General features: G+C 59.0%; 42 protein-coding genes and 1 pseudogene. 24 read left to right on the forward strand and 19 right to left on the reverse strand.

The window, feature by feature from the left end; genetic code table 11:
• The first annotated feature begins 37 nt into the window (after nt 1-37).
• A complete protein-coding gene (locus BM174_RS07450; RefSeq protein WP_093923216.1) occupies nt 38-2,311 on the forward strand; it encodes an NADP-dependent malic enzyme in 2,274 nt (757 codons plus the stop codon).
• Between the two features lie 63 nt (nt 2,312-2,374).
• Here the strand turns inward: BM174_RS07450 and BM174_RS07455 are convergent, their stop codons facing one another.
• Nucleotides 2,375-2,485 (reverse strand): malic enzyme, encoded by a 111-nt coding sequence (locus BM174_RS07455; RefSeq protein WP_093923217.1) that lies wholly within the window; start codon nt 2,483-2,485, stop codon nt 2,375-2,377.
• Nucleotides 2,486-2,652: 167 nt separating this feature from the next.
• Here BM174_RS07455 and BM174_RS07460 point away from each other — a divergent pair, with 167 nt between their 5' ends.
• Nucleotides 2,653-2,868: a hypothetical protein gene (locus BM174_RS07460; protein WP_093923218.1), complete on the forward strand. Its 216-nt coding sequence runs from the start codon at nt 2,653-2,655 to the stop codon at nt 2,866-2,868.
• A 158-nt stretch (nt 2,869-3,026) separates the two neighbouring features.
• Here BM174_RS07460 and BM174_RS07465 read toward each other — a convergent pair whose 3' ends face one another.
• Nucleotides 3,027-3,800, reverse strand: a complete 774-nt coding sequence (locus tag BM174_RS07465; protein ID WP_093923219.1) for a MipA/OmpV family protein — start codon at nt 3,798-3,800, stop codon at nt 3,027-3,029.
• Nucleotides 3,801-4,035: 235 nt separating this feature from the next.
• Here BM174_RS07465 and BM174_RS07470 point away from each other — a divergent pair, with 235 nt between their 5' ends.
• Entirely contained in the window at nt 4,036-5,928 is a 1,893-nt protein-coding gene (locus BM174_RS07470; RefSeq protein ID WP_093923220.1) for a propionyl-CoA synthetase, read from the forward strand.
• A gap of 65 nt (nt 5,929-5,993) precedes the next feature.
• Here BM174_RS07470 and BM174_RS07475 read toward each other — a convergent pair whose 3' ends face one another.
• Together BM174_RS07475 and BM174_RS07480 are read right to left on the reverse strand one after the other, a co-directional pair.
• On the reverse strand, nt 5,994-6,191 hold the full coding sequence (locus BM174_RS07475; protein WP_093923221.1) for a CsbD family protein: 198 nt from the start codon (nt 6,189-6,191) through the stop codon (nt 5,994-5,996).
• Nucleotides 6,192-6,316: 125 nt separating this feature from the next.
• Entirely contained in the window at nt 6,317-7,078 is a 762-nt protein-coding gene (locus BM174_RS07480) for an NAD kinase (protein ID WP_093923222.1), read from the reverse strand.
• A gap of 167 nt (nt 7,079-7,245) precedes the next feature.
• On the opposite strand from BM174_RS07480, the gene glyA reads away from it, so the two are divergent.
• Nucleotides 7,246-8,523, forward strand: a complete 1,278-nt coding sequence (gene glyA, locus BM174_RS07485) for a serine hydroxymethyltransferase (RefSeq protein WP_093923223.1) — start codon at nt 7,246-7,248, stop codon at nt 8,521-8,523.
• A gap of 175 nt (nt 8,524-8,698) precedes the next feature.
• Entirely contained in the window at nt 8,699-9,094 is a 396-nt protein-coding gene (locus BM174_RS07490) for a (R)-mandelonitrile lyase (protein ID WP_093923224.1), read from the forward strand.
• Between the two features lie 51 nt (nt 9,095-9,145).
• On the opposite strand, the gene BM174_RS07495 is transcribed toward BM174_RS07490, so the two are convergent.
• A complete protein-coding gene (locus BM174_RS07495; RefSeq protein WP_093923225.1) occupies nt 9,146-9,520 on the reverse strand; it encodes a hypothetical protein in 375 nt (124 codons plus the stop codon).
• Nucleotides 9,521-9,576: 56 nt separating this feature from the next.
• Here BM174_RS07495 and BM174_RS07500 point away from each other — a divergent pair, with 56 nt between their 5' ends.
• Nucleotides 9,577-10,365, forward strand: a complete 789-nt coding sequence (locus tag BM174_RS07500) for an alpha/beta fold hydrolase (protein WP_093923226.1) — start codon at nt 9,577-9,579, stop codon at nt 10,363-10,365.
• Between the two features lie 48 nt (nt 10,366-10,413).
• Here the strand turns inward: BM174_RS07500 and BM174_RS07505 are convergent, their stop codons facing one another.
• Nucleotides 10,414-11,802 (reverse strand): MORN repeat-containing protein, encoded by a 1,389-nt coding sequence (locus BM174_RS07505; RefSeq protein ID WP_093923227.1) that lies wholly within the window; start codon nt 11,800-11,802, stop codon nt 10,414-10,416.
• Nucleotides 11,803-12,057: 255 nt separating this feature from the next.
• Here BM174_RS07505 and BM174_RS07510 point away from each other — a divergent pair, with 255 nt between their 5' ends.
• The 4 genes from BM174_RS07510 (at nt 12,058) to BM174_RS07525 (ending at nt 16,065) form a co-directional block, all read left to right on the forward strand.
• The gene (locus BM174_RS07510; RefSeq protein WP_093923228.1) at nt 12,058-13,716 is read left to right on the forward strand and encodes an NAD+ synthase; all 1,659 of its coding nucleotides are present in this window, start codon (nt 12,058-12,060) and stop codon (nt 13,714-13,716) included.
• 265 nt (nt 13,717-13,981) lie between these two features.
• Nucleotides 13,982-14,665, forward strand: a complete 684-nt coding sequence (locus BM174_RS07515; RefSeq protein ID WP_093923229.1) for a DUF1236 domain-containing protein — start codon at nt 13,982-13,984, stop codon at nt 14,663-14,665.
• Between the two features lie 165 nt (nt 14,666-14,830).
• On the forward strand, nt 14,831-15,646 hold the full coding sequence (locus tag BM174_RS07520; protein ID WP_245766292.1) for a CE1 family esterase: 816 nt from the start codon (nt 14,831-14,833) through the stop codon (nt 15,644-15,646).
• A 74-nt stretch (nt 15,647-15,720) separates the two neighbouring features.
• Entirely contained in the window at nt 15,721-16,065 is a 345-nt protein-coding gene (locus tag BM174_RS07525) for an antibiotic biosynthesis monooxygenase family protein (protein ID WP_093923230.1), read from the forward strand.
• A gap of 15 nt (nt 16,066-16,080) precedes the next feature.
• Here BM174_RS07525 and BM174_RS07530 read toward each other — a convergent pair whose 3' ends face one another.
• Entirely contained in the window at nt 16,081-16,746 is a 666-nt protein-coding gene (locus BM174_RS07530) for an SDR family NAD(P)-dependent oxidoreductase (protein WP_093923231.1), read from the reverse strand.
• 349 nt (nt 16,747-17,095) lie between these two features.
• Here BM174_RS07530 and BM174_RS07535 point away from each other — a divergent pair, with 349 nt between their 5' ends.
• A complete protein-coding gene (locus BM174_RS07535; protein WP_093923232.1) occupies nt 17,096-18,664 on the forward strand; it encodes a 2-isopropylmalate synthase in 1,569 nt (522 codons plus the stop codon).
• 45 nt (nt 18,665-18,709) lie between these two features.
• Here the strand turns inward: BM174_RS07535 and BM174_RS07540 are convergent, their stop codons facing one another.
• Both BM174_RS07540 and BM174_RS07545 read right to left on the reverse strand, forming a co-directional pair.
• Nucleotides 18,710-19,141 carry a DsrE family protein gene (locus BM174_RS07540; RefSeq protein ID WP_245766293.1) on the reverse strand — a complete coding sequence of 144 codons (432 nt, stop codon included), beginning with the start codon at nt 19,139-19,141 and terminating at the stop codon, nt 18,710-18,712.
• A gap of 84 nt (nt 19,142-19,225) precedes the next feature.
• Complete coding sequence (locus BM174_RS07545) at nt 19,226-19,813, reverse strand: VOC family protein (protein WP_093923233.1); 588 nt, start codon at nt 19,811-19,813, stop codon at nt 19,226-19,228.
• Between the two features lie 163 nt (nt 19,814-19,976).
• Between BM174_RS07545 and BM174_RS07550 the strand changes: the two genes are divergently transcribed.
• The 6 genes from BM174_RS07550 to BM174_RS07575 all read left to right on the forward strand — a co-directional run bounded on the left by BM174_RS07550 (nt 19,977) and on the right by BM174_RS07575 (nt 26,603).
• Nucleotides 19,977-21,023 carry a rod shape-determining protein gene (locus BM174_RS07550; protein ID WP_093923234.1) on the forward strand — a complete coding sequence of 349 codons (1,047 nt, stop codon included), beginning with the start codon at nt 19,977-19,979 and terminating at the stop codon, nt 21,021-21,023.
• A 96-nt stretch (nt 21,024-21,119) separates the two neighbouring features.
• Nucleotides 21,120-22,028: a rod shape-determining protein MreC gene (mreC, locus tag BM174_RS07555; protein ID WP_093923235.1), complete on the forward strand. Its 909-nt coding sequence runs from the start codon at nt 21,120-21,122 to the stop codon at nt 22,026-22,028.
• Entirely contained in the window at nt 22,025-22,564 is a 540-nt protein-coding gene (locus BM174_RS07560; protein WP_093923236.1) for a rod shape-determining protein MreD, read from the forward strand. Before mreC ends, BM174_RS07560 begins: the two co-directional genes overlap by 4 nt.
• 24 nt (nt 22,565-22,588) lie before the next feature.
• Complete coding sequence (gene mrdA, locus BM174_RS07565) at nt 22,589-24,532, forward strand: penicillin-binding protein 2 (RefSeq protein WP_093923237.1); 1,944 nt, start codon at nt 22,589-22,591, stop codon at nt 24,530-24,532.
• On the forward strand, nt 24,529-25,668 hold the full coding sequence (rodA, locus tag BM174_RS07570; RefSeq protein WP_093923238.1) for a rod shape-determining protein RodA: 1,140 nt from the start codon (nt 24,529-24,531) through the stop codon (nt 25,666-25,668). Before mrdA ends, rodA begins: the two co-directional genes overlap by 4 nt.
• 2 nt (nt 25,669-25,670) lie before the next feature.
• The gene (locus BM174_RS07575) at nt 25,671-26,603 is read left to right on the forward strand and encodes a 2-hydroxyacid dehydrogenase (RefSeq protein WP_093923239.1); all 933 of its coding nucleotides are present in this window, start codon (nt 25,671-25,673) and stop codon (nt 26,601-26,603) included.
• Here BM174_RS07575 and BM174_RS07580 read toward each other — a convergent pair.
• The 6 genes from BM174_RS07580 to BM174_RS07605 form a co-directional block, all read right to left on the reverse strand.
• The gene (locus BM174_RS07580; RefSeq protein ID WP_093923240.1) at nt 26,597-28,618 is read right to left on the reverse strand and encodes a M3 family metallopeptidase; all 2,022 of its coding nucleotides are present in this window, start codon (nt 28,616-28,618) and stop codon (nt 26,597-26,599) included. The two genes, BM174_RS07575 and BM174_RS07580, sit on opposite strands and share 7 nt — an antisense overlap.
• Nucleotides 28,619-28,692: 74 nt before the next feature.
• The gene (locus tag BM174_RS07585; RefSeq protein ID WP_093923241.1) at nt 28,693-29,739 is read right to left on the reverse strand and encodes a HesA/MoeB/ThiF family protein; all 1,047 of its coding nucleotides are present in this window, start codon (nt 29,737-29,739) and stop codon (nt 28,693-28,695) included.
• Complete coding sequence (gene dut / locus BM174_RS07590; RefSeq protein ID WP_093923242.1) at nt 29,739-30,194, reverse strand: dUTP diphosphatase; 456 nt, start codon at nt 30,192-30,194, stop codon at nt 29,739-29,741. Before dut ends, BM174_RS07585 begins: the two co-directional genes overlap by 1 nt.
• Complete coding sequence (gene coaBC / locus BM174_RS07595; RefSeq protein WP_093923243.1) at nt 30,191-31,384, reverse strand: bifunctional phosphopantothenoylcysteine decarboxylase/phosphopantothenate--cysteine ligase CoaBC; 1,194 nt, start codon at nt 31,382-31,384, stop codon at nt 30,191-30,193. The genes dut and coaBC overlap by 4 nt, the downstream gene beginning before the upstream one ends.
• A gap of 70 nt (nt 31,385-31,454) precedes the next feature.
• The gene (locus BM174_RS07600) at nt 31,455-32,198 is read right to left on the reverse strand and encodes a ChaN family lipoprotein (protein ID WP_425442339.1); all 744 of its coding nucleotides are present in this window, start codon (nt 32,196-32,198) and stop codon (nt 31,455-31,457) included.
• A gap of 53 nt (nt 32,199-32,251) precedes the next feature.
• On the reverse strand, nt 32,252-33,130 hold the full coding sequence (locus BM174_RS07605; RefSeq protein WP_093923244.1) for an RNA polymerase factor sigma-32: 879 nt from the start codon (nt 33,128-33,130) through the stop codon (nt 32,252-32,254).
• A gap of 96 nt (nt 33,131-33,226) precedes the next feature.
• On the opposite strand from BM174_RS07605, the gene cobU reads away from it, so the two are divergent.
• From cobU to BM174_RS07630, 5 genes are all read left to right on the forward strand, one after another.
• On the forward strand, nt 33,227-33,748 hold the full coding sequence (gene cobU / locus BM174_RS07610; protein ID WP_093923245.1) for a bifunctional adenosylcobinamide kinase/adenosylcobinamide-phosphate guanylyltransferase: 522 nt from the start codon (nt 33,227-33,229) through the stop codon (nt 33,746-33,748).
• The gene (locus BM174_RS07615; protein WP_093923246.1) at nt 33,745-34,326 is read left to right on the forward strand and encodes a histidine phosphatase family protein; all 582 of its coding nucleotides are present in this window, start codon (nt 33,745-33,747) and stop codon (nt 34,324-34,326) included. Before cobU ends, BM174_RS07615 begins: the two co-directional genes overlap by 4 nt.
• A 60-nt stretch (nt 34,327-34,386) precedes the next feature.
• The gene (locus BM174_RS07620; protein ID WP_093923274.1) at nt 34,387-35,073 is read left to right on the forward strand and encodes a glutathione S-transferase; all 687 of its coding nucleotides are present in this window, start codon (nt 34,387-34,389) and stop codon (nt 35,071-35,073) included.
• Nucleotides 35,074-35,151: 78 nt separating this feature from the next.
• Nucleotides 35,152-36,666 carry a YifB family Mg chelatase-like AAA ATPase gene (locus BM174_RS07625; protein ID WP_093923247.1) on the forward strand — a complete coding sequence of 505 codons (1,515 nt, stop codon included), beginning with the start codon at nt 35,152-35,154 and terminating at the stop codon, nt 36,664-36,666.
• Between the two features lie 136 nt (nt 36,667-36,802).
• Nucleotides 36,803-38,206, forward strand: a complete 1,404-nt coding sequence (locus BM174_RS07630; RefSeq protein WP_177209440.1) for an HWE histidine kinase domain-containing protein — start codon at nt 36,803-36,805, stop codon at nt 38,204-38,206.
• 145 nt (nt 38,207-38,351) lie between these two features.
• Here the strand turns inward: BM174_RS07630 and BM174_RS07635 are convergent, their stop codons facing one another.
• The 4 genes from BM174_RS07635 to rlmF form a co-directional block, all read right to left on the reverse strand.
• On the reverse strand, nt 38,352-40,127 hold the full coding sequence (locus BM174_RS07635; protein ID WP_143092431.1) for a Mur ligase family protein: 1,776 nt from the start codon (nt 40,125-40,127) through the stop codon (nt 38,352-38,354).
• Nucleotides 40,117-42,918: a cyanophycin synthetase gene (gene cphA / locus BM174_RS07640; RefSeq protein ID WP_093923250.1), complete on the reverse strand. Its 2,802-nt coding sequence runs from the start codon at nt 42,916-42,918 to the stop codon at nt 40,117-40,119. The genes BM174_RS07635 and cphA overlap by 11 nt, the downstream gene beginning before the upstream one ends.
• Before the next feature lie 32 nt (nt 42,919-42,950).
• Nucleotides 42,951-43,811, reverse strand: coding sequence for a cyanophycinase (locus BM174_RS07645; protein WP_218152918.1), 861 nt, complete (start codon nt 43,809-43,811; stop codon nt 42,951-42,953).
• A 307-nt stretch (nt 43,812-44,118) separates the two neighbouring features.
• Complete coding sequence (gene rlmF, locus BM174_RS07650) at nt 44,119-45,045, reverse strand: 23S rRNA (adenine(1618)-N(6))-methyltransferase RlmF (protein ID WP_093923252.1); 927 nt, start codon at nt 45,043-45,045, stop codon at nt 44,119-44,121.
• Nucleotides 45,046-45,463: 418 nt separating this feature from the next.
• Here rlmF and BM174_RS07660 point away from each other — a divergent pair, with 418 nt between their 5' ends.
• Both BM174_RS07660 and BM174_RS07670 read left to right on the forward strand, forming a co-directional pair.
• Nucleotides 45,464-46,600 carry a tyrosine-type recombinase/integrase gene (locus BM174_RS07660; RefSeq protein ID WP_093923253.1) on the forward strand — a complete coding sequence of 379 codons (1,137 nt, stop codon included), beginning with the start codon at nt 45,464-45,466 and terminating at the stop codon, nt 46,598-46,600.
• Nucleotides 46,601-47,027: 427 nt separating this feature from the next.
• A pseudogene (locus tag BM174_RS07670) lies at nt 47,028-47,267 on the forward strand (IS256 family transposase); the annotation flags it as partial.

The raw sequence follows: 47,267 nt of genomic DNA on the forward strand, positions 1-47,267 counted from the left end.
TTAATGCTAAACCATCTTCCGGAAGGAGCGCTTTTACATGTCCGACACGCCCAATCTGCGTCAGGCCGCACTTGATTATCACGAGTTTCCCAAGCCCGGAAAACTGGAGATCAGGCCCACGAAACCGCTGGCCAATGGCCGCGATCTGGCGCGGGCCTATTCGCCCGGCGTCGCCGAAGCCTGCCTCGAGATCAAGAACGATCCTACCACTGCCGCCCGCTATACCGCGCGGGGCAATCTAGTCGCGGTGGTCACCAACGGCACTGCCGTGCTGGGGTTGGGCAATATCGGCGCGCTGGCCTCTAAACCAGTGATGGAGGGCAAGGCTGTCCTCTTCAAGAAGTTTGCCAATATCGACTGTTTTGACATCGAGGTGGACTGCGCCGACCCTGAAAAACTGGCCGAGATCGTCTGTGCGTTGGAGCCGTCCTTTGGCGCGATCAACCTTGAAGACATTAAAGCCCCTGACTGTTTCACCGTTGAGCGGATCTGCCGCGAGCGGATGAACATTCCGGTGTTTCACGACGACCAGCACGGCACCGCAATTGTCGTGGGTGCTGCCGTCAAGAACGCGCTGTTTGTGGCTGGCAAGGCCTTTGACGAGATCAAGGTCGTTTCCACCGGCGGCGGTGCTGCGGGAATTGCTTGCCTCAATATGCTGCTGAAGCTTGGCGTGAAGCGCGAAAACGTCTGGCTTTGCGATGTTAACGGGTTGGTCTACGAGGGCCGCGAGGTCGATATGAACCCGATAAAGTCGGAGTATGCACAAAGCACCGATCTGCGGACGCTGGACGATGTGATTGATGGCGCGGACCTATTTCTCGGTCTATCAGGCCCCGGTGTTCTGACGCAGGCAATGGTCTCACGGATGACCAAACGCCCGATCATTTTCGCCCTCGCCAACCCGACGCCGGAAATCTTGCCAGATTTGGCACGCGAGGTCGCGCCTGACGCGATCATCGCCACAGGCAGGTCGGATTTTCCCAATCAGGTCAATAACGTGCTGTGCTTTCCCTTCATATTTAGGGGCGCGCTGGACGTAGGTGCGACGACGATCAATGACGAGATGAAGATCGCCTGTATCGACGGCATCGCAGCTCTTGCCCGCGCCACCACCAGCGCCGAGGCCGCTGCCGCCTATCAGGGCGAAGAGATGACCTTTGGCGCCGATTACCTGATTCCAAAACCCTTTGATCCGCGCCTTATCGGGATCGTATCCTCCGCCGTGGCCAAGGCCGCGATGGAGACAGGCGTGGCGACCCGACCGATCGCCGATATGGAAGCCTACAAGCGCAAGCTCGATGGATCAGTGTTCCGGTCCGCGATGGTCATGCGTCCGGTGTTCGAGGCCGCGCGAATTTCGCCGCGCCGTTTGGTTTTTGCTGAAGGGGAGGACGAACGGGTTCTGCGGGCTGCACAGGCGATCATCGAAGAAACCGTCGAGACCCCGATCTTGATTGGACGGCCTGAGGTCATCGAGCGGCGCATCGCCAAGGCGGGGCTCAATCTGCGTCTGGGCGACAATATCGAACTGGTGAATCCCGAGAACGATCCGCGCTACCGCGACTATTGGGAGACCTATCACAACCTGATGTGCCGCCGCGGCGTCAGCCCTGATATTGCCCGCGCCATCATGCGCACCAATACCACCGCCATCGGCGCGGTCATGGTGCACCGCGGCGAAGCGGATAGCCTGATCTGCGGCACCTTTGGCGAATTCCGCTGGCATCTGAACTATGTCGAACAGGTCTTGGGCCGCGAGGGGCTGCATCCGCAGGGCGCCTTGTCGATGATGATTTTGGAAGACGGGCCGCTGTTTATCACCGATACACAGGTGCATCTGCGCCCAACGCCTGAACAGATCGCCGAGATCGCTATCGGCGCTGCACGTCATGTGCGCCGCTTTGGCATCGAGCCCAAAGTTGCGCTCTGTTCGCAAAGCCAGTTTGGCAACCAAACCGATAGCACCGGCAACCGGCTCCGCGCCGCCATCAAGCTGCTGGACGAAGGCGGTCATGATTTTTGCTATGAGGGCGAGATGAACATCGATACCGCGCTCGACCCTGAATTGCGCGCGCGTCTACTGCCATCAAACCGGATGGAAGGGGCGGCAAATGTGCTGGTCTTCGCCCATGCCGATGCGGCCTCGGGTGTGCGTAACATTCTGAAAATGAAGGGCGGCGGGCTTGAGGTCGGGCCGATTCTGATGGGGATGGGCAACCGCGCGCATATCGTCTCCCCGTCGATCACGGCGCGAGGGCTGTTGAACGTTGGCGCCATCGCGGGCACGCCCGTGGCGCATTACGGGTAATCCACATGAATACGCCGCCCCCAAAGCGAGGGGCGGCGGACGCATCAATATAACTACGTCATCCTATTTGCGAGGTGCCGCGCCTTTGATCTCTGGCGCGATGACCGCAGCCTTCGGTGCCGGTTTGGCATCGGCTTTGGCTTTTTTCTTTTTGTTGGCGATCTTGTCACCCATCTTCATGACCCTTTGTCCACGAACGTGACGCCTGCACAATGCCGCGTCTGTTGTTTAGTCTGTCACCGGCCCCATGCAAAATCTGTGTTGTTTTCGACAATGAGGTCGAAAACGAACAACGCCGTCCCGGTCTCCCGGGGCGGCGTAAATGTTTTGCGGATTAAGCCATGGGTGCGGGCGAAGACTATTTCTTCGGTGTCTTATCGCCGGGTTTGGACGGCGATGATTTTGGCGCTGGCTTCTTTGGTGTTTCGGGCATGCTGCATACTCTCGTTTGCAAATCAGTCGGGCACTATGCCGGACCTGATCCCAATGTGCCTGAGTGCAGCGCAAACGAAATGTCGTATTTAGCCCTGATGTCGTATTTAGATTCCTACGGCTAAGGTTTGCCGAGCGACATGGCCAATCCGGCTGAACTTGGCTGATGCGGTCATCCCACACGTATTTCGCGAAAAAGGCGGGAACTGCGGCCCCGCCTTTGGTGTTTATTCCCGTTCGAGCATCGCGCAGTTTGAACTGCGCCCCGTGCTTAGGCCCGCTTTTAGAATCGCAGGGTAAAGGCGCGGCTCAGGCCGAGGCGCACTGTCCACTGATCTTCGGAGCCGAACTGCGTGATCGGGCTTGCGGCTGCGTCGTTGAGCAGGTGCTCATATTCGACAGCGCCCTCAATCGCCCAAGCATCGCCGATGCGGTAGGTCGCTTCGACCTCAACACCGGCACCAAGCAAGCCGCCTTTGGCGTCAAATGCGCCAAAGTTCGGGGAGGCCAGAGCCTCGACCCCGCTAACGCCGAAATAAGTTGCAGCGTAAGTATCATTGCCCAGATTGAAACGCGGGCCAGCCGTTACGGTCAAGCGGCTGTTGGGGCGGAAGATCACATCCGCGCCGATAGTGCCCGAGATACCCTCAGAGCCGCCAAAGCCTTTACGGACTTCACCGAATGCCTGCCAGTTGGCCTCGCGGTAGGCGACGCCAAACCCAAGTTCGATGGTATCATCGATGTCGTTCAGGCCCTGCAGTTCAGGATTTTCCGACGCTTCGCGTGCGCCGATATACCGGAATGCGCCTTTGAAGGCGAAGCCGTTGTCAGGAATTTCATAAATGCCGTTGCCCGCATTGATCGGGCCCCATTTCAGGGCGCCAAAGGTAAAGCCGAGATCAGGGGCGGCACCGTAAGCGTCCGAGCCGGGATAATCCGGGGCCGCGCTCACACCGCCACGCAGTGAAAAGTTGAACGACCGCTCCTGCGCAGCTGCGGGAAGGGCAGCGCTGGTTGCAAGAACGAGGCCAAGTGTAAATGTAGGGGAAAGACGCATGGCAGTAGTCACTCCGGAATAACGGTTACGATGGACGTTTGCGCTGTCCCTAACACTCTGCGGGCGAATCAACAGATCAAACAATGTTTGACCGCCGGATTAATCGCGACCGTTCCACGCTTGCAACGGTTGCCCGTTCCCGCAGTCACGTCACTCGCTGCGCGGCCAAGCATCCGCCTTGCCCTGCCCCGCCGCGCCGCCTAACACTTTGCCCCAGAACCGAGGAGGACGATCTATGGGATACCGCGACACATACGCCCGCTGGCAAGCTGACCCCGAAGCCTATTGGCTGGAGCAGGCGCAAGCGATTGATTGGGATGTGGCCCCGACCCAAGCGTTGTTCGAGCGCGGTAATGATATGTATGAGTGGTACGCCGATACGCGGGTCAACGGGTGCTACAATGCCGTGGACCGCCATGTCGAACAGGGTCGCGCCGATCAGGTGGCGATTATCCATGACAGCCCTATCACCGGCACCCAGTCAAAGATCACCTTTGCCGAGTTGCAGAGCCGTGTAGCCAATCTTGCCGGCGCGCTGGTTGCTCAAGGCGTCACCAAAGGCGACCGCGTATTGATCTATATGCCGATGGTCCCCGAGGCGGTTGAGGCGATGTTGGCCTGCGCACGGATCGGGGCAATTCATTCGGTAGTCTTCGGCGGGTTCGCTGCCAATGAGTTGGCCGTGCGGATTGACGATTGCACCCCCAAGGCGATCCTCGCCGCCTCTTGCGGGTTGGAGCCGGGCCGCGTCGTGCCCTACAAGCCGCTGCTGGATGCCGCGATTGATATGGCCACCCATAAGATTGAAACCTGCATCATTTTGCAACGCCCACAGCAAACCTGCAGCTTGGTCGAAGGCCGCGATCTGGACTGGCACACGGCGCAAGACGGCGTGGCCCCAGCGGATTGCGTTTCGGTCGAGGGCAATCATCCGGCCTATATTCTCTATACCTCCGGCACGACCGGTGCGCCTAAAGGCGTGGTGCGCCACACGGCGGGCCATCTGGTGGCGCTGAACTGGACGATGAAGAATGTCTATAACGTCGACCCCGGCGATGTGTTCTGGGCGGCCTCTGATGTCGGCTGGGTCGTGGGCCACAGCTACATCTGCTACGCGCCGCTGATCCACGGCAACACCACCGTGGTGTTCGAGGGCAAGCCCATCGGCACCCCCGACGCGGGCACTTTCTGGCGGGTGATTGAAGAGCATAACGTGCGCAGCTTTTTCACCGCCCCCACCGCGATCCGCGCCGTCAAACGCGAGGATCCAAAAGGCGAGTTTCGGAAGAAATACGACCTGTCCTGCCTGCGCGCGCTTTATCTTGCGGGCGAACGCGCTGATCCCGATACCATCGAATGGGCGCAAGACGTGCTTGGCACGCCGGTTTATGATCACTGGTGGCAGACAGAATCCGGCTACGCCATGGTCGCCAACCCGACCGGATTGGAAACTTTGCCGGTCAAGATCGGCTCGCCCACAGTGGCAATGCCGGGCTATGACATCCGCATTCTGGATGAAGCGGGCCATGAATTGCCTCCGGGCAAGCTGGGTGCCATTGCAGTCAAACTGCCGCTGCCGCCCGGCACATTACCCACCCTGTGGAACGCCGAAGACCGGTTTCGGAAATCCTATCTCACCGCCTTCCCCGGATTTTACGAGACGGGTGACGCGGGCATGATCGACGAGGATGGCTATCTCTATATCATGGCGCGTACCGATGACGTGATCAATGTGGCGGGCCACCGCCTGTCCACCGGCGCGATGGAGGAAGTGCTGGCAGGCCACCCCGATGTTGCAGAATGTGCCGTTGTCGGCGTCAGCGACGCGCTAAAAGGACAGGCCCCGATCGGATTTCTTTGCCTTTCCAAAGGCGTTGACCGCCCCCACGCCGAGATTGTGGCAGAATGCGTCAAACGGATGCGCGACCAGATCGGCCCTGTTGCGGCCTTCAAACTGGCGCTTGTGGTTGACCGCCTACCCAAGACACGCTCGGGCAAAATCCTGCGCGCCACGATGGTCAAAATCGCTGATAGCGCACCGTTCAAGCTGCCCGCCACTATTGATGATCCGGCCATCCTTGATGAGATCAAACTGGCACTGCAAAGCATCGGCTACGCCAAAGAATAAATGGCCCCTTAAACAAAAAAGCGGCCCCGCAAGGGACCGCTTTTCATCTGTAAGTCTAGTGACGTTTAGTGCTTGGCAGCAAATGCGTCGATCTGGCGCTCGGCTTCGTCTTTCTCGATGCCATAACGTTCTTGAATCTTGCCAGCCAGTTTTTCGCGGTTGCCTTCGGCTTGCTGGATTTCGTCGTCGGTCAAATCGCCCCATTGCTCTTTTACCGATCCGGTCATCTGCTTCCAATTACCTTCAATCCGGTCCCAATTCATCGTCGGTACTCCTTCTGTTTTGCGTTAACGAGAGGAAGACGGGTGATACTCCCCTCTCTCGCAAACCCAACGTACAAAACAGATTTGGGTTCCCGCCCGCATTCCCGCGATTGGCGAAGGATTGCCTAGGTGAACTGTTCGCTGATCAACCGCTCTTCGAGCCCGTGGCCGGGATCAAACAGGATGCGGTGCATGATTGACGGGTCCGAATGGATCTCTACCCGCACGACATCGCGGTGCGATTTTCCGTCTGCATCCGCCATCACAGGGCGCTTTTCCGGCTCCAGCACATCAAACCGCACTGTGGCGCGTTTGGGCAGCAGTGCCCCCCGCCAACGCCGGGGCCGGAACGCCGCCATTGCGGTCAGCGCCAGCACATCGGCACCAATCGGCAATATCGGGCCGTGGGCGGAATAATTATAGGCGGTCGACCCTGCTGGCGTGGCCACCAAGGCACCATCGCAGACCAGTTCCTCCATCCGCAAACGCCCATCCACGGTGATCTGCAACTTCGCCGCCTGCGGCCCCTCGCGCAGCAACGCCACTTCATTCAACGCCAGCGCCCGTGAGGTCGACCCATCAGCATGGGTGGCCTGCATCACCAGCGGATTAATTACCGCCTCTTCGGCGTTTTGCAGCCGCGCGACCAAGTCATCCTCGGCATAGTCGTTCATCAAAAATCCGATGGTGCCCCGGTTCATGCCGTACACCGCCACGCCAAGCTCTTGGGTCTCATGCAGGGTTTGCAGCATGAAGCCGTCGCCGCCCAGCGCCACGATTACCTCGGCCTGAGGCAAGGCCACATTGCCATAGCGCGCCGATAGTGCCGCAAGAGCTGCTTGCGCGACGGGCGCGGAGCTGGCGTCAAAGGCAATTTTCATATCCATCTCTCAAGTTTCCGATCAGGCGCATTTGCCTCCGAAACAAACACATTATCCCTCGCGCTACCAGCATTGCCGTTCATATCGCCCGACCTGTCGGAATCCCTACTTCCCGACCGCCGTCGTTTCCGATACGAAACGCCCAAATACATCGCCTGAGAGGAACTTTCACAATGTCCGGCTTTTTCACAGACACGCTTGCCAATTCCGACCCCGCCATCTTCGGTGCCATCACCGACGAGCTGGGCCGCCAGCGCGACGAGATCGAACTGATCGCTTCCGAGAACATCGTGTCCAAAGCCGTGCTGCAAGCCCAAGGCTCGGTGATGACCAACAAATATGCCGAAGGCTATCCGGGCCGTCGCTACTATGGTGGCTGCCAGTTCGTTGACGTCGCCGAAAACCTCGCGATTGAGCGCGCCTGCGAGCTTTTTGATTGCAGCTTTGCCAACGTACAGCCGAACTCCGGCAGCCAAGCCAACCAAGGCGTGTTCCAAGCCCTACTGCAGCCCGGCGACACCATTCTGGGCATGAGCCTCGATGCAGGCGGCCACCTCACCCACGGTGCCGCGCCCAACCAGTCCGGCAAATGGTTCAACGCCATTCAGTACGGTGTGCGCAAGCAAGACAACCTGCTGGATTACGATCAGGTCGAAGAGCTGGCGAAAGAGCATAAGCCCAAGATGATCATCGCCGGTGGTTCCGCCATTCCGCGCCAGATCGATTTCAAGCGCATGCGCGAGATTGCCGATATGGTCGGCGCTTACTTGCATGTCGACATGGCGCACTTTGCGGGCCTTGTGGCGGCGGGCGAACACCCCTCGCCTTTCCCGCACGCCCATGTTGCCACCACAACCACCCATAAAACCCTGCGCGGCCCGCGCGGCGGCATGATCCTCACCAACGACGAGGCTTTGGCGAAAAAATTCAACTCCGCGATTTTCCCGGGCATTCAGGGCGGCCCCCTGATGCATGTCATTGCCGCCAAGGCCGTGGCCTTTGGCGAAGCGCTGCGCCCCGAGTTCAAGACCTACATCAAACAGGTCATTGCCAATGCGCAGGCCCTGTCCGACCAGCTGATCAAAGGCGGCTTGGATACGGTCACACATGGCACCGATACCCATGTGGTGCTGGTCGATCTGCGCCCCAAAGGCGTTACCGGCAATATTGTCGACAAGGCTCTGGGCCGCGCCCATATCACCTGCAACAAAAACGGCGTGCCCTTCGACCCTGAGAAGCCGACCGTCACTTCCGGCATCCGGCTCGGCTCGCCCGCTGGCACCACGCGCGGCTTCGGCGAAGCTGAATTCCGCCAGATCGCCGACTGGATCATCGAAGTAGTCGACGGAATTGCCGCAAATGGCGCCGATGGCAACGCCGAGGTCGAACAAAAGGTCAAAGCCGAAGTCGAAGCCCTGTGCAAACGCTTCCCCCTCTATCCCGACCTCTAAACTACCATAGGTTACCGCCTGCCCAAGGCGGTGACCCTTAGCTCGATTTGACTGCAACTATCCTGCGGGAGTCTGGGGCACCGCCCCTAGCCTCGGACGCCAGACAATAGGACGCCTGCTATCTAAGCCCGCTATCGAATCCCGTCCGTTCCCCTCCACGAAAAGGACCGAACCCATGAAAATCTTCCCCGCCGGATCGCGCCCGTCAGAAGTCGGCAACGCCGAGTATTTCACCGGCACAGTGCGCATGGACCCCTTGGTAAGCTCGCCCGCGCCCGCACGTCTGCGCGGGGTCAGCGTCACCTTCGAGGCGGGTGCCCGCACCGCATGGCATACCCATCCGCTTGGCCAGACCCTGATCGTGACCGCAGGGGCCGGACGCGCGCAAAAGCAAGGCGAGCCGATCCAGCAGTTACGTCCCGGCGATGTGGTCTGGTTCGCTCCGGAGGAAAAGCACTGGCATGGCGCCGCGCCAGACTGCGCGATGACCCATATCGCCCTGCAAGAAGAGCTTGATGGCAAAGCTGTCGACTGGATGGAAAAGGTCAGCGACGCAGATTACCAAGGCTGATCATATCGCGGGGAAGTTACAGCCACGCTCCGCGCCCCGCGCCCGCTGCGCTTAGATAAAGCCGCGCCACCAGAGCCAGAACAGAAACGCCACGATAATACACAGCAGGTTAAAGGCGATCACCCCCGCCAGTGATAATACCTGCCCCTTGCGCCTGTCTTTGGCGTCAATGCTGCGCAAATGGCCAATGACCTCAGCGTAGGCTGACTGCAGCTTTTGATCATCCATCTGGCGGGCAATCTTCGGACTTTGCCCGTAACGCTCGGCATCGACCAACACGCTACCTTGCTGGCGCACACGCCGTGGCAGCAACCGTCCAGCCCGCCGGAACGCCTGTTGTAGCGTCTTGGATTTTACCCCCAGCTTGGCTTCAAACTGCTGGCGCAGGGTCTGGCTTTTGGCCGCAATATCACTGTACTCAATCATGACGCGGACCCTAATCGCTCTGGCACCCCGCCTGCAATGGGCCTAGGTTCGGATTTATGCTCAGCTATTCAGAATTTGGCGCCGCCGCCTCTCCCGACCGCCCTGCCTTGCTCATCGCCCACGGCCTCTTTGGCTCGGGGCGCAATTGGGGCGTGATCGCAAAACGGCTTTCAGACAGCCGCCAAGTCGTCACCGTCGACATGCGCAACCACGGAACCAGCCCGCGTCACGACAGCCACAGCTATCCCGATATGGCTGCCGATCTAAGGGAAGTTATCGACCACCTCGGGGCGCCGATGGACGTCTGTGGCCATTCGATGGGCGGCAAAGCTGCGATGGTGCTGGCGCTGACCCATCCGGATGTGGTTCGGCGGCTTGTCGTTGCCGATATCGCACCTGTCGCCTACTCCCATACCCAGACCCAGTTCATTGACGCCATGCGCAGCGTTGATCTGGAAAACCTCACGCGCCGCTCGGACGCCGAGGCGCAACTGGCCGAGGCCGGGGTCGAACCTGTCTTGCAGAGCTTTTTCACCCAATCATTGGATGTGCCCAATCAACGCTGGCGGCTTAATCTTGATGTGCTGGAGGCAGGGATGGATCAAATCATCGGCTGGCCCTCCGATGTGAGCGGCAGCTTTGATGGCTCTACGCTGTTTTTATCAGGTGGCGCTTCGGACTACGTCCAGCCCGCGTACCGCGACACGATCAAACCCTATTTCCCTGCCGCTCGGTTTGCCAAACTACCGGGGGCGGGGCATTGGCTCCATGCGGAAAAGCCGCGCGAATTTGAGGCTGCACTACGGGTTTTTCTGGATGCCGAAGCCAAAAGCACCGACGGCTAAAGTTAGGGTCTCGGTGCTAACGGATTTGCAACCGCAGTCGCGCAACCCTTAGCCGCCTTCTTTTAACGCGCCGTTATCCCAATCGCCGGCAGCCTCTTCGCCAGTGGCATAGCGCATGGTTCCCGTCCCCTGTCGCTTGCCCGCTTTGAAGGTACCCTCATAGACATCGCCATTATCATAGGTCGCTTTGCCCTGACCTTCGATCTCGCCACGGGTCCATTCGCCTTCGTAGATGAAACCGCTGGCCATGGTTATCTTGCCCTGACCGTGGCGCTGGCCAGCCTCAAACAAGCCCTCATAGATGGTGCCATCGGGATAGGTCGCCTTGCCCTGCCCGTGGCGTTGGCCGTCTTTCCAGCCACCTTCATAGCGATAGCCGTCAGCATAGGTCATCACACCTTGGCCGTCGTTACGCGCATTCTTGAATTCGCCGTCATAGACGATGCCGTTGGTATAGGTCGCAACGCCCTTGCCATCGATCACCCCCGACGCCCACGCCCCTTCATAGGTCGAGCCATCAGGATAGGTGATCTTGCCGGTGCCATCGGCCAGATCGTCACGGAACGTGCCGACATAGACCGAGCCGTCGGGATAGGTGACCTGCCCCTGCCCTTCGATCTGGCCCGCGACCCATGAGCCGGCATAGATATAGCCATCCGCGCCGGTAAAGGTGCCTTGGCCATCGCGGCGATCATCCTTGAAGTCGCCCTCATAGATGTCACCGTTTTCATAGGTGACCTTGCCCTTGCCCTCACGGCGACCACCAATCAGATCGCCCTCATAGACATCGCCATTGGGTTGGGTCAGCTTGCCGGTGCCATCAATCTGCCCGTCTTTCCACAGCCCTACGTAAATCAGCCCGTCGGGCATGGTCAGCGTGCCGGTGCCGTTACGCTTGCCGTCAGCGATATCACCCTCGTAGACCGCGCCATCGGGATAGGTGATCGTGCCGATGCCCTGCTTGACACCGTCGATCCAGTCGCCCTTGTACTCATACCCACCGGGGCTCTGCATGACACCTTTGCCGTGGTGTTTGGCATTGCGAAACTGGCCCTCATAGCGCACGCCGTTGGCATAAAGCGCCACGCCGCTGCCCATGATCGCCCCCGAAAGCCAGTCGCCCTCATAGGTGCCGCCATCTGCAAAGGTGATCTTGCCAAATCCGTCAGGCTTGCCCTTGGCGAAATTCCCCTCATAGACCGACCCGTTGGGAAAGCGCGCAACGCCCTCGCCCTTGATCTCGCCGTCTTCCCACTGGCCGGAGTACTCATAGCCGTTGGGCAATTTGTAAGAGCCCGTGCCATGCTGCAACCCGCCGCGGAAGGTGCCTTCATAAACGCCACCATCATCGTATTGCTTGGATGACACCTGCGTTTCCTGCGCCAGAGCGCTGATCGGCATCAGGGCAAGACAGAGGGCGAGAGAGCGAAATGACATGGACGAACCTGCGTGACTACGTGGACGGGCTTGCCGCTGGACAAGGGCCGCAGCCCCGTGGCAATTGCCCGTAAGCCTAAGCAATGGGGGCTGAAGGGGCAATCTTCTTTTACGGGCCTCGGCGGTGTCACACCCGCAGAACACATGCCCGAGCGTTGCACAGTGCAGGTTTGCCGATCCCTGCCGTACGGGTAGAGGGTTTCCCTGCCCGCGCGTTCTGCTAAACCCGTGCCGAACCAGCCAAAGGCCCGCGCCATGACAGACCGTTTCCGTATCACTTTGGGTCAGTTGAATCCGACCGTCGGCGACCTTGCAGGCAACGCCGCCCTCGCCCGCGACGCATGGCAGCAGGGCAAGGCGGCAGGCGCCGATCTGGTCGCCCTGCCCGAAATGTTCATCTCGGGCTATAACGCGCAGGATCTGGTGATGAAGCGCGCCTTCCAGCTTGATGTGATGACCCATCTTGAGGCGCTGGCGGCAGACTGCGCTGACGGCCCTGCCTTGGCGATCGGGGCACCCTGGGCCGAAGGCGCGGAATTGTTCAACGCGTACCTGATCCTCAAGAATGGCAAGATCGCCAGCCGCACGCTCAAACACAACCTCCCAAACGAAACCGTTTTTGACGAGGTGCGGATTTTTGACAGCGGCCCCTTGGGAGGCCCTTATTCGGTCGGCAACACCCGCATCGGCTCGCCGATTTGCGAGGATGCGTGGCACCCCGATGTCGCAGAGACACTGGCCGAGACCGGAGCCGAGTTTCTGTTGGTGCCCAACGGATCGCCATATTATCGCGACAAGATGGAAACCCGGCTTAACATGATGGTCGCGCGGGTAATCGAGACGGGCCTGCCACTGATCTACCTCAATATGACCGGCGGTCAGGACGATCAGGTTTTTGACGGCGCCTCCTTTGCCCTCAACCCCGGCGGCAAACTGGCGATGCGGTTGCCTGCCTTCGACAGCACCATCGCCCATGTCGATCTTGAGCGGGGCCCCGAAGGCTGGCGCGTGCTGCAGGGCGATATTGCGCCGCAGCCCGATGATCTGGAACAAGACTACCGCGTGATGGTGCAGGGCCTGCGCGACTACATGAAGAAGACCGGCTTTAAGAAAGTTCTGCTCGGCCTGTCGGGGGGCATTGATTCCGCCATCGTCGCCACCATCGCCACCGATGCCTTGGGCCCGGACAATGTGCGCTGCGTGATGCTGCCATCTGAATACACCTCACAATCCTCGCTGGATGATGCCGAAACGCTGGCTCGCACCTTGGGCTGCCAATACGATTATGTCCCGATCAGCGCCGGGCGGCAGGCGATCGCCGAAACGCTTGCGCCTTTGTTCAAAGGCACCACGCCTGACCTCACCGAGGAAAACATCCAGTCGCGCTTGCGTGGGCTGCTGTTGATGGCGCTGTCCAACAAGTTTGGCGAAATGCTGTTGACCACGGGCAACAAGTCCGAGGTCGCGGTCGGCTATGCCACGATCTACGGCGATATGGCGGGCGGCTATAACCCGATTAAGGACATGTACAAAACCCGCGTGTTTGACAGCTGTCGCTGGCGCAATGAACACCACCGCGACTGGATGATGGGACCCGAAGGCGCAGTTATCCCCGGGAACATCATCACCAAACCCCCCAGCGCCGAATTGCGCGATGATCAAAAAGACAGCGACAGCCTGCCCGATTACCCAGTGCTGGATGCAATCCTGACAATTCTCGTGGATGACGACGGATCAATCGCTGACTGCGTTGCGGCAGGCTTTGACAGGGACGTCGCCAAGAAGGTCGAGCATCTGATTTATATCTCAGAGTATAAACGCTTCCAATCCGCACCGGGGCCGCGGTTGACTAAAGGGGCTTTCTGGCTTGATCGGCGCTATCCGATTGTAAACCGCTGGCGCGATCCCTCTTAGGTTTAGTGCGGATCGGCAAGGCGGACCAATGCCGCGCGCCTGCGTTTAGTTCCGTGAGAGACGAAATGCTTTTGTGCCAATTTACCATAATGTCAAAAATCGGCAGGTCTCCGCTCAAACCTCTGTAAACCTTGCATAATTTTGCTAAATTAACGCCCTAGGGGGAACATTTCTCAGCCCTCGCTGTTGGTGCTTCATAACAGCAGCGCGCTACGTCTGCGCCTCTATAACAGGGGCCGGCCGCTGCAGGTTGAAAGGAAAAAACATGCGTATTGTAAAACTTGGAATGATCTCCGCCATCGCCCTGTCCGCAGCGGTTCCGGCACTGGCGCAATCCAGCGAAGCCATCGCAGTCACTGATCTGAACATCCGTAGCGGCCCTGGCCCACACTACGAAGTTGTTGGCGTTATCCCAGGGAGCAAAGCTGCCATGGTAGACGGTTGTCTGGCCGAAAGCTCGTGGTGCAAAGTCTCCTTTGAAGGCGCATCCGGCTGGTCGTCCTCCGACTATCTGGCCGTTGGTGTAGAAGAGCAGGCCGTCGCGCTGACCGCCCGCCCCGAAGCCGTCAAAATCGAAACAGTAACCTATGAGAACACCGCAGAAACCACTGCTGACCAGACGACTGGTGTTGCTGCTGGTGCCACAATCGGTGCCTTGGCTGCATACGCCGTTGGCGGCCCGATCGGCGGCATTATTGCCGGTGGTATCTTGGGTGGTGCCGCTGGTGGCGCATCGGTTGAGCCAACAACCGAAACTGTCACATATGTTCAATCCAACCCGGTCGACACCGTTTATCTTGACGGCGAAGTTGTCGTCGGCGCCGTCGTGCCGGAAACGGTCACCTATTACGACGTTCCAGCTCAGCCCGAGCTGCGTTACCTCAACATCAACGGCCAGACCGTTCTTGTTGAAACCGAGAACAACGCCATCGTGCGCGTCATCCGCTAACTTTAGCGAATCTGCTGGTTTTCCAGCACAGGGGAAGCAGCCGGTCCTTGACCGGCTGTTTTTCTTTGTGAAACAGGTTCGTAATGCACCCGCCAAGTCCCGCAATTGTGACTGGTAGCGGCTTCGCATCCCGCTCATATTGCCCGCAACTAAAGGAGCGCGCATTTGATCCGGTTTCGTTATCTGCCAGCCATTTTTCTTTTGCTGTTCTCAATCTGGCCCCTGCCTGCAGCCGCTTGTGGAGCCGAAACCGATTGCAGCGTCGGCGACCGGATCTACCGCATTGCCCTCCCCGAAAGCGGCGCCGCCCCTGTCGGTGCCGTGATTTGGGCGCACGGCTACCGTGGCACCGCAGCAGGTGTTATGGGCAACGGATCGCTGCGCAAGATGATATCAGACGCGGGCCTCGCACTGATCGCGGTGCAGGGTGTGGACGGCACATGGGACCTGCCAAACGGACCGCGCACGGCCGACAGCACCGGCGCGGCGGAGTTTGCCTATTTTGATGCGGTGATCTTGGATGCAACGAAGCGCTTCGCGCTGGACCCGAAGCGGATCGTCGCAAGCGGGTTTTCTGCGGGCGCAATGATGGTCTGGAACCTCGCCTGCAGCCACCCCGAAAGGTTCGCAGGGTTCATACCGTTCTCCGGCACCTTCTGGCTTCGGCCACCGCAAACCTGCGCCCTTCCCGTCTCAAGCATCTTCCATTTCCACGGCGACCGAGACACCACCGTGCCGCTCACGGGCCGCGAGATTGGCGCGACCAAACAAGGCGACGTGGCCGAGGCGCTGGCCTTTTATGGTAGGTTCGGAGATTTCGGCCCCGCCACACGAAAACAGCGCGGCGATCTGACCTGTGACAGCCGCGCGAACGCCCAAGGCAATATTCTTGAGTTTTGTCTATTCAAAGGCGGCCATTCGTTTCGCACCGAACACCTGCGTCTGGGACTTGAGGCACTGCGCACAGCGGGGCACATTTAGCCCCACGCATCGCAAATTCCCATTGCACAGTGCGACAGGTTTCCCGACACTAACGCAGCCAAGGGAGCGCCCAGATGATTGCTGTTATTTTCGAAGTTTTTCCCGCCGAGGGCCGCCGCACCGATTATCTTGATATGGCCGCAAAGATGCGCCCCTTGGTCGAGCAAATTGACGGCTTTATTTCGGTCGAGCGGTTCGAGAGCCTGACCACGCCCGGTAAGCTGCTTTCGATCTCGTTTTTTCGGGATGAGGCCGCGTTGGAAGAATGGCGCAAGCTGACCGCCCATCGCGGTGCGCAAAAGGCCGGGCGCGAAGGGATTTTCAGCGATTATCATCTGCGCATTGCCCATGTGATGCGCGATTACGGTATGTTCGAGCGTGACCAAGCCCCCGCTGACAGCAAAGACGTGCACGACTGAACGCCTGAGAGCATATTACCACGGCACCGGTTTTCCCGCCCAATCAAAGAACTTGCCGGTATCCACAGGCGACAACCCGTCGAGCACGGCAACCAGATTTTGCGCGGCCTCTTGCGGGGGAACAGCAGGATGGCGCGCAAGGTAGTTTTCGGTGAAGGACGTCGCCACAGTGCCGGGGTGCAAGGCAACGCAGATATTCTCGCGGTGGCTGCGCGACAGTTCAATCGCGGCGGTGTGGACGATCTGGTTCAGCGCGGCCTTGGCGCTGCGATAGCTGATCCAACCGCCAATCTTGTTGTCCCCGATGGAGCCAACCCGCGCCGATAATGCCGCAAAAATGCTGGACGTTTTTCGGGGCAGCAAACGCGCGGCGTGACGCAGCACTAAGGCAGGACCGACAGCGTTCAACGCAAATTGATCCATCATCGCCTTTTGCGAGATATCACGGATGGTCTTTTCCGGCGCCGCCCCGTCTATTTCCAATGCGCCTGTAGTGACCAACACCCAGTCAAACGGCCCCTCAAACCGGTTTAATGCCTGCGTGACCGATGCCTCATCAGTGAGATCGAGCCCAGCATCGCGCCGTGACAGGCCCGTCACTGCATCGCCCCGCGCCGCAAGTACCTCGGCCAGCGCCGCCCCGACCCCGCCGCTTGCGCCAATGATCAAAACCCGTGCCATGTTGCTGTCCCTTTCGCCAATGCCCGCGCTGTTACCCTAGCACGACCCTGATCTAGCAGTCCCCCGCTGCGCTTCGATGTATGCCGCCCGCACATTGCCCCGAGCCCTCGACAAACAAGCATGACACAAAACCTTCCTCATTTGGCCCTTCCCATTTGGAAAACCGTGGCTATAAATGACGCCATGACACACGCCGCCCATACCTCGACCCTACCCCGCGCTCGCGCGGCGTCGCTGCGTGCAACCCTGCTGCTGCTAACTCGCCTCTGAGCGTGCCATCCGGCGCGCCCGCTCAGAGGGAACGTTGCGCGCCACGGATAGACCCACAGCAGAACGAAAGTATTCAGACATGACTGACCAATCTTCCCAAGACCGCGTCTTGATTTTTGACACCACATTGCGCGATGGCGAACAATCGCCCGGTGCGACGATGACCCATGCCGAGAAGATCGAAATCGCAGGGCTGCTCGATGAAATGGGCGTTGATGTGATCGAGGCCGGTTTCCCGATCGCCTCTGAGGGTGATTTTGCCGCCGTCGCCGAAATCTCGCGCCTTTCGAAAAACAGTGTGATCTGCGGCCTTGCCCGCGCCCAGCTCGGCGATATCGACCGCTGCTGGGAGGCGGTGAAACACGCGCCCCAACCACGCATCCACACGTTTATCGGCACCTCGCCGCTGCACCGCGCCATTCCGAACCTCACCAAGGACGAAATGGCCGACCGCATCCACGAGACGGTCAGCCATGCCCGTAACCTGTGTGATAACGTGCAATGGTCGCCGATGGACGCCACGCGGACCGAGTTGGATTACCTCTACCGCGTTGTCGAGATCGCGATCAAAGCCGGGGCCACAACGATCAATATCCCCGACACGGTCGGCTATACCGCGCCACGCGAGAGCGCCGAGCTGATCCGCAAATTGCTCGAACACGTGCCGGGCGCCGACGAGATCATTTTTGCCACCCATTGCCACAACGATCTTGGCATGGCGACCGCCAACAGCCTCGCCGCCGTCGAGGCGGGCGCGCGGCAGATCGAGTGCACGATCAATGGTTTGGGCGAACGCGCGGGCAATACCGCGCTGGAAGAAGTTGTGATGGCGATGCGCGTGCGCAATGACATCATGCCCTACCAGACCAAGATCGACGCCACCAAGATCATGAACATCTCGCGCCGTGTCGCGGCGGTGTCGGGCTTTGCCGTGCAGTTCAATAAGGCCATCGTCGGCAAGAACGCATTTGCGCACGAGTCCGGCATCCATCAGGACGGCATGCTGAAAAACGCCGAAACCTTCGAGATTATGCGCCCCGAAGATGTGGGCCTCTCCGAGACCAATATCGTGATGGGCAAACACTCCGGTCGCGCCGCTTTACGCTCCAAGCTGGAGGACCTCGGCTTTGAATTGGGCGATAACCAGCTCAAGGACGTGTTCGTGCGGTTCAAGGAGTTGGCTGATCGCAAAAAGGAAATCTACGAGGACGACCTGATCGCCTTGATGCGCACCACGACCGACCCCGAAGAAGACCGGATTCGTTTGAAATCGTTGACCGTGGTTTGCGGCACAGAAGGCCCACAAAAAGCCGATATGGCGCTGGATATCGACGGCGGCGCGCAATCAACCACACAGACCGGCGATGGTCCTGTCGATGCAGCGTTCAACTGTATCAAGGCTTTGGTGCCGCACAGCGCCCGCTTGCAGCTTTATCAGGTGCACGCGGTGACCGAAGGCACGGACGCGCAGGCGACAGTTTCAGTGCGGATGGAGGAAGACGGGCGGATCGTGACCGGACAGTCGGCAGATACCGATACGGTCGTGGCCTCGGTTCGGGCCTATATCCACGCATTGAACCGGTTGCTGGTGCGCCGCGAAAAAGGCGGCACGGATCGCCGCGAAGTCAGCTATAAAGACGTTGGCTGAGACAAAATCATGGGGCGGCCCTCATAGGGGTCGCCCCGATGCTATTCAGGGTCGGACGTAGGCGTAGCCGTCTTCCTGCAACTCGATCAGGCGAACCACACCGGACGGCACCACATTGGCCTCCGACATCAGCGGCACATCCTTGCCGGCCTTTTCCTGCATGGCGGCGTGGGTATTGCCGCAGGCCGCAAAGGTCACATTGTCCATTTCGAGCGACATGACACTGATCCGGTCTTCGACAGGGCTTTTGCCCGCGACCAGCATGTTAAGACCGGGACCATAGGTCACCACTTCGATCTCGACGGTATCACCGACAGATTCGTAGTAGCTGATCACATTCGCCACGTTGTTGAGCGCCATATTCATGACCTGCGGGTCATTTTCATCGACATGGATCGCGACTTTGTGCGCCTTGCCCTCGGCCAGTGCCATCACGGGGGCCACAGCCATGAACACGGCCATCATCAGATATTTCATTGTTGGATCCTCTCTCCCAAAGTAAAACCGTCGACCAACGCGCGGGGAAAAGCAACTACGTATTCGAATATGTGATGACGTATGTCAGTTGCGGTACGGGTTCTTCGGGCTGCGGTCCTCGCTGAGGCTTTCCTGACCCCGCTCGACGATTATAATCTGCGCATCGGCCAGATGTTCGCGGCCGATTGCCTTGGTCCCTGCGGCGACGCGCAGCTTGTGGGCTTCCAGCATAACCTCGGCATGGCTGCTACCGCGCGGCGGGATGAAGGTATAGCAGGCCAATTCGATCAGAAGCCCCAGCGGGTCTTTGAAATAAATCGAATGCATGAAGCCGCGATCTTTGACGCCCGAGTTGCCAATGCCGCGTTCCTTCAGACGGCTCAGCACCTGATCAAAGGTTGCCGCATCAACTTCGAAGGCGATGTGATGCACACAGCCCGGCTCGGTCGGGGTGCGGTCGCGGGTGCCGCTGCGGTTTTCGTTGGTAAAGATCGTGATCAGCCGCCCGTCACCGGGATCGAAGTAAAGGTGCCCCTCATCAGGGTTATCCAGATTGGGCTGATCAAAGATAAAAGGCATTCCGAGCAGGCCTTCCCAGAAATCGATGCTGCTTTGACGGTCAGCACCGGTGAGGGTAATATGGTGAACACCGAGGGACTGTATTTTCTTCATGTCATGCTCCGAATTTAGTGTAAGCATAGTCTGGTGGCGAGATCGTGCCACCCCTTCCGTCATCTCCTCTTTCACCCTAGGGCCTAGCGTCCTATAAGGCCCCGGTTGCGCCTCTCCGTGAGAGTCGCCGGGCCGATAATAATATATGCAAGGTATTGCGCGCATGTCGATCTTTGGAAATCTGCGGGGACTATTCTCCTCTGATATGGCAATTGACCTCGGAACAGCGAACACGCTGGTCTATGTCAAAGGCCGGGGGATCGTCTTGTCGGAGCCGTCCGTCGTGGCCTATCACATTAAGGACGGAGTGAAAAAAGTGCTCGCCGTCGGCGAAGACGCCAAACTTATGCTGGGCCGGACACCGGGCAGCATTGAGGCGATCCGCCCGATGCGCGAAGGCGTAATCGCGGATTTCGACACTGCCGAAGAGATGATCAAGCACTTCATCCGCAAGGTCCACAAACGCTCTACCTTTTCGAAGCCCAAGATTATTGTCTGCGTTCCGCATGGCGCGACACCTGTTGAGAAACGCGCAATCCGCCAGTCAGTACTGTCGGCGGGTGCCCGCCGCGCCGGTCTTATCGCCGAACCGATTGCCGCGGCGATCGGCGCAGGCATGCCGATCACCGACCCGACCGGCAACATGGTTGTCGATATCGGTGGCGGTACGACCGAAGTTGCCGTGCTGTCGCTGGGTGACATCGTTTACGCCCGCTCAGTACGCGTCGGCGGCGACCGGATGGACGAAGCCATCATCAGCTATTTGCGCCGCCAGCAGAACCTGCTGATCGGTGAAACCACTGCCGAACGGGTCAAAACCTCGATCGGTACGGCGCGGATGCCCGACGACGGGCGTGGCACCTCGATGCAAATTCGCGGGCGTGACCTGCTGAACGGCGTGCCTAAAGAGATCGAAGTGACCCAAGCACAGATTGCCGAGGCACTGGCCGAACCTGTGCAGCAGATTTGCGAAGCGGTAATGACGGCGCTGGAAACCACACCGCCCGATTTGGCCGCAGACATCGTGGACCGCGGCGTGATGCTGACCGGCGGCGGTGCGCTGCTGGGCGATCTGGATTTGGCGCTGCGCGAGCAGACAGGTCTGGCGATTTCGGTCGCAGACGAGCCGCTGAACTGTGTGGCCTTGGGCACCGGCAAAGCGCTGGAATACGAAAAGCAGCTGCGCCACGCCATCGACTACGACAGCTGATCTGCAGCGCCGCACCACGGAGCTGTTAGCGATCCGTGGTCGGCCCCCCGAGGGTCCGGACCGCTCCGGATCAAGACCGAGAGGACACCACAGAGCGTGGCAAAGGATCGCGCCAGTTCCAGCGACTATACCGGCCCGTTGCGCCGGTTGCTGCTGGCCGTTCTGATCCTGGTTCTGGGCGGCACTTTTTTGATATGGCGCATCGACAGCCCACGGGTTGAACGGTTTCGCGCCCAGATCACCGACCGTTTTGTACCCAACCTCGATTGGGCGATGGCCCCCGTCACCGGCACCATCAACCTGTTCCGTGATTTCCAGTCCTATCAGCGCCTTACCGAACAAAATCAGGAATTGCGCAGCGAATTGCGCCAGATGCAGGCGTGGAAAGAAGCTGCCCTGCAGTTGGAGCAGGAGAACGCACGGCTACTGGATCTTAATCAAGTGCGGCTTGATCCACGATTGACCGTGATCACCGGCGTCGTGCTGGCCGACAGCGGCTCACCGTTTCGGCAATCGGTGCTCTTGAATGTGGGCGCGCGGGATGGCTTGGTCGATGGCTGGGCCACGATGGACGGCATCGGGCTGGTCGGGCGGATTTCGGGCGTCGCCAAGAATACGTCGCGGGTTATTCTGCTCACTGACGCCTCCAGTCGCATCCCTGCGACGATCCAGCCCTCCGGTCAGCGGGCATTGGTGGCAGGTGACAACTCGCCCGCACCGCCGATTGATTTCCTTGAGAACCCTGATCTGGTGCGCCCCGGTGATCGGGTAATCTCCTCTGGCGATGGCGGCGTATTTCCGGCGGGGCTTTTAATCGGACAGGTCGCCGCAGACCCCGGCGGGCGGTTGCGTGTGCGTCTGGCAGCAGACTACGAGCGTTTGGAGTTCCTGCGCGTATTGCGCCATCACGGCAGCGAAAAAGTCTCTGACAGTGCGCAGGTCATCACCCCCGAGAGTCTGGGCACTGATCCCGAATCTGATCCTGCGACAAGCGAACAGCCATGAAAGATCTGTCGCAGACGCGGCTTTGGCTAATGCGCGCGGCGTTTTTGCTGCTGGCGCTGGTGATCCATTTCTTTCTGCTGCTGCCGTTGGGCACGGCTCCCCCTACTTGGGCCGGACCCGACCTGCTGCTCGGCTTTGCCTGCGCGTGGTCACTGCGACGGCCGGAGTATGTGCCGGCGCTATCGCTGGCGATTGTGTTCTTGTTGTCGGATTTTTTGCTGCAACGCCCGCCCGGCCTCTGGGCGCTGTTGGCGGTGATGGGGTGCGAGAACCTCAAGGGCCGCGGACGCAACCTGCGCGACGGCGGATTTGCCGCCGAATTCTTTGCTGTCACGGTGGTGATTATCGCGATCACCCTGATCGAACGGCTGATCCTAAGTTTGGTGTTCGTAGAACCGCCGGTGTTTTCGCTGAGCCTTTCCGAACTGGGGCTTACGCTGCTATTCTATCCGTTGATCGTCGCGGTCACCCATTCGCTTATGGGGGTCCGCAAATCCGCCCCCGGCGAGTTGGATGCGCTGGGTCACAGGTCATGAGCCGCAAATGATCAGGAACCGTACATGAGACGCAACCGCGCCGAGAATGACGCCAGCCACACGCGCCTGACACGCCGTGCGGCGCTGCTCGGGGGTGCGCAACTTTTGTTCATGGGGGGGCTGGCCGCGCGGATGCGGTATTTGCAGGTCGATCAGGCCGACCAGTTTCGCCTGCTGGCCGAAGAGAATCGCATCAACATCCGGCTGATCCCGCCCGCGCGGGGCGAAATCTTTGACCGCAACGGCATCCGTCTGGCGCAAAACGTGCCGAGCTACCGGATTGTCATGGTCCGCGAGGATGCGGGCGATGTCGATATGGTAATGGACCGTCTGGCCGCTATCATCACGTTGGACCCCGAAGCCCGCGAACGTGTTGTGGCCGAGATTAAACGCTCCGCGCCGTTCCTGCCGGTGACAATTGTTGATGATGTGAGCTGGGACGATGTCAGCCGCGTCAGCGTCAACGCCCCTGCCCTGCCCGGCATTACGCCCGAAGTCGGGCTGACCCGCGTTTATCCGCGCGGTCCTGATTTTGCCCATGTGGTCGGTCGTGTGGGCCGTGTCAGCCAAGCCGACCTTGATGCGCTGGAAGACCCCGATCAGGTGTTGCGTATCCCGCGCTTTCAGATCGGCAAGATCAACGTTGAGGCCCGCGAGGAAGGGCTGCTGCGCGGTACCGCAGGCACCAAACAGGTCGAGGTCAACGCCACCGGTCGGGTGATGCGCGAACTGGCCCGGCGCGAGGGTGAATCCGGCAAGGACCTGCAGCTTACCGTGGATGCAAAGCTGCAAAGCTATGTGCAGGCGCGGCTCACCGGCGAATCCGCTGCGGTGGTGATGATCGATTGCCAGAACGGTGATCTGGTCTCGCTCGCCTCGGCGCCGAGCTATGACCCGAACCTGTTTATCGGCGGCATCTCCTCCAAAGACTATAATCCGCTGCTGAACTCGATCTATCGGCCATTGGTTAATAAAACCGTGCAGGGCACCTATCCGCCCGGCTCGACTTTCAAGATGATGACAGCAATGGCTGCGCTTGAAGCGGGGCTTATCGGACCGGATGAAACTGTCTACTGCCCAGGTCACCTCGATGTGGCGGGCCGCCGCTTTCACTGCTGGAAGCGGGCGGGCCACGGCTGGGTCGATCTGGAAACCTCGCTTAAACAGTCCTGCGACGTGTATTACTATGATCTCGCGCTCAAGGTCGGAATCGAGAATATCTCGGCCATGGCGAACAGCTTCGGGCTGGGTATCAAGCACGAGCTTGCCTTGTCGTCGGTGGCTGCGGGCCTGACTCCGACAAAAGCATGGAAGAAGGCAAACCGTGGTGCGGACTGGGTGATCGGCGATACGGTCAACTCGTCAATCGGTCAGGGCTTCATGCTGGCCTCGCCCCTGCAACTCGCGGTCATGACCGCGCGCATCGCCTCGGGCCGCGAGATCATTCCGCGGCTGATCAAATCGGTCGACGGGGTCGAAACCGACAACGCCGAAATCCCGCTGCTGTCGATGAACGACAACAACCTGCGCAAGATGCGCCGCGCCATGTACGAGGTCGTCAACGACCGGCGCGGCACGGCGTACCGGTCGCGCATCATTGCCGAAGACATGCGCATGGCGGGCAAAACCGGCACCAGTCAGGTGCGCAACATTACCACCGCCGAACGGGCGCGCGGGGTGACCAGCAACAATGACCTGCCGTGGGAGCGCCGCGACCACGCGCTTTTCGTGAGTTTTGCCCCCTATGACAACCCGCGCTTCGCCGTTTCGGTGCTGGTGGAACATGGCGGCGGCGGCTCGACTGCGGCGGCACCGATCGCGCGGGACGTGCTGCTGCAGGCCCTCGCTGGGGGCGATCCGCCGCTGGAGGCCTATCCCGCTGGTGACCGTGACCGCATTCAGGAACAACAGGAAAAGCTTCGCGCCTTGCAACCCCAAGCGGCCCTTGATGGAAAAGATCAGGCATGAGTTATCTTGAATATACCGTCAAATCGGTGCCTGTCGGGCTGCGCAAAATTTTCTTTCTGAACTGGCCGCTGGCGCTGCTGCTCGCCTCGGTCTGCGGCATCGGGTTTTTGATGCTCTATTCTGTCGCGGGCGGGTCGTTCACCCCTTGGGCGGAGCCGCAGATGAAGCGGTTTGCCTTGGGTTTCGTACTGATGATCGCTGTTGCCTTTGTTCCGATCTGGCTGTGGCGCAACCTGTCGGGGCTGGCCTATGGCGGTTCTGTTGTGCTGCTGATCGCCGTGGAGCTTGTCGGTGACTCCCGCAAAGGCTCGCAGCGCTGGATTGACCTTGGCTTCATGGATTTACAGCCCTCGGAACTGATGAAGATCACCTTGGTCATGTTCCTCGCTGCCTATTATGACTGGTTGCCGGCCAAAAAGGTCTCGCGGCCGTTTTGGGTGTTTCTGCCCGTAGTGATCATATTTTTGCCCACCGCACTGGTGCTCAAACAGCCTGACCTTGGGACTTCGATCCTGTTGCTGGCTGCGGGCGGCGGGTTGATGTTTCTTGCGGGGGTGCATTGGGCCTATTTCACTGCCGTACTGGCGGCGGGCATCGGCCTGATTACAGCAGTGTTCCAGTCGCGTGGCACCACGTGGCAGTTGATCAACGATTACCAGTATCGCCGCATCGACACTTTTTTAGACCCCTCTGCCGAGCCGTTGGGCGCAGGCTATCACATCACCCAATCGAAGATTGCGCTGGGGTCCGGTGGTTGGACCGGGCGCGGGTTTATGCAAGGCACCCAGTCGCGCCTGAACTTCCTTCCTGAGAAGCATACCGACTTTATCTTCACCACCTTGGCCGAAGAATTCGGCTTCATCGGCGGGATGTCCCTGTTGGGGCTCTATGCGCTCATTATCTTGTTCTGCGTTGCAACTGCCGTGCTCAACAAGGACCGCTTTTCGTCGCTGCTGACCTTGGGCATCGCGCTCAACTTCTTTCTGTTCTTCGCGGTCAATATGTCGATGGTGATGGGCATGGCGCCCGTGGTCGGTGTGCCCTTGCCGCTGGTCAGCTACGGCGGATCGGCAATGCTGGTCTTGCTGTTGGCCTTTGGATTGGTACAGTCGGCACATATCCACAGACCGAGGTAGACATGCGCCCCAATATCCTGTTTGCGGCTGGGAAAACCCAGTGGCAAGACTATGAGAAACCGCTGAAATCTGCCCTTGCGGCCAAAGGTGTGGACGGCAAGATCAGCCTCGATTTTGCGCCTGCCGAAGTCGACTATATCGTCTATGCCCCCAGCAGCGCCTTGCAGGATTTCACCCCCTACACCCGCGCCAAAGCTGTGCTGAACCTCTGGGCAGGTGTCGAAAAGATCGTCGGTAACACGACGTTGCAGATCCCGCTGGCGCGTATGGTTGATCCGGGATTGACCCAAGGCATGGTGGAATGGGTGTCGGGCCACGTGCTGCGCTACCATCTCCGCCTTGATATCGATATCCGCCGTGAGGCTGCGGAATGGCGCCCCCGCACGCCGCCGCTGGCCAGCGAACGCTCCGTCGTGGTGCTGGGCCTGGGCGCGTTGGGTCAGAAAGTCGCGCGGCAGCTTGCCGATTTCGGCTTTGACGTCACCGGCTGGTCGCGCAGCGCCAAGTCGCTGGATGGCATTCGCTGCCTGCACGGCGAGGACGGGTTGCGCGATGCGCTACATCGGGCCGAGATCGTGGTGCTCTTGCTGCCCGACACTGCCGCGACCGAAAACACGCTCAACGCCGGAACGCTGGCGCTGATGCCGAAAGGTGCTTGCATCATCAACCCCGGTCGCGGGCCGCTGATCGACGATGATGCCCTGCTGGCGGCGCTGGATGCAGGCCATATCGGCCGTGCCACGCTGGACGTATTCCGCATCGAGCCATTGCCCGAGGCGCATCCCTACTGGCATCACCCGAAGGTCACCGTTACCCCGCACATTGCCGCCGATACCCGCGCCTCTACCGCGTCGCATGTCATCGCTGAAAACATCCGGCGCGGTGAGGCGGGAGAGCAATTTTTACATCTCGTGGACCGCAGCTTGGGTTACTGATCCGCCGCGACCAGCCCGCGCCCTTTGAGCAAGGGCGCTACACCCGGCAAGCGGCCACGGAACGCGGTATACAGCTCTGCCGCGTCTCGGCTGCCACCGGTTGAGAGGATATTACGCTCCAGCGCGCGGGCCTGCTCTGGGTCGAACGGCCCGCCCGCCTCTGTGAAGGCTTCAAACGCGTCGGCGTCCATCACCTCGGACCACATGTAGCTGTAGTAGCCGCTGGAATAGCCGTCGCCGGAAAAGACATGAGCAAACTGCGGCGTGGCATGGCGCATACGGATCGCCGCGGGCATGCCAAGGTCGGCGAGCACCTCTGCCTGTCGCGCCATCGGATCTTGCGGCGCTGCACCGTCGTGAAAGTCGAGGTCAACCAAGGCCGACGCCAGATATTCCACAGTCTGGAAACCCATATCGAAATTCGCCGCACCCAGCACTTTGCCCAACATCTCTTGCGGCATCCGCGCGCCGGTTTTGGCGTGGGTGGCGTATTCGGCCAGCACCTCGGGAACCTCAAGCCAGTGCTCGTAGAGCTGGCTGGGCAGTTCCACGAAATCACGCGCCACAGACGTGCCGCTGACGCTTTCATAGGTCACATCCGACAGCATCTGGTGCAGGGCGTGTCCGAACTCGTGAAACAAGGTGCGGGCATCGTCATATGACAGCAGCGCTGGATCGCCTTTGGCAAAGTTGCAGACGTTGATCACCACTGGCGCTTGCACCTGCGGAAACTTCGCCTGCCCGCGCATCGCCGAACACCAAGCGCCCGATCGCTTGGCGCTGCGAGCAAAATAATCACCGATGAACACCGCCACGTGCTTGCCATCGCGCGTTACCTCCCACGCACGGCAGTCGGGGTGGTAAAGCGGCACATCAAGGGGCGCGAAATTCAGACCGAAAAGCCGCGTGGCGCAGTCAAACGCCGCGTCAATCATCCGGTCCAACTGGAAGTACGGTTTCAACGCGGCTTCGTCGAGATCATGCTCGGCGCTGCGGCGCTGCTGCGCATAATAGCGCCAGTCCCACGGGGCGAGCGGTCCGTTGATGCCATCGCCCTGCATCATCGCGGTGAGCACCTGTGCATCGGCATCGGCTTGACGCTTGGCAGGCTCCCAGACCTCCATCAACAAGGCACGCACGGCGCTTGCGGTGCCAGCCATCTCCGTCTCCAGCTTGAAGGCGGCGAAATTGATATAGCCTAATAATTTTGCCCGCTCCTCTCGCAGCGCCAAAGTTTCGGCAGCGATGGCGCGGTTATCGGTATCGCCGCCATTCGCGCCGCGGGCCTCCCACGCGCGGAATGCCTTTTCACGCAGGTCGCGGCGGGGCGAGAATTGCAGGAACGGGACAATCAGCGACCGTGACAGGGTAACAATCGGTGCATCTGCGCCAGTTTCTGCCCCTGCAGCGCGGGCCGTATCCACCACAAAATCCGGCAGCCCCTCAAGGTCTGCCTCAGACAGGGTCATGGACCATTCGCGCTCGTCCGCCAGCAGGTTTTGGGTGAACTGGGTGCCCAACACGGCAAGACGTGACTTGATTTCCTTCATGCGCCCCTCGCTTGCACCTTCAAGGGCCGCACCGGCACGCACAAAACCGCGATGGGTCAGCATCAGCACGCGGGCTTGCTCCTGTGTCAGATCAAGCCCGTCACGTGCCTCCCAGACCGCAGCAATGCGGGCAAAAAGCGCCTTGTTGCCCGAGATCGCCGAAGAATGCGCCGAAAGCATCGGGGAAAACTGACGCTGCAAATCCTGACGCTCAGGCGTGCTTTCGGCCCCTGCGAGCGTGAAAAAGACGCCCAAGACCTTATCAAGCAGGGCACCTGAGGCCTCTAGCGCCTCGATGGTATTGGCAAAATCTGGCGGAGCAGGATTGCCGGTAATCGCCTCGACTTCCGCGATTTGCGCCGCCATCGCCTGCTCGACCGCGGGCATGAAATCGGCATCAGAAATCTGGTCGAACGGGGCAATGCCAAAGGGGGTATTCCACGGCTGAAGCAGGGGGTTGGTCATGCAAGTCTCCTTTACAGGTGAAGCTAGGTGCCGCAGCGCGGCGATACAACCAGTCGCACCGCACAGGCGGGCGATCAGGCGGGTTTCGCGCTGCCGCAGACCGGACAATCAGCCCGTGGCGCGATAGAAATCTTGCGGCTTTCGCCGTAGAGCGCGTCATAGATCAGCATTTCGCCGCGCAAGACAGCGCCCGCGCCGGTCAACAGCTTGACCGCCTCGACCGCCATCATCGCGCCGACGACGCCGGGCAAGGGGCCAATTACGCCGGCCTCGGAGCAGGCAGGGGCCAGATGCGGCGCGGGGGCTTGGGGAAAAATGCACTGGTAACAGGGGGCACCGCGGGCGGGATCAAAGACGCTCAACTGCCCCTCCCACTGGCTCAATGCGCCCGAAATCAGCGGCAGCCCCGCCGCGACGCAGCTGCGGTTCACCAGATAGCGGGTGTCGAAATTATCGGTGCCATCCAGCACCAGATCGTACTCTGCAAATAACTCAGCGGCGATGTCAGCTGTCAGGCGACGGTGGTAGGGGCGCACGGTGACAAAGGGGTTTTGCGCCTCCATCTCGGATTGGGCGGAAAAGACTTTGGCCATACCGATACGGGCGTCTTTGTGGATCACCTGCCGTTGCAGGTTGGCCGCTTCGACCACATCATCATCAATGATGCCGATTGTGCCGACGCCCGCCGCCGCGAGATACTGCAACGCAGGTGCGCCCAAGCCGCCTGCGCCGATCACCAGCACCCGCGCCTCTTTCAACGCCTTCTGCCCTGCCCCGCCGACTTCGCGCAGAACGATGTGGCGGGCATAGCGGTTAAGCTCGCTTTCGGAAAAAATGCCGGGCTTCTGTGGAGGCTTCGCAGAGTGTTCGGCGCGTTTGCGTAGCGCACCAAGGACGGCGCGGTAGCCCAGCACAACAAGCACCGCGCGGCCAATCAGCAGCCATAATGCCGCGCTTTCGCCCGTCGCCGCGCGCAAAGGGTGGCCGTCAGGAAGCGCCAGATGAATTGCCAAGACTGTCGCGAAGAGCAGCCCCAGAAACCCCAGCCGAACGCCCTTGGGCGCATCCAGAAATCTGCCGCCAAACCAGATTGCAGCGGCCATCGTCAGTACCAGCAACATCAGCTTGCTCCGGTTGAGCCGAAGCCGCCGCTGCCGCGCGTCGTTTGCCCCAAGTCCTGCGCAAGTTCAAATTTCGCCTGAACCACGGGGGCGGCGACCATCTGTGCGATGCGCATGCCATGAGTGACCTCGAACTCAGTCGTAGCGGTGTTAAGTACGATCACCCCGACCACGCCGCGATAATCGCTGTCGATGGTACCGGGGCTGTTGGCCAAGGTCACGCCATGCTTGAGCGCGAGGCCCGAGCGCGGCCTGATCTGTACCTCGAAACCGGGCGGAATTTCCATATGCAGCCCTGTCGAGATCAGTGCCCGCGCACCAGCGGCGATTGTTACCGTCCCTGCTGGCAGGTTGGCGCGCAGATCGGCACCGGCGGCTTGGGCTGTTTCATAACGCGGCAGCCCCAACGTGGCATCCGCGCCCTCGGCCCAGCGCAGCTTGATCATCACCGTCATGTCAGACGCGCCGCGATACGCTGCGCCAATTGCCGCGCCACGGCGTCCTTGTCCATGCGCGGCCAGTCTTCTGCACCCGCCTCGGTGATCAGCGTCACGGCGTTCTCGCGGCCCCCCATGATGCCCGTCGCCGGTGAGACATCATTAGCGACAATCCAGTCACAGCCCTTGCGCAGAAGTTTCGCCGTGGCGTTTTCTATCACATCATCGGTCTCGGCGGCGAACCCGATGACCAGCGCCGGACGCTCTGCCTTGCGCTGGCTGACTGTTCTCAGGATGTCGGGGTTTTCCGCAAATTCCAGTACCGGCATCCCGTCTTTCGATTTCTTGAGCTTGCGGTCACTGGCAGAACTCACCCGCCAATCGGCTACCGCAGCGGCAAAGATCGCCGCATCGGCAGGCAGCGCGCTCTCCACCGCCTCCAGCATCTGCTGCGCGGTCTGGACGCGGATCACCTCGGCTCCTTGCGGCGCTGCAGCATCCGCCGGACCCGTCACAAACACCACCTTAGCGCCCAGCGCCAGCAGCGCGCGGCCAATGGCGGTGCCTTGCGTGCCCGAAGAGCGGTTGGCGATGTATCGCACCGGATCAATCGGCTCATGGGTCGGGCCGGAAGTCACGAGAATGCGCTTGCCCTTCAATGGGCCGTCAGAAAGCTGTGCCTCGATCGCGGCAACAATCTCCAACGGCTCAGCCATGCGGCCGGGGCCGAATTCACCACAGGCCATGTCCCCGTCATTAGGGCCGACAACCAAGATGCCATCGCCTTGCAGAGTGGTCAGATTGCGCTGGGTCGCGATGTGCTGCCACATCCGCACGTTCATCGCAGGCGCGATCATCACGGGCGTATCGGTCGCCAACAGTAAGGTCGAGGCAAGATCGTTGGCTTGGCCCTGCGCCATCTTGGCCATCAGGTCCGCCGTAGCGGGGGCTACGACAACAAGGTCGGCGACACGGCTCAGCTGGATATGTCCCATCTCTGCCTCATCGCCGAGGTCGAATAGATCACGGTAAACCTTGTTACCCGCCAAGGCCGCGACTGACAAAGGTGTCACGAACTCCTCGCCCGCTTTGGTCAGCACAGGGGTCACCACGGCCCCGCGCCCGCGCAACCGCCGGATCAGGTCCAAGGTTTTGAATGCGGCAATGCCGCCGCCAATGATCAGCAAAATATGCTTGCCTGCCAACATGATACGCCCTTGCCTGCCCTGTTTCACGCACGATCATAAGACCAGCCGCGCCGATCTGCCAGCCCTGCCGCTATTTGGTGAAGGCAAGGCAGGGATCAGGCCGCTCCACAGCTGCGGCTTGCGTCAGGATCAGGTCGGCTTCGCCCTCTGGCGGCTCCCCGTCTTCACCCTGCAAAATCGTGAAGACACGCAGATCGGGGCGGATGCCGTGCAATTGCCTTGGCACGCCCCAATCAGCGCGGGCATGGCCATTTCCGGTGATCACGATCACTGGGCCTCCAGTCTGATCGAACGCCTGCATCGCGACCTGCGCCAGACGCGCATCCCGCAGCCGCTGGATGTCGACCATGGCGGGAAGCACGTCCTCAGGCAATGCACCACAGTGGGCTTTGCGCTGCAGATCAATCCGGCTGTCGTACTCGTCCGGCGCGAGCGTTTCGGTCAGGTCATAGTCAGCAGCACCCGCCCCGAACGCTACCGTTATTCCATCTGCCATCGCATTGCGGGCAGTTTCACGTGGCACAGCCGCCCCGAATATCACCGCCTCCGCGCCGGCCCGGAAAATCGGGTAATACATCGAAAAATCGGGCCAGCCCGAAGCATTCCAGCCCAGCGCTGCCTCAAGCGCGGCCTCGTCTTGCGCCAGTTCAGGACTGACCCGCTTCGCCTGCTCCGGAGTGAGCATTTCGAAGACGATGGCGGCAGCGGGTTCGGAGAGCAGCGCTTGCTGCAGGTGATGTTCTGGGTTGTCGTGGATCTCTCCGATGACAACGATATCTGCCGCTGCAATTTGCGGCAGAACGGCAAGCGGCACGTCAGCCAATGCCGACGTGCCGCTTAAACTTAATAAAAGGGCCGAGAATATCTTCACATCAGGAAGTATAGAACTTCTTTGGACTGACCTTCCAATGATTTGCGCATTTTGCCAAAAGCGGCGGCTTCAAGCTGGCGCACGCGCTCCTTGCTCAGTTTCAACTCCTCGCCGAGGCTCTCCAGCGTCCGAGGTTGATCGCGCAACTTGCGCTCACGCACGATGAATTGTTCACGGTCGTTCAGCTCCCGCATCGCGGCCAACAGCCATGCACGTAATTGCGCGGTATCATGGGACTCTTCCACGCGCTCTGCCGCTTGAGTGCTGTCATCCACCAGCGCGTCGATCCACTCGCGGCCCTCGTCCTCGGCAGACTGGGTGGCGTTCAATGAATAGTCGGAGCCTGACAGTCGCCCTTCCATCATCTCAACGTCATGCAATGGCACGCCAATCTCGGTCGAGATCATCTGGCGCAACTGGTGCCGGTCCAGCGTCGCCCCTGTCGAGGCGGCTTCACGCTCCAGCCGTGCCTGAACGCGGCGCATGTTGAAAAACAGTGATTTCTGCGAGGAAGTCGATCCTGTCCGGACCATAGACCAGTTGCGCATCACATGGTCCTGGATGCTCGCCTTGATCCACCAGACTGCATAGGTCGAAAACCGCACGCCGCGATCAGGGTCGAACTTATCGGCAGCCTTCATCAACCCCAGACCCGCTTCCTGAATCAGGTCGTTCATTGGCGCGCCGTAGCGCTTGAATTTGGAGGCCATCGAGATCGCCAGCCGCATATAGGCGGTGATCAAACGATGCAGAGCGGCTTCGTCGCGCTGGTCGCGCCAAGCGTACGCCAGCGTGAGTTCGGTTTCGGCATCCAGAAGCTCAGCTTTCATAGCTGTTCTGGTGAGTGAGAAGTCATGCGCTGTCTGCAAAGTCATTGAGTGGTATCCCCTGAACCTTGAGCACATCTTGTGATGCGCTGTTGATAAGGATACGCCTCAGACAGCGCTTTAGTTCATAAGTTGGGGAAATAAATGTTGCCTAAGGGGACATTCGTTCTAGGCGGGGCCGCCTCTGGAAAATCCGTGTGGGCGGAAAAACTTATTGAATCTACAGACTTAGAATTGTTCTATTTGGCCACGGGACGGGTGCTTGATGATGAGGTAAAAAGCCGCGTTAAAATCCATCGCGACCGCCGCATTGCGCGCTGGCAGACGGTTGAAGAGCCGTTGGACCTTGCGGAGGCCCTCTCAAAACTCGCGCCACATCAGGCGGTATTGATCGACTGTGCGACGATGTGGCTCTCCAACCACCTGATGGAGGGCTCTGATCTTGGCACGGCGCAACGCGAATTGCTCTCTGCGTTGCAGATTTGTGCCGCGCCTTGGGTGATCGTGTCGAACGAGGTCGGTCAGGGCATCGTGCCCGACAACAAGCTCGCCCGCCAGTTTCGGGAGGCGCAGGGGCGCTTGAACATTGCCCTTGCGGGTCATGCCGATCTGGCAGTTCAGGTGATCGCCGGACTGCCGCAGGTTTTGAAGGGAGAGCTTCGATGACAGTGTGGCACTGGATCAGGCACGGGCCGACCCAAGAGAAAGCCTTTGTCGGCTGGCGTGATGTTCCTGCCGATCTGTCCGATACCGCCCAGATCGCGCGGCTTTCTGCACACCTGCCGCAGAACGCGCTCATGGTGGCCTCCGATCTGATCCGCGCCAGCGCCACAGCGGGTGCTTTGGCGCATCCCGCGCGGCGCCGCCTTGCCGACGACCCCCGCCTACGGGAATTCAATCTCGGATTGTGGGACGGGATGGTCTTTGCCGATGTCGCGGCGCGGGACCCCGACCTGTCGCGGGCCTATTGGGAAAATCCCGGTGACATCGCGCCGCCCGAGGGTGAGAGCTGGAACCAAGCATCATCGCGGGTCAATACCGCGGTGGATGAAATGAGCGCAGCCCATCCCGACGGTCATATTATTGCCGTGGCCCATATCGGTGTGATCCTCACGCAGGTGCAACGCGCCAGCGGCAGTACGGCGAAGGAGGCGCTGTCGCATTTCATCGACAATCTGTCCGTCACCACCGTGATCTTTGACGCAGGCGTCTGGCGGGCCAAGGCAATCAATCACCTTCCGTGATGGGTGTTTGCACAAATTGTCGATTGCGGTGACGCCGGTTTCTTGGCTAGCCTGCGGCCTATGACATATGATCTTTTTATCGGCGACCGGACGTTTTCGAGCTGGTCCATGCGCGGCTGGTTGATGCTTGAGAAGTTCGGCATCAGCCATCGCACTCATTTGGTTGGCCTCTACGCAGGCACTATGGCGCAGGAGCTAGCAGCCATTGCGCCCGCGCGTCTGGTCCCCGCCTTACGCACGCCCGAAGGCACCGTTGTCGGGGAAACCATGGCGATTGCCGATACGCTGGCCGAGCGGCACCCCGATCTGGCGATGTGGCCACGTGACCCCGCCGCCCGCGCCACCGCACGTTGGCTGAGCGCCGAGATGGCCAGCGGGTTTTCGGCCCTGCGGGGTAACTGCCCGATGCAATTGCAGCATGTGAATACCGGTTTTGCCGCAAATGACGCGACACTCGCCGATTTGCACCGGATCGAAGAGCTTTGGGCCCATGCTGCGACCCTGCGCGACACAAAGGGGCCTTGGCTGTTTGGCGAATACTCACTAGCCGATGCCTTCTATGCGCCGGTCTGCGCACGGATTGTCGGATATGACCTGCCAGTGTCCACCACCGCGCGCCGCTATTGCGACACCACCATCGCCGATCCCGCTTTCAAAGCATGGCGCGCGGAAGGTTTGAAGGTCACTTACGATCCCTTCCCCTATATGTCGGGCACAGGCACGGCACCTTGGCCCAAGGCCGACTGATCCGCCCGACGATACGGACACGTTAACCTTTCATCAATCATGGCCCCCTACTCATTAACCACAATGTAGGGGGCTGGGATGGTCGCACGGGCATATACGGTCGCGTTTCAAGGGGTCGAGGCGCGCATCGTTGAGGTGCAATGCGCAGTCACTGCAGGCTTACCCAGCTTTTCAATCGTCGGCCTGCCGAACAAAGCCGTATCGGAGGCCCGAGACCGGGTGCGCATGGCCTTGAACGCAATGGCAATCGCCCTGCCCTCCAAGCGCATCACCGTCAATCTCAGCCCTGCAGATCTGCCTAAGGAAGGCAGTCATTTTGACCTTCCCATCGCGCTTGCCCTTTTAGCGGCGTTGAAGATTCTGCCCGATGACGTCACGCAAGGCATCGTCGCACTGGGGGAGCTTTCGCTCGATGGATCGCTCATTCCGGTGATTGGTGCTTTGCCCGCCGCAATGGCTGCCGCCGCAGCCAACCGCAGCCTTCTCTGCCCCGCCGCCTCAGGGGCCGAGGCCGCATGGGTTGGCAATGCGCAGGTAATTGCGGCAGCTTCGTTGGGGGACGTGGTGAGACATTATACCGGGCAGGCGCCGCTGGCCGCAGCAGAACCGGGCGAGGTCACCGCCTGCTTTTCGGGCCGCGACCTGCAAGAGGTAAAGGGGCAGGAACGCGCAAAACGGGCCTTGGAAATCGCAGCGGCGGGGCGTCATCATCTTATGCTGGTCGGCTCGCCCGGTTCGGGGAAGTCGATGCTCGCGGCACGACTGCCGGGCATATTGCCGATACTCACGCCGTCAGAGGCATTGGAAACCTCGATGATCCACTCGCTTGCGGGGCTGCTCGATGAAGGCGGAATATCTCGCAGCCGCCCGTTCCGTGAACCACATCATACGGCATCTATGGCTGCGATCATTGGGGGTGGGCGCAATGCCAAGCCCGGAGAAGTGTCGCTGGCCCATAATGGCGTGCTGTTCATGGATGAATTTCCCGAGTTTCCGCGCAGCGTGCTAGAGACCTTGCGCCAACCGATTGAGACAGGCGAGGTGATGGTCGCGCGGGCCAACGCCCATGTGAAATACCCCTGCAAGTTCATGTTGGTCGCGGCGGCCAACCCCTGCAAATGCGGGTTCCTCGCCGATCCATCGCGGGCCTGTGCGCGGGTGCCAAACTGCGGTGAGGACTATATGAGCCGCATTTCCGGCCCGCTGCTGGACCGTTTTGATCTGCGCGTCGATGTGCCGCCGGTTGCCTTCACCGATCTTGATCTGCCCGCCAGCGGCGATACCACAGCACAGGTTGCGGCCCGCGTTTCCGCCGCCCGCCAGTTGCAATCCCAGCGCTATGCGGACCATCCGCAAATGGCCGCCAATGCGGATGCGCAGGGCGCAATGTTGGAGGAGATTACGACCCTCGACACCGAAGCCCGCGCTTTGCTCAGGCGTGCCGCCGAGCGCTTTCAACTCTCTGCACGCGGATATCACCGTGTGATGCGGGTGGCGCGCACCATTGCCGATCTCGATAGCTCGGACAGCGTGCAACGGCCCCACGTCGCAGAGGCAATCAGCTTTCGATTGGCGACAAATCTCTCGGCCTGAGTCGGACGGTATTAAGTCCCTGATGCCATCAACACCGGTGACTTGGGTGGTTTACACGAATAGTCATCTTTTAGGATATGGGACGCGGTTCCCAGCCGTGATAGTCGTGAATTCTACCCTTTGTATGAGTCTTCGAATGAATGAGTTTTCCCCCCAAAGTGACCGCGGCGACCACCTTGATCTCTTGCTAGCCACATCCGAAATCGGGATCTGGGAGTTGGACGTAGCGACGGGGAAAGCACTGCGCAATTTGCGCCACGACCAGATATTCGGCCATGAAGAACTGCTCGATGAATGGAGCGGCGATATCTTTTTGGCCTATGTTCATGCAGAGCATCGCAAAAGGATTGGTAGCTTGTTGGCTAATTCGGTCAACGGCGGGCAACCTTGGTCCTTCGAGGCCCCGATCAGGCGCGCTGACGGAGTTGATCGGTGGATCAGCGCAAAGGGCATGCCTAAATTTTCCGAAGATGGCCAAGTGACCAAGCTTATTGGCCATGTAATCGACATTACCCAGACCAAACACAACGAAGACCGGCTTAAACTACTGTCCAAAGAACTTAATCATCGCGTCGCCAATACTTTCACGATCATGAACTCGATGATCCGTCACGGTGCGAAAGAAACAACGAGTGTTGAAGAATTTGCAGAAGGCCTGATGAACAGATTGGCATCGTTGGCCCGCTCCAATCGCGTGTTGATCGCAAACGAGGCCGAGCGTTCCAGCCTGCAGGAGATCATTCGCGTTGAACTCGACGCCTTTGCCAATTGGCAGCAGCGGGTCATTGTCAACGGCAGCGGGCCTGTGTGGTTTTCCGGACCGGCGTCCGAGGCGCTTGCGCTCATTTTCCACGAATTGCTGACCAATGCAGTGAAGCACGGCGCGCTGTCGAACACCGATGGCAACGTTACGGTAAACATCACCCGAACCTCCGGCCAAGAGACATATATTGACTGGGTCGAGCGTGGTGGCCCGGCAACAAGCGTTGAACCGCACAGCGGTATCGGCTCAACGATTCTCAGGAATGCCATGCGGGATGAGGGTAAGGTGACGCTAGATTTCGCGCCTGGCGGCCTGAACTGTCACATCGTCGTAAACGAAAGCTTTCAGCGAGAGGTGAAGCACCCTTCCATCGCCCCCCAACAGCTGTCCACTGTCGAGCAATCGGCTACTGATACGACCGCGCTACTTTCCGGAAAACGGGTGCTTATCGTGGAGGACGATCCCATCATCGGGCTTGATATCTCCGAGATACTACTGGCCGCAGGGGCCCGGCCGATTGGTCCGTGCAGAAATGTGGCCTCCGCCCTTAAGGCCATTGGCGATTTGCCTGACGCCGCTTTGCTGGATATAAATTTGGGCTCCGAGACCAGTGAAAGTGTGGCGCTGCGATTGGCGGAAATGGCCATCCCTTTCATTACGCTGAGTGGTCAGTTGGAAACTGGCGGGTTGGACGACCAATACGCGAATGCGCCCCGGATCAGTAAACCTTTTGGTGAAGCAGAGTTGTTGCTCTGCCTCACCAAGATTTTGCAATAACGGCGGCGCCGATTGGCGGTCAATTACGTCAGACAATCTGCCAGATCGCCTAGACACGCTCGGGCTCACGAGGGCTTTTTTAATCGAGGATCCGACAACTTAGGATTGGATGCAGGGGTGCCCGTTTCGAGCCCATCAACATGTGTCATTTAGAGCCCAAGGAGTTCTGAAACAAATCGAAAACTTCATCGCGATCCGATAACACCAGCATCAAAGCCAGATCGCCGGGTTGTAGATTATCGAGAATCAATTTGGCACCGATGGGAGGAGTATCAGCGCTCAGGATTTGGTCAGGGTCAAATCCGTCAGCGATTGCAGATGCTTGAAGCCGACCGGTCGTTTCACCGAAACTTCGACCCCGCAGATAGTCCTCGATTTCGGCGGTGACGATCACGTCAGGTCTGAACTGAAGCGCCGCCTTCGTCACATCCACCAAATCTTGGTCGCTGTGGTCTCCGGGTTGGCTGAGCATGATGAACCGGCGTTTCGAAGGGATCGCAGAAAGGGCTTCGCACACGGCCGAAATTGAATGAGCGTTATGCGCGAAATCGACAAAGACCCGCGCGCCATTGTAGCGAAATTCATTGAACCGGCCCGGATTGTCTTTGTGATCGGATGCAAAGCCCGACAGCCCTGTTCGGATAGCCTCGGCAGCGATACCAAGAACGGTGCAGACACAAACCGCTGCCAGCACATTTCGCACGTTATGCTTTGCAGCTCCGTGAAGCGTGATGGGCACCTCAGCGAGCGGCATCGAGAAAACCTCCGTGCTTCCGTCAAAAAAGATGAAATGATCGAGTTTGACAAAGCAACAAGGCGTGCCGCGCTCTCGCGCCTGCGTGATTTGCGGCGATGTGGCATCAAGCGAGAACCACCAGATCAATTGGGAAAGCTCTGCGGCCGCCGCCACAATCTGCGGGTCGTCGGCGTTGAGCACCAGAGCGCCATCTGTCGCCAAAGCGCGCATGACGGCAAATTTGGTCTGGGCCAGATCATCCAATGTCATAACCCCAAATTCGCCCAAGTGATCCTTTGCAACGTTGGTCACCAAAGCCACGCGAGCGCGACGGATCGGCAAACCGCGCCGCAAGATGCCGCCACGTGCGACCTCCAGAAACGCCATTTCGACGCGCGGATCGCGCAGCGCCATCCGCCCCCCCCCCGGGCCCGAATAATCGCCACGATCAAGGATATCGCTGCCAACCTGCACCAAATCCGTCGATGTCAGCCCCACCACTTTCCCAGCGGCAGTGGCAATTGCCGCGCAGAGACGGGTTGTGGTGGTCTTGCCGTTGGTACCTGTCAACAGTGCAACAGGCCCATCACTGACGGCAGACCAGTCCACTTGGTCCGGGGCTGGCAAGCCGTCAACAGGCCAAATTTGCGAACCGATGCCATGACCGACCGACACATGGTCATCATCGCACAGAAAATCGACGTCATGTGCAGCAGCCGCGGACATCAAAGCGGCCAGCGCCGGATTTGCCTCTTCGGCCATGACGCGTTTCAGATCATTGGTCATGTCCTCGAAAGACAGGCTTGCGCTATTTGAAAGCTCTGCCGCGCAGAAATGCCATGCGGTCTTGGCGACAAATGTTGCGGAGTATAGCTGGTCCACCGGGGCTGATATCGCAAGGCTGACACCGCCTTGGAAAACCCGCGAGATCAGCTTCTGATCGCCCCAACCAACATGATCCAGCACTTTTCGTGCATGCTTTTCCCATAAAGCGGTTACGATACCTGGATCAACGCCGTCGAACACCACATCCATCACGGCGCCGGGGTGATCCGATAGAAGGCTTGGCCCTGTTAAACGGCGGGGTGGTTCAACATTGAAGGCGTCAACGGCCGCCCACTGGATATCAAGGGCTGTTTCCAGTTTCTCAATGCGGTCCATCGGTCGGGCGGGGTCAGTCGCCATCTTCAACGCGATCCCGGGCCAAACGGACACCGCGCCCGTCCCGTACGATGGACAACTCAGTATCGAGCAGGTCCTCGAACACGGCGCTGCTTGGTGCGCTGATCGGATGTGATGTCCGACCTTCGTCCGTCTCATCTGCGTTGAAGTAGATAACCTGCTTCCAGCAACGCGGGGTATTGTCCCCAAAGATCACAACCAGATCGCCCGGTTCGGCCATTTCAAGGCTGGCTGCAACAGCCTCCTCTTCGTTTGGAATGACTGAAATCTGATCTTCCGAAATGCCGTTCTTGAGGAATTCTGCCTTGAACATCTGCGGTATTTCGTCATGACCACGTTTGCGCCGGTCATCGTCCGCCTTGCAAATGTAGTGGTCAAACTTTCCGGACAGTGCCAAAGCGGCCTCGGCCACGTCCTGATCGCGACGGTCCCCCGGGACCGAGAGCACAACAATCCGCTTGCCCTTGACCTCCAGACGCTCTGCCAGCCCTGCCATCGCACTTAATGCCGCTGGGTTATGGCCGTAATCAAGGATCACCTTGAAGGGGTGTTCGTCAAAGACGTTCATCCGCCCCGGTGCCTGAAAATAGCTGGTGTCGAAAGTGCGCAGCCCATGGCGGATATTGTCCAGATCGACACCAAAGCTATAGGCCATCGCGGCTGCAAACATCGCGTTTTGCACGTTATGTATGGCTTTGCCCTCAAGCGTGGCTGGAATTACATGCGCCCAAAGAACCGGCATGTGCAGGCCATTATCGTAGATCGTGAGCATGTCGCCGTTCATGCCCTGCTCAAGCACAATCGCCTGCCCCCCGGCCTTTATATGCTCTTTCACCAATGTATGATTGGGATTGATCGTCACGTAGAAAATTGAAGTGACATCCGCGTAATCGGCCATTTTGAGGCAATTTATGTCATCGGCGTTCAGGACTGCAGTCTTCGTCGCACTTTCGATGACGACACGCTTTACTGCGGCCAGTTGCTCTACCGTTTCAATGCCACCCAAACCAAGATGGTCACCGGTCACATTCAAACAGGCCGCAACATCGGAATTTTGAAAACCGAGGCCGCTGCGCACCAGACCGCCACGGGCTGTTTCCATCACCGCAAAATCAACCTTGGGATCGCGCAAGACCATTTGCGCTGATTTCGGGCCAGTCATGTCCCCCTTTACGCTGAGTTTGCCGTCAACATAGACACCATCGGTCGAGGTCATGCCAACGATCTTGCCGCTGGCTTTCATAATGTGGCCCAGCATACGCGACGTTGTCGTCTTGCCGTTGGTGCCGGTGATCGCGGCGATCGGGATGCGGCTCTCCTGCCCATGCGGAAAGAGCATGTCGATGACCGTGCCCGCGACATCGCGCGGCTGCCCTTCCGAGGGGGCGACGTGCATCCGGAAACCCGGGGCCGCATTCACTTCGACAATCGCGCCACCGATATCCTTGTAGGAGCGGGTGATATCCTCAATCAGGAAATCGACGCCGCCGACGTCTAGGCCAACAGCCATGATCGCGCGTTCAGCCATGTCGCGATTATCCGGGTGGACAACATCGGTCAGATCAATCGCCGTACCGCCTGTCGACAGGTTTGCGGTGGACCGCAAATAGAACGTTTCCCCAACGGGCAACACCGTATCGACAGTATGACCGGCATCGGCGATCAATCGCTTCGCCTGATTGTCGATCTCCAGCATTGTCAGCACCTTCTGGTGTCCGATGCCGCGACGCGGGTCTTGATTAACGATATCGACAAGCGCGCCGATCGTATGTGTGCCATCGCCGACGACATGGCCGGGCACCCGCTTGGCCACTGCGACCAGCTTGTTGTTCACAACTAGCATCCGGTGATCGAAGCCTGTTACGAAACTCTCGACTAAAATGGCCGCACTTTTCGAATGCAGTTCCGCCTCGGCAAACCCAGCGGTGATCTCTTCGTCTTTCGTCAGATTTATAGAAACCCCGCGCCCGTGATTGGCATCAAGCGGTTTGACTACGACCGGAAAGCCAATCTTGTGGGCGGCGCGTACGGCTTCTTCGGCGCTGTAGACGATGCGTTGCAGCGGCACGGGCAGACCCAGATCGCTCAGCAGGTTGTGGGTGTCTTCCTTGTCACAGGAGATTTCGACAGCGATGTGGCGTGTCTCGGATGTGATGGTGGCCTGAATGCGCTGCTGGTATTTGCCGTGCCCGAACTGGACCAATGACCCTTCGTTCAAACGAATCCACGGGATGTCGCGGTCTTGCGCCGCCCGAACCAGCGATCCGGTGGATGGCCCAAACTCCTTGCGTTGGGCGTGCAGGACAAAGCTGCGCAATTCCATCTGCCAGTCGAAGTCAGCATCGAACGCAAAATCGACCTGTACGCGGAGGGACTGCGGCAAAAGATGCATCAACAGCCTAAGCGCCAATTCTCCCGCGGCCAATCCAACGTCGCGCTGGCGATACGCATAGACCATATTGTATTGGCCGGGAGTTCCTGTCCCACGCGTCCGCCCAAAGGTGACATCTGTTCCGGCAACATTTTGCACTTCGATGGCGCAATGCTCCAGAATGTGGCCCATCCATGTGCCGTCATCTTCGCGCAGGCGGCGCAGAAATCCGCCCTCCGTGCCGTAGGAACACCCATGATCGGAAAGACCGGGCAGCGCATCAATCAGCCCCTCGATGAAGTCCGATCCGATTTTGACAGAAGGCCAGTCCTCCAATACCCCCAAATCAATGACATGCCGTATTACAGGAAATCCCGCCCAGACGTTCGGGCCGACAAAAACATTGGTTGCGACTATTTTCAAATGGTGACCTCTTTTGTTGAAGATGCTCCGCGCTAAGCGGGTTTCTTGGTGGCAACGATGGGCGGTTCGCCAATCGCCGAATGGTCTTGAGGTGGATATCCGACACGGGCGTCCAGATCATACCGGCACCCTTCGCCCAATACGTCCAACCGCAGCCCCAATAGACTGAGCGCCTCGCCTGGCTTGGCATCCCATATGGAGGAATGCGTCATTTGGCTGGCGTCCACGACCGTAACCGTGCCGCTGCCGACAACTTCCAAAACATTATCAGGCCCTATGAACGCGGCCGTGTCTTCGTCTATGCCAAGACCGATCAGGAAAGGATTGTACGACGACGCGGTCAGCAACCGTCCCAGACGATTTCGTTGGGTGAAGTGCTGATCAATGATAACACTGTTCGTCAGCCCAATGCCAGGTGCCAGGGAAACTGTACCCTCTGCGGGCGACTCATTGCCGGCGCCACCGGCCACCATATGCTCTGACATGATCGAGGCTCCGGCCGAGGTGCCCGCGACAGGAATACCCTCAGCATTTCGCCGCCTGATCTTTTGCGCGACAAGCGTACCCCCAAGGATGGCAGACAGCCGCAACTGGTTGCCGCCGGTCATGAAGATACCCGTGGCATTGTCCAGCATCTCGGAGAATTCGGGAATGTCGCAGTCTTTGCGTCGGTTTATCGGCAGAAAATCGACCTTGCCCGCGCCCAGCCCTGAAAAGATACGACGGTAGTCCTGCCCGGTCTCATGCAGCATTGAGGCTGTTGGAATGACCACAATCGACGCAGCCGAACCGCCGGACAGCTCGACGAAGCGACGGTGAATTTGCATCTCTTTGATGCGGTCTTCGCCCCCGCCAATCGGGATGATATACCCGCGATCGTTTCCGTTAGCCACTGGTGCTGGGCACATATAGGTTTGATATCCTTCGAGTTTCCCAGTCAGTCCACGTACTGCTGCCTGCGCTGCCGTCATATGACGTTAAAAGCCCCAAGGATACCACGTAAAAGCTGAGATAGTGGCCATTTCGAAGATTGGCTGGTGAACGGGCTGGCCTCGGCGGTGAAATTCCAACGGAGGTGATCGGACATTGCGCAGCGCAGTTTATGCCGCTTGCCCATTACGCCTGCCAAGTCGCGCGCGGTCTTCAGCGGGCATCAGCACTGCCCAGATTTGCAAGAGTGCTGATTTCGGCAAATTGGTTCTAGGTCCCAGCGTTCTTAACAAACGAAGCGCGTTGATCTTTCTTGGTGTAAGTCCAAGCAATAAAACGACTTGTTTTTTGTCCCTGTGCCATATCGACAATCTTAATATCAGCAACCTTGGCTTTTGCTAAGATACGCTGGAGCGGCTGGAGGTTGTCTCTCTTAGATACCAGAGAGGTGAACCACAGGCACTGATCGGCGAACTCTCTGCTTTCTTCAACCATCGTCGCGATAAATTTTATCTCGCCCCCCGGACACCAAAGTTCAGCGTTTTGCCCGCCAAAATTGCGCTTGCTGGAATGTCCCTTGCCAAGATTGCCCCATTTACGTTGCGTGCCCTTTGCAGCCTTGTCGATGGAGGCATGGAACGGCGGGTTGCATAGGGTGATATGAAATGCATCGCGTGGTTGGATCACACCTTTAAAGATATTCTCACGTCGATTTTGCCTTCTAAGGGTAATTTTTAGCTGGTTGAAATCGCAAAGCTGCTCGGCCGACTTGATAGCAGCCGCGTCGATATCGACGCCGGTGAAGTGCCAGCCGTATTCACTCTGCCCAGTCAGAGGGTAAACCAAGCTCGCACCCGTACCGATGTCTAACGCCTTGATGTTGCGCCCGCGTGGGATGTCCTGATGGTTGCTATCGGCAAGCAAGTCCGCGAGATAATGGATGTAGTCGACCCGGCCCGGGATTGGCGGGCATAGATAGCCATCAGGGATGTCCCAAAAATCAATATTATAGTGCGTCTTTAACAAAGCCCGATTAAGCATACGGACCGCGCCCACGTCTTGAAAATCAATCGTTGGCTGACCGAGTGGATTGCTGATTGTGTAAGCCGCAAGTTCAGGTGTTTGCGCGACTAGACGCACAAAGTCATAGCCTTCAGCATGTTGATTGCGCGGATGCAGCTTCGCTTTGTTGGCCATAAGGAACGCCTTCATGATACTTTATGAACGTCACTTACCAGACGGTGATCTGGTTGTAGGCTCTTATGCACAAATAGTAAAATCAACAGCAGGGTAAATGCGCAGCCTTTCGACCAAGATAGACCCGATCCCGCAAGGCAAATTGCTGGCTATTTAGGTCCCCGATCGAGTCTGGAACGCGAAAAGCCACCCGAGGGTGGCTGTTGGCGTAGTGTATATCTGGCGAATTTGGTTGCGGGAGTAGGATTTGAACCTACGACCTTCAGGTTATGAGCCTGCGTGTCGCATACTTACTTTCCACTGCAAAATTCACATATACCCATAGATTACAGTGCAATGTCGATAGCTTACGTTGACATTCAGAGACACCGTGTGTCACTAATTTCCGACACTTCGCCGGACACAGTACGGACATATCATGTATAAAATCAATGAGACCTTTGTCAGAAAAGCCATCGCCCCTGAGACGGGAAACAAAATCTATTATGACAGCCAGAGCCCAGGATTTGGATTGAGGATCACCAGAACTGGGACCAAAGCTTTCATCTTGAACTATCACATCAACCGGAAAGAACGCAGGTACACGATCGGCAAGTCCCCAGCCTGGACAGCTGCTGCAGCACGTGAAAAGGCTGCAGCCCTACGAAGACTAATCGATCAGGGAACAGACCCGTTAGAGGAGCGAAATGAGCGGCGTGAAGCCCCAACTATTGCCGATCTGTGCGACGAGTACGAGAAGGTGCACCTTCCAACCCTTTCTGCCAGAAGTCAGACGGATCAAAGGGGGATGTGGAAAACATACATCCTGCCTGAGCTGCGCACCGTGGCCGTCAGGGAGCTCACGAGCCGCCAAATCGACCGACTTCACGCCAAGATTAGCGAGACCACCCCTACCCGCGCCAACCGCGTCCTGGAGGTCCTGAGAAAGGCCCTCAACCTGGCGATTAGATGGGCTTGGATCGAAAAGAACCCTGCCGATGGTTTCCGGCGGAACGCAGAGCACTCACGGGAGAAGTACTTGTCCAAAAGCGAGTATGAGCTCGTTTTCATTGCACTGGACAAGATGCCAAATCGCAAAGCTGCAGATGCAATTCGGTTGCTAATCCTGACCGGTGCCAGGCGCGGTGAAGTTCTCGGCCTTGAATGGCAAGATCTCGACCTCAGCCTAGGCATATGGAATCGACCTGCCCACAAGAGCAAAGATCGAAAGGCCAAAAGGATCCCATTGTCAAATGAGGCACTGATCCTCCTACGAGCGATGCGCGACGTAGCGGAAGGCAATTTCCTGTTCCGCACCTCAACCGGCGGTTATCTTCCAGACATCAATCGCCCTTGGCGCTGGCTCAGGTCTGAAACTGGCATGCCCGATCTGCGAATTCACGATCTGCGCCACTCCTTCGCATCGATACTGGTGTCCAGCGGCGAAACACTTGAAACCATCGGGAAGCTGTTGGGACACTCTCAGTATCAGACTACCATGCGGTACGCGCACCTGATGGATGATCCACTGCGGAATGCCGCGAACAAGATGGCGCACAGCTTCCGTGAAAAGTGATTTCTCGCTTAATTACAGTGCAATCCTACCTTGAAATTTTCTTTATATTACAAGTCTTTGATTACACTGCAACCTGATTTCCTCTCTTGCAGCCATCGTACAAATACATGAGTCTTAACTCCTGCGCTCACTGATTTTGGAGAGAGATGTGACAATGACAGAGGAAGAATTTGAACTTCACCGCGCGTTACAGACAGATAGGCCAGATCTGAGACGGCCGATCGAGTTGATCCGCAAAATACCCCTCAGTTGGCTCTATTCCAACTTAAGCGTAGCACAATTCGATAAAGTGATCATTGCGCTGAAGGAGGGCTGCATCGTCAGGAGCTATGACTGAATCTGGTGTTTTGGCGGTTTGAAGGTTGGCGGCGTATCTGGTTGATTTGTTGTTGGAAGACAGCAGCCCAACCGAAGGAGATACACCACCATGGAAACGACTAACATTGTTGATTTTGCGCGTCGAGACGGGATCACGGACGCGCTGACGGATTTGCTGAGAACGGGGGCGCAGCAATTGATCGCAACAGCAGTTGAAGCTGAACTTGCCGGTTATCTGGCTCAATTTTCCGACTTGCGCACTGAAGCAGGTCACGCGGCTGTCGTGCGCAACGGGCATCATCCGACCCGGCCCTTCCAAACCGGCATTGGCCCTGTGAGCGTACGCATT

This window comes from Sulfitobacter brevis (assembly GCF_900112755.1).
In the GTDB taxonomy this organism is placed as follows: Bacteria; Pseudomonadota; Alphaproteobacteria; order Rhodobacterales; family Rhodobacteraceae; genus Sulfitobacter; species Sulfitobacter brevis.

Excerpts from the sequence above, each read along its gene's own strand:
- BM174_RS07580 (WP_093923240.1), bottom strand. The coding sequence starts at position 28,618 with ATGACCAACCCCCTGCTTCAGCCGTGGAATACCCCCTTTGGCATTGCC.
- coaBC (WP_093923243.1), bottom strand. The coding sequence starts at position 31,384 with ATGTTGGCAGGCAAGCATATTTTGCTGATCATTGGCGGCGGCATTGCC.
- BM174_RS07470 (WP_093923220.1), top strand. The coding sequence starts at position 4,036 with ATGGGATACCGCGACACATACGCCCGCTGGCAAGCTGACCCCGAAGCC.
- BM174_RS07500 (WP_093923226.1), top strand. The coding sequence starts at position 9,577 with ATGCTCAGCTATTCAGAATTTGGCGCCGCCGCCTCTCCCGACCGCCCT.
- BM174_RS07465 (WP_093923219.1), bottom strand. The coding sequence starts at position 3,800 with ATGCGTCTTTCCCCTACATTTACACTTGGCCTCGTTCTTGCAACCAGC.
- BM174_RS07540 (WP_245766293.1), bottom strand. The coding sequence starts at position 19,141 with ATGAAATATCTGATGATGGCCGTGTTCATGGCTGTGGCCCCCGTGATG.
- BM174_RS07480 (WP_093923222.1), bottom strand. The coding sequence starts at position 7,078 with ATGGATATGAAAATTGCCTTTGACGCCAGCTCCGCGCCCGTCGCGCAA.
- BM174_RS07515 (WP_093923229.1), top strand. The coding sequence starts at position 13,982 with ATGCGTATTGTAAAACTTGGAATGATCTCCGCCATCGCCCTGTCCGCA.
- BM174_RS07635 (WP_143092431.1), bottom strand. The coding sequence starts at position 40,127 with ATGGCGACTGACCCCGCCCGACCGATGGACCGCATTGAGAAACTGGAA.
- BM174_RS07460 (WP_093923218.1), top strand. The coding sequence starts at position 2,653 with ATGGGTGCGGGCGAAGACTATTTCTTCGGTGTCTTATCGCCGGGTTTG.
- BM174_RS07535 (WP_093923232.1), top strand. The coding sequence starts at position 17,096 with ATGACTGACCAATCTTCCCAAGACCGCGTCTTGATTTTTGACACCACA.
- BM174_RS07560 (WP_093923236.1), top strand. The coding sequence starts at position 22,025 with ATGAAAGATCTGTCGCAGACGCGGCTTTGGCTAATGCGCGCGGCGTTT.
- BM174_RS07450 (WP_093923216.1), top strand. The coding sequence starts at position 38 with ATGTCCGACACGCCCAATCTGCGTCAGGCCGCACTTGATTATCACGAG.
- BM174_RS07660 (WP_093923253.1), top strand. The coding sequence starts at position 45,464 with ATGTATAAAATCAATGAGACCTTTGTCAGAAAAGCCATCGCCCCTGAG.
- BM174_RS07615 (WP_093923246.1), top strand. The coding sequence starts at position 33,745 with ATGACAGTGTGGCACTGGATCAGGCACGGGCCGACCCAAGAGAAAGCC.
- cobU (WP_093923245.1), top strand. The coding sequence starts at position 33,227 with ATGTTGCCTAAGGGGACATTCGTTCTAGGCGGGGCCGCCTCTGGAAAA.
- rodA (WP_093923238.1), top strand. The coding sequence starts at position 24,529 with ATGAGTTATCTTGAATATACCGTCAAATCGGTGCCTGTCGGGCTGCGC.
- BM174_RS07575 (WP_093923239.1), top strand. The coding sequence starts at position 25,671 with ATGCGCCCCAATATCCTGTTTGCGGCTGGGAAAACCCAGTGGCAAGAC.
- BM174_RS07620 (WP_093923274.1), top strand. The coding sequence starts at position 34,387 with ATGACATATGATCTTTTTATCGGCGACCGGACGTTTTCGAGCTGGTCC.
- dut (WP_093923242.1), bottom strand. The coding sequence starts at position 30,194 with ATGACGGTGATGATCAAGCTGCGCTGGGCCGAGGGCGCGGATGCCACG.
- BM174_RS07530 (WP_093923231.1), bottom strand. The coding sequence starts at position 16,746 with ATGGCACGGGTTTTGATCATTGGCGCAAGCGGCGGGGTCGGGGCGGCG.
- BM174_RS07455 (WP_093923217.1), bottom strand. The coding sequence starts at position 2,485 with ATGGGTGACAAGATCGCCAACAAAAAGAAAAAAGCCAAAGCCGATGCC.
- BM174_RS07550 (WP_093923234.1), top strand. The coding sequence starts at position 19,977 with ATGTCGATCTTTGGAAATCTGCGGGGACTATTCTCCTCTGATATGGCA.
- rlmF (WP_093923252.1), bottom strand. The coding sequence starts at position 45,045 with ATGGCCAACAAAGCGAAGCTGCATCCGCGCAATCAACATGCTGAAGGC.
- BM174_RS07510 (WP_093923228.1), top strand. The coding sequence starts at position 12,058 with ATGACAGACCGTTTCCGTATCACTTTGGGTCAGTTGAATCCGACCGTC.
- BM174_RS07630 (WP_177209440.1), top strand. The coding sequence starts at position 36,803 with ATGAATGAGTTTTCCCCCCAAAGTGACCGCGGCGACCACCTTGATCTC.
- BM174_RS07625 (WP_093923247.1), top strand. The coding sequence starts at position 35,152 with ATGGTCGCACGGGCATATACGGTCGCGTTTCAAGGGGTCGAGGCGCGC.
- BM174_RS07585 (WP_093923241.1), bottom strand. The coding sequence starts at position 29,739 with ATGTTGCTGGTACTGACGATGGCCGCTGCAATCTGGTTTGGCGGCAGA.
- BM174_RS07525 (WP_093923230.1), top strand. The coding sequence starts at position 15,721 with ATGATTGCTGTTATTTTCGAAGTTTTTCCCGCCGAGGGCCGCCGCACC.
- BM174_RS07490 (WP_093923224.1), top strand. The coding sequence starts at position 8,699 with ATGAAAATCTTCCCCGCCGGATCGCGCCCGTCAGAAGTCGGCAACGCC.
- BM174_RS07505 (WP_093923227.1), bottom strand. The coding sequence starts at position 11,802 with ATGTCATTTCGCTCTCTCGCCCTCTGTCTTGCCCTGATGCCGATCAGC.
- glyA (WP_093923223.1), top strand. The coding sequence starts at position 7,246 with ATGTCCGGCTTTTTCACAGACACGCTTGCCAATTCCGACCCCGCCATC.
- BM174_RS07545 (WP_093923233.1), bottom strand. The coding sequence starts at position 19,813 with ATGAAGAAAATACAGTCCCTCGGTGTTCACCATATTACCCTCACCGGT.
- mrdA (WP_093923237.1), top strand. The coding sequence starts at position 22,589 with ATGAGACGCAACCGCGCCGAGAATGACGCCAGCCACACGCGCCTGACA.
- BM174_RS07495 (WP_093923225.1), bottom strand. The coding sequence starts at position 9,520 with ATGATTGAGTACAGTGATATTGCGGCCAAAAGCCAGACCCTGCGCCAG.
- BM174_RS07605 (WP_093923244.1), bottom strand. The coding sequence starts at position 33,130 with ATGACTTTGCAGACAGCGCATGACTTCTCACTCACCAGAACAGCTATG.
- BM174_RS07475 (WP_093923221.1), bottom strand. The coding sequence starts at position 6,191 with ATGAATTGGGACCGGATTGAAGGTAATTGGAAGCAGATGACCGGATCG.